This is a genomic window from Micromonospora sagamiensis (assembly GCF_014680085.1).
Taxonomy (GTDB): domain Bacteria; phylum Actinomycetota; class Actinomycetes; order Mycobacteriales; family Micromonosporaceae; genus Micromonospora; species Micromonospora inyonensis.
In genome coordinates this window covers 1095119-1152455 of record NZ_AP023438.1, presented here as the reverse complement: position 1 = coordinate 1152455, position 57337 = coordinate 1095119, and the positions used below count along the sequence as shown (strand labels likewise).

At 73.3% G+C, this 57337-nt stretch carries 50 protein-coding genes and 1 tRNA gene (2 of these 51 cut by a window edge); 27 read left to right on the top strand and 24 right to left on the bottom strand.

What is annotated here, in order from left to right; genetic code table 11:
• Positions 1–586, top strand: the 3' portion of a protein-coding gene (locus tag IGA62_RS04680) for a glycosyltransferase family 2 protein (RefSeq protein WP_280526145.1). It extends 470 nt beyond the left edge of the window; the window shows 586 of its 1056 coding nt (coding positions 471–1056); its start codon lies beyond the left edge, outside the window; it ends in the stop codon at positions 584–586.
• The gene (locus tag IGA62_RS04675) at positions 583–2850 is read left to right on the top strand and encodes a hypothetical protein (RefSeq protein ID WP_145816091.1); all 2268 of its coding nucleotides are present in this window, start codon (positions 583–585) and stop codon (positions 2848–2850) included. The genes IGA62_RS04680 and IGA62_RS04675 overlap by 4 nt, the downstream gene beginning before the upstream one ends.
• Positions 2851–2962: 112 nt before the next feature.
• On the opposite strand, the gene IGA62_RS04670 is transcribed toward IGA62_RS04675, so the two are convergent.
• A complete protein-coding gene (locus IGA62_RS04670) occupies positions 2963–5662 on the bottom strand; it encodes a sugar-binding protein (protein ID WP_145816092.1) in 2700 nt (899 codons plus the stop codon).
• Between the two features lie 418 nt (positions 5663–6080).
• On the opposite strand from IGA62_RS04670, the gene IGA62_RS04665 reads away from it, so the two are divergent.
• From IGA62_RS04665 to IGA62_RS04630, 8 genes are all read left to right on the top strand, one after another.
• The gene (locus IGA62_RS04665) at positions 6081–7244 is read left to right on the top strand and encodes an ROK family protein (protein WP_145816093.1); all 1164 of its coding nucleotides are present in this window, start codon (positions 6081–6083) and stop codon (positions 7242–7244) included.
• Between the two features lie 37 nt (positions 7245–7281).
• Positions 7282–8334 (top strand): extracellular solute-binding protein, encoded by a 1053-nt coding sequence (locus IGA62_RS04660; protein ID WP_145816094.1) that lies wholly within the window; start codon positions 7282–7284, stop codon positions 8332–8334.
• 96 nt (positions 8335–8430) lie between these two features.
• A complete protein-coding gene (locus IGA62_RS04655; protein WP_145816095.1) occupies positions 8431–9504 on the top strand; it encodes an ABC transporter ATP-binding protein in 1074 nt (357 codons plus the stop codon).
• Entirely contained in the window at positions 9501–11294 is a 1794-nt protein-coding gene (locus IGA62_RS04650; RefSeq protein WP_145816096.1) for an ABC transporter permease, read from the top strand. Before IGA62_RS04655 ends, IGA62_RS04650 begins: the two co-directional genes overlap by 4 nt.
• Positions 11282–12328 (top strand): creatininase family protein, encoded by a 1047-nt coding sequence (locus tag IGA62_RS04645; protein ID WP_145816097.1) that lies wholly within the window; start codon positions 11282–11284, stop codon positions 12326–12328. The genes IGA62_RS04650 and IGA62_RS04645 overlap by 13 nt, the downstream gene beginning before the upstream one ends.
• Positions 12325–13278: an amidohydrolase family protein gene (locus IGA62_RS04640; RefSeq protein WP_198501201.1), complete on the top strand. Its 954-nt coding sequence runs from the start codon at positions 12325–12327 to the stop codon at positions 13276–13278. The genes IGA62_RS04645 and IGA62_RS04640 overlap by 4 nt, the downstream gene beginning before the upstream one ends.
• A 74-nt stretch (positions 13279–13352) precedes the next feature.
• The gene (locus tag IGA62_RS04635; protein WP_145816098.1) at positions 13353–14810 is read left to right on the top strand and encodes an argininosuccinate lyase; all 1458 of its coding nucleotides are present in this window, start codon (positions 13353–13355) and stop codon (positions 14808–14810) included.
• 37 nt (positions 14811–14847) lie between these two features.
• A complete protein-coding gene (locus tag IGA62_RS04630) occupies positions 14848–15777 on the top strand; it encodes an ROK family protein (protein ID WP_232624873.1) in 930 nt (309 codons plus the stop codon).
• 58 nt (positions 15778–15835) lie between these two features.
• Here IGA62_RS04630 and IGA62_RS04625 read toward each other — a convergent pair whose 3' ends face one another.
• A complete protein-coding gene (locus IGA62_RS04625; protein ID WP_145816099.1) occupies positions 15836–16741 on the bottom strand; it encodes a helix-turn-helix domain-containing protein in 906 nt (301 codons plus the stop codon).
• Between the two features lie 41 nt (positions 16742–16782).
• Positions 16783–17499, bottom strand: coding sequence for a class I SAM-dependent methyltransferase (locus tag IGA62_RS04620; protein WP_145816100.1), 717 nt, complete (start codon positions 17497–17499; stop codon positions 16783–16785).
• Positions 17500–18155: 656 nt separating this feature from the next.
• Between IGA62_RS04620 and IGA62_RS04615 the strand changes: the two genes are divergently transcribed.
• Complete coding sequence (locus tag IGA62_RS04615; RefSeq protein WP_222433300.1) at positions 18156–18917, top strand: acetoin reductase; 762 nt, start codon at positions 18156–18158, stop codon at positions 18915–18917.
• Between the two features lie 113 nt (positions 18918–19030).
• On the opposite strand, the gene fabF is transcribed toward IGA62_RS04615, so the two are convergent.
• From fabF to IGA62_RS04590, 5 genes are all read right to left on the bottom strand, one after another.
• Positions 19031–20257 (bottom strand): beta-ketoacyl-ACP synthase II, encoded by a 1227-nt coding sequence (gene fabF, locus IGA62_RS04610; RefSeq protein ID WP_145816102.1) that lies wholly within the window; start codon positions 20255–20257, stop codon positions 19031–19033.
• 1 nt (position 20258) lies between these two features.
• On the bottom strand, positions 20259–20498 hold the full coding sequence (locus tag IGA62_RS04605; RefSeq protein WP_091459597.1) for an acyl carrier protein: 240 nt from the start codon (positions 20496–20498) through the stop codon (positions 20259–20261).
• Positions 20499–20647: 149 nt separating this feature from the next.
• The gene (locus IGA62_RS04600; protein ID WP_091459598.1) at positions 20648–21592 is read right to left on the bottom strand and encodes a beta-ketoacyl-ACP synthase III; all 945 of its coding nucleotides are present in this window, start codon (positions 21590–21592) and stop codon (positions 20648–20650) included.
• Positions 21589–22764: an acyltransferase domain-containing protein gene (locus tag IGA62_RS04595; RefSeq protein ID WP_145816103.1), complete on the bottom strand. Its 1176-nt coding sequence runs from the start codon at positions 22762–22764 to the stop codon at positions 21589–21591. The genes IGA62_RS04600 and IGA62_RS04595 overlap by 4 nt, the downstream gene beginning before the upstream one ends.
• Before the next feature lie 116 nt (positions 22765–22880).
• Positions 22881–24164: a PucR family transcriptional regulator gene (locus IGA62_RS04590; protein WP_145816104.1), complete on the bottom strand. Its 1284-nt coding sequence runs from the start codon at positions 24162–24164 to the stop codon at positions 22881–22883.
• A gap of 8 nt (positions 24165–24172) precedes the next feature.
• Between IGA62_RS04590 and IGA62_RS04585 the strand changes: the two genes are divergently transcribed.
• Complete coding sequence (locus IGA62_RS04585) at positions 24173–24805, top strand: phosphatase PAP2 family protein (RefSeq protein WP_145816105.1); 633 nt, start codon at positions 24173–24175, stop codon at positions 24803–24805.
• Between the two features lie 277 nt (positions 24806–25082).
• A complete protein-coding gene (locus IGA62_RS04580; protein WP_145816106.1) occupies positions 25083–25409 on the top strand; it encodes a hypothetical protein in 327 nt (108 codons plus the stop codon).
• Between the two features lie 110 nt (positions 25410–25519).
• Here the strand turns inward: IGA62_RS04580 and IGA62_RS04575 are convergent, their stop codons facing one another.
• Positions 25520–26104, bottom strand: a complete 585-nt coding sequence (locus tag IGA62_RS04575; RefSeq protein ID WP_377464412.1) for a hypothetical protein — start codon at positions 26102–26104, stop codon at positions 25520–25522.
• Between the two features lie 282 nt (positions 26105–26386).
• Here IGA62_RS04575 and IGA62_RS04570 point away from each other — a divergent pair, with 282 nt between their 5' ends.
• Entirely contained in the window at positions 26387–27007 is a 621-nt protein-coding gene (locus IGA62_RS04570) for a copper resistance CopC family protein (RefSeq protein ID WP_145816108.1), read from the top strand.
• Positions 27008–27113: 106 nt separating this feature from the next.
• Here IGA62_RS04570 and gltX read toward each other — a convergent pair whose 3' ends face one another.
• The 4 genes from gltX to IGA62_RS04550 form a co-directional block, all read right to left on the bottom strand.
• Positions 27114–28523 (bottom strand): glutamate--tRNA ligase, encoded by a 1410-nt coding sequence (gene gltX, locus IGA62_RS04565; protein ID WP_145816109.1) that lies wholly within the window; start codon positions 28521–28523, stop codon positions 27114–27116.
• 162 nt (positions 28524–28685) lie between these two features.
• Positions 28686–29279 (bottom strand): hypothetical protein, encoded by a 594-nt coding sequence (locus IGA62_RS04560; protein ID WP_145816110.1) that lies wholly within the window; start codon positions 29277–29279, stop codon positions 28686–28688.
• 319 nt (positions 29280–29598) lie between these two features.
• Positions 29599–30870, bottom strand: a complete 1272-nt coding sequence (locus tag IGA62_RS04555) for an MFS transporter (protein ID WP_145821800.1) — start codon at positions 30868–30870, stop codon at positions 29599–29601.
• A gap of 36 nt (positions 30871–30906) precedes the next feature.
• Complete coding sequence (locus IGA62_RS04550; protein ID WP_145816111.1) at positions 30907–32244, bottom strand: GH1 family beta-glucosidase; 1338 nt, start codon at positions 32242–32244, stop codon at positions 30907–30909.
• A gap of 186 nt (positions 32245–32430) precedes the next feature.
• Between IGA62_RS04550 and IGA62_RS04545 the strand changes: the two genes are divergently transcribed.
• Positions 32431–32877, top strand: coding sequence for an SRPBCC family protein (locus tag IGA62_RS04545; protein ID WP_091459609.1), 447 nt, complete (start codon positions 32431–32433; stop codon positions 32875–32877).
• A 162-nt stretch (positions 32878–33039) separates the two neighbouring features.
• On the opposite strand, the gene aceE is transcribed toward IGA62_RS04545, so the two are convergent.
• On the bottom strand, positions 33040–35790 hold the full coding sequence (aceE, locus tag IGA62_RS04540; RefSeq protein WP_190289255.1) for a pyruvate dehydrogenase (acetyl-transferring), homodimeric type: 2751 nt from the start codon (positions 35788–35790) through the stop codon (positions 33040–33042).
• Positions 35791–36078: 288 nt separating this feature from the next.
• Between aceE and IGA62_RS04535 the strand changes: the two genes are divergently transcribed.
• Genes IGA62_RS04535 through IGA62_RS04525 form a run of 3 tightly spaced genes read left to right on the top strand, consistent with a single transcriptional unit; the run spans position 36079 to position 38701 of the window.
• Complete coding sequence (locus tag IGA62_RS04535) at positions 36079–36549, top strand: hypothetical protein (protein WP_145816112.1); 471 nt, start codon at positions 36079–36081, stop codon at positions 36547–36549.
• Positions 36550–36596: 47 nt separating this feature from the next.
• Positions 36597–37001 (top strand): YjbQ family protein, encoded by a 405-nt coding sequence (locus tag IGA62_RS04530; protein WP_145816113.1) that lies wholly within the window; start codon positions 36597–36599, stop codon positions 36999–37001.
• Positions 37002–37057: 56 nt separating this feature from the next.
• Complete coding sequence (locus IGA62_RS04525; protein WP_145816114.1) at positions 37058–38701, top strand: DUF4139 domain-containing protein; 1644 nt, start codon at positions 37058–37060, stop codon at positions 38699–38701.
• Between the two features lie 83 nt (positions 38702–38784).
• On the opposite strand, the gene IGA62_RS04520 is transcribed toward IGA62_RS04525, so the two are convergent.
• Genes IGA62_RS04520 through IGA62_RS04510 form a run of 3 tightly spaced genes read right to left on the bottom strand, consistent with a single transcriptional unit; the run spans position 38785 to position 40892 of the window.
• Entirely contained in the window at positions 38785–39582 is a 798-nt protein-coding gene (locus tag IGA62_RS04520) for an ABC transporter permease subunit (protein WP_145816115.1), read from the bottom strand.
• Positions 39569–40480, bottom strand: coding sequence for an ABC transporter ATP-binding protein (locus IGA62_RS04515; protein WP_145816116.1), 912 nt, complete (start codon positions 40478–40480; stop codon positions 39569–39571). The genes IGA62_RS04520 and IGA62_RS04515 overlap by 14 nt, the downstream gene beginning before the upstream one ends.
• On the bottom strand, positions 40473–40892 hold the full coding sequence (locus IGA62_RS04510; protein ID WP_145821801.1) for a GbsR/MarR family transcriptional regulator: 420 nt from the start codon (positions 40890–40892) through the stop codon (positions 40473–40475). Before IGA62_RS04510 ends, IGA62_RS04515 begins: the two co-directional genes overlap by 8 nt.
• Positions 40893–41046: 154 nt before the next feature.
• Between IGA62_RS04510 and IGA62_RS04505 the strand changes: the two genes are divergently transcribed.
• The 5 genes from IGA62_RS04505 to IGA62_RS04485 all read left to right on the top strand — a co-directional run bounded on the left by IGA62_RS04505 (position 41047) and on the right by IGA62_RS04485 (position 45240).
• On the top strand, positions 41047–41523 hold the full coding sequence (locus IGA62_RS04505) for a MarR family winged helix-turn-helix transcriptional regulator (RefSeq protein ID WP_145816117.1): 477 nt from the start codon (positions 41047–41049) through the stop codon (positions 41521–41523).
• Between the two features lie 113 nt (positions 41524–41636).
• Positions 41637–44006 (top strand): thiamine pyrophosphate-dependent enzyme, encoded by a 2370-nt coding sequence (locus IGA62_RS04500; RefSeq protein ID WP_145821802.1) that lies wholly within the window; start codon positions 41637–41639, stop codon positions 44004–44006.
• 113 nt (positions 44007–44119) lie between these two features.
• A complete protein-coding gene (locus IGA62_RS04495; RefSeq protein WP_145816118.1) occupies positions 44120–44557 on the top strand; it encodes a DUF3052 domain-containing protein in 438 nt (145 codons plus the stop codon).
• 63 nt (positions 44558–44620) lie between these two features.
• Positions 44621–45088, top strand: a complete 468-nt coding sequence (locus tag IGA62_RS04490; RefSeq protein WP_145816119.1) for a peroxiredoxin — start codon at positions 44621–44623, stop codon at positions 45086–45088.
• 80 nt (positions 45089–45168) lie between these two features.
• A tRNA-Val gene (locus IGA62_RS04485) sits at positions 45169–45240 on the top strand.
• A gap of 126 nt (positions 45241–45366) precedes the next feature.
• On the opposite strand, the gene IGA62_RS04480 is transcribed toward IGA62_RS04485, so the two are convergent.
• The 4 genes from IGA62_RS04480 to IGA62_RS04465 form a co-directional block, all read right to left on the bottom strand.
• Entirely contained in the window at positions 45367–46329 is a 963-nt protein-coding gene (locus IGA62_RS04480; RefSeq protein WP_145816120.1) for an exonuclease/endonuclease/phosphatase family protein, read from the bottom strand.
• A gap of 395 nt (positions 46330–46724) precedes the next feature.
• Complete coding sequence (locus IGA62_RS04475) at positions 46725–47021, bottom strand: hypothetical protein (RefSeq protein WP_145816121.1); 297 nt, start codon at positions 47019–47021, stop codon at positions 46725–46727.
• Positions 47022–47141: 120 nt separating this feature from the next.
• The gene (locus tag IGA62_RS04470) at positions 47142–47459 is read right to left on the bottom strand and encodes a hypothetical protein (protein ID WP_145816122.1); all 318 of its coding nucleotides are present in this window, start codon (positions 47457–47459) and stop codon (positions 47142–47144) included.
• 163 nt (positions 47460–47622) lie between these two features.
• Entirely contained in the window at positions 47623–49617 is a 1995-nt protein-coding gene (locus tag IGA62_RS04465; protein ID WP_145816123.1) for an elongation factor G, read from the bottom strand.
• Between the two features lie 205 nt (positions 49618–49822).
• Between IGA62_RS04465 and IGA62_RS04460 the strand changes: the two genes are divergently transcribed.
• Positions 49823–50620, top strand: a complete 798-nt coding sequence (locus IGA62_RS04460) for an alpha/beta fold hydrolase (RefSeq protein ID WP_145816124.1) — start codon at positions 49823–49825, stop codon at positions 50618–50620.
• 228 nt (positions 50621–50848) lie between these two features.
• On the opposite strand, the gene IGA62_RS04455 is transcribed toward IGA62_RS04460, so the two are convergent.
• The gene (locus IGA62_RS04455) at positions 50849–51784 is read right to left on the bottom strand and encodes a phosphotransferase (RefSeq protein ID WP_145816125.1); all 936 of its coding nucleotides are present in this window, start codon (positions 51782–51784) and stop codon (positions 50849–50851) included.
• A 191-nt stretch (positions 51785–51975) separates the two neighbouring features.
• On the opposite strand from IGA62_RS04455, the gene IGA62_RS04450 reads away from it, so the two are divergent.
• Entirely contained in the window at positions 51976–53115 is a 1140-nt protein-coding gene (locus IGA62_RS04450) for a polysaccharide pyruvyl transferase family protein (protein WP_145816126.1), read from the top strand.
• A gap of 13 nt (positions 53116–53128) precedes the next feature.
• Here the strand turns inward: IGA62_RS04450 and IGA62_RS04445 are convergent, their stop codons facing one another.
• Positions 53129–53332: a hypothetical protein gene (locus IGA62_RS04445; RefSeq protein WP_091459625.1), complete on the bottom strand. Its 204-nt coding sequence runs from the start codon at positions 53330–53332 to the stop codon at positions 53129–53131.
• Positions 53333–53548: 216 nt separating this feature from the next.
• Here IGA62_RS04445 and IGA62_RS04440 point away from each other — a divergent pair, with 216 nt between their 5' ends.
• Positions 53549–54034 (top strand): DinB family protein, encoded by a 486-nt coding sequence (locus IGA62_RS04440; protein ID WP_377464416.1) that lies wholly within the window; start codon positions 53549–53551, stop codon positions 54032–54034.
• A 62-nt stretch (positions 54035–54096) separates the two neighbouring features.
• On the opposite strand, the gene IGA62_RS04435 is transcribed toward IGA62_RS04440, so the two are convergent.
• Positions 54097–54969, bottom strand: coding sequence for a carbohydrate kinase family protein (locus IGA62_RS04435; RefSeq protein ID WP_145816128.1), 873 nt, complete (start codon positions 54967–54969; stop codon positions 54097–54099).
• 62 nt (positions 54970–55031) lie between these two features.
• Here IGA62_RS04435 and IGA62_RS04430 point away from each other — a divergent pair, with 62 nt between their 5' ends.
• Positions 55032–57337 carry the 5' portion of a DEAD/DEAH box helicase gene (locus IGA62_RS04430; RefSeq protein WP_145816129.1) on the top strand. The gene runs 937 nt beyond the window's last position, so 2306 of the gene's 3243 nt are visible here — the first part of the coding sequence; the start codon lies at positions 55032–55034; its stop codon lies beyond the right edge, outside the window.

The following is a 57337-nucleotide window of genomic DNA, read 5'->3' as shown; positions in this document are numbered from 1 at the left end:
GCAGGCCGGCGACTTCCGGCTGCTCAGCCGGGCGGTCGTCGAGGCGCTGCGGGAACTGCCCGAGCCCGCGCCGGTGCTCCGGCTGGTGGTCCCCTGGCTGGGCTTCCCCAGCGGGGAGGTGACCTACCAGCGCCACCGGCGGGCCGCCGGGCGGACCAAGTACCCGCTGTCCCGGATGGCCGGGCTGGCCGCGCAGAGCGTCACCAGCTTCTCCGCCGCGCCGCTGCGCTTCGCCACCTGGCTCGGGCTCGTCGGGGTGGCGGTCTGCGGTCTGCTGGTGGTCTTCACCGTCGTCGCCTGGGCGCTCGGGGCCACGGTCGACGGGTGGCCCTCCCTCTACGTGGCGATCCTCTTCCTCGGTGCGGTGCAACTGCTCTGCCTGGGCCTGCTCGGTGAGTACGTCGGGCGGATCTACACCGTGGTGCAGGGACGCCCGGCGTACGTCGTGGCCGCCGACACCGCCGCCGACGAGCAGGGCGACCGTGCCGCCGGTGGCCCGGCCGACGAGCCCGCCGCCACGGCCGGCGACCCGGTCGCCGCCCGCGAGGCCGGTGGCCCGACCGCCCTGGCCGACAGCCTGCGGTGACCGCGCTCGCCACCGGAACCCCACCGGACGTCGCGCCGACCCGCCGGCCGGTCGCCGCCCGCGTCGCCCCGCCGCTGGTCGGGTACGCCGTCGTCGCGGCCGTCCTGCTCGCCACCGGCACGCCCGCCGTCGACCTGGCCCGGTTCACCGGGTACGCGCTGCTCGGCGTGCTGCTGCCCGGCACGCTCGTGCACCGGGCGCTGCGCGCCCGCCCGCACACCCTGGTCGAGGACCTGGCGGTCGGCGCGGCGGTCGGGCTGGTGCTGGAGCTGGCCGCCTGGGCGGTGTGCACCGCGCTCGGCGTGCCGCACCTGCTCCGGTTCTGGCCGCTGGCGGTGGTGGTGCCGTTCCTGGCGGTGCCCCGGCTGCGCCGGCACTGGCGGGTCACCGGTCACACCCCGGTCCCGACCGGCTGGGCGTGGTCGCTGACCGCCGTGGTCGCCGGCTTCACCTGGTACCTCGCCGAGTCGTTCCTCCGCCCCAACCCGGTGCTCCCCGACGGCGAGGGTCAGGCCCAGTACATCGACCTGGCGTTCCAGCTCTCGCTGGCCGGCGCGGCCACCCACCAGGTGCCGCCCGAGGTGCCGCAGGTGGCCGGGGAGCCGCTGCACTACCACTGGTTCGGCTTCGCCCACCTGGCGTCGGCCAGCCTGGTCAGCGGGGTGGACCTGCCCACGGTCTTCTTCCGGCTGGCCGTACCGGCGCTCTGCGCGCTGGCCGCCGTGCTGGTCGCGGTGGTCGGCTGGCGGATCAGCGGCCGGGCGTACGTGGGCGTCGGCGCGGCGGCACTGATGTTCACCGTCGGCGAGTTCGGCTACGAGAACGGCGTCCGCCAGCTCTTCGGCACCCAGGCCACCTTCATCGTCTGGGGCAGCCCGTCGATGACGTACTCCTGGGTGCTGCTGCTGCCGTTGCTCGCCGCGCTGGCCGAGGTCGTCGGCCGGGCCCGGGGCAGCGCGGTGCCGCCGCTGGGCCGGGGGGCGTGGGTGCTCGCCGCGCTGTTCCTGGCCGCCTCCACCGGGGCGAAGGCCAGTTCCGTGCCGGTGGCGCTCGGCGCGCTGGGCTTCACCGCCGTGGTCCTGCTGGTGGTGCGCCGCCGGGTGCCCCGCGCGCTGCTCGGGGCGGTCGGGCTGGCGTTGGCCGCGCAGCTGTTCGCCACCGCCGTGCTGTTCCGTTTCGTCAGCCACGGGGTCACCGTCGACCCGTTCTCCGGCCTGCGCCCGTACGTGCCGTCGTCCGGCTCGGCCACCGCGCTGGTCTGGGTCGCCGTGACCGTCGCGTTCCTGCTCAACCTCCAGCTCCGGCTGGCCGGGGTGCTGGCCCTGGTCGGGGTACGCCGGGGCCGGCTGGAGCCGGTGCAGCTCCTGCTGCTCGGCGGGGCCCTCGCCGGGCCGGCGATCTACCTGCTGGTCGGGCACCCGGGCAGCAGCAACCAGTACTTCGTCCGGGCCGGTTTCGCCTTCGGGGTGATCCTGTCCGCCTGGGGGTACGCCGAGGTGCTGGACCGGGCCGCGCTGGGGGCCCGGGGGCGGGCGGCGCTCGCCGTCGGGGCAGCCGGCCTGGCACTGTTGCTCACCGTGATCCAGCTCCGGCACCCGGCGACCGTCGGGTCCGGCCCGGCGTATGGCCCGGTGCTGCCGCTGCTGCGCTGGGCGGTCGCGCTGGCCGTGGTGGCGACCGTGCTGGGACTGCTCTGGCCGGCGCTGGTGGGTGGCTGGCCGGCCCTGGCCGGACGGGGTGCGGCGGTGCTGCTGACCGGTGTCCTGGTGGCCGGTGCCCCGGGGCTGGTGCTCGACGCCGCCGCCGCCCGGCGCTTCCCCAACGGTGGGGCGTACGCGGTGGTGCCGATGCCGGCGTCCCGGGTGGAGGCGGCCCGGTGGGTGCGGGAGCACAGTGCCCCGGACGACGTGCTCGCCACCAACGTGCACTGCCGGGTGGTGACCGACGGCTGGTGCGACGCCCGCTCGTTCTGGCTCAGCGGGTACGCCGAGCGTGCGGTGCTGGTGGAGGGGTGGTCCTTCGCCCCCCGGATGGTCGGCCGGGCCGGTGGCGCCTACGCGCCGTTCTGGGACCCCGAGCGGCTGAGCGCCAACGACGCGGCGTTCACCACGCCCACCGCCGCCGGGCTGACCGGGCTGCGCGACCGGTACGGCGTCCGCTGGCTGGTCCTCGACCGCGTGGTCACCCCGGAGTCGTCCGCGCTGGCGGACCTGGCCGACCTGCGGTTCCGCAACGACCGGATGAGCGTCTACCGCCTCCGCTGACGCCCCTCCGGACACCCCACCAAAAAGCGTGAGGAGGGGTCCCCTGCTCACCAAAAAGCGTGAGCAGGGGACCCCTCCTACCACCTGGCGTGGTGGGGGCTGGCCGGATCGGTCAGCCCAGGGGGACCTGGTAGGCCCGTGCCGCGTCGCCGGACTCGATGGCGGCCAGCAACGAGCTGGCCGTACCGCCGGTGACCGGGACCACGACGGTCACCTGACCGCCGGCGGTCAGCTCGACCGTGCGGGTGCCGAGGGCACGCTCACCGTCCCAGGTGTACAGGTACGCCGTACCGGCGCGGTCGGCGCGCAGGGTGACCCGCACCCCGTCCGCGGTGACCTGCTGGTCGGTCACCCGCAGTGCCTTCTCGGGCAGCTTCGCCACGGCGGCCGGGGCCACTCCGTCCATCGCGGACTGCGCGATGGTCTGCGGGCTGTGCACACTCCGGGCGGCGGTGGCCGGGAAGATCGGCTTGCTCGGCTCCCGGTCGGCCGGGGTGTAGCCGGGGAGCGTCACCAGACCGTAGCGGTACGGGTCGGCCCGTACACCGGTGAAGGTGGACCAGCCCAGCCGGGACTGCGAGCTGAGGTCCTGGGTGTCCGAGTCGTAGACCAGCACGTTGAAGCCCATCCGGGCCGGGTCGACCGCGTCCGGCAGCACCGAGAACGGGATGCTCGCCTCGATGGTGTAGCCGGTGTAGGGCTCGTTGACCTTGCTGACCACGGTCATCCCCGGTGCGGTCTGCGCGCCCGGACCCTGCCGGTTGTCGGCGTCCCGCTGCCAGCACGGCGGGTTGCCGTTGGCCGGGTCGTCGGTGATCGGGAAGATGCCGGCCTTGAAGACCGTGGAGGTGTCCGAGGAGTTGCCCTTCGGGTCGACGATGATCTCCACGCTGTCGGTACGCCGCTGCCGCTTGCAGTCCTGCGGCACGACCTTCTTGCCCAGCACGTCGTCGGTGACCTGCACGATCACCTTCAGCGCGTCCTCGGTGTACGCGATGCGCCCGACCGCCGAGGCGTCCTGCGGCGTGGTGGACTGCCCCTCCCAGATCCGGGAGAAGTCCAGCTCCTCGCCGGGGTACTCGCCCGGCGTGGCCGCACCGTCGACCTCGTGGTCGTGTCCGGCGTGCGGGACCTCGCTGGTCGGCACGATCTCCAGCGCGCCGGCCTCCACATTGGTGCCGGACTGGCTGGTGGTGGTGATGGTGATGCCGTAGTCGCCGTTGACGCCGCCCTCATTGGCGGTCGGCAGCGACGGGTCGCTGTTGGTCACGGTGAAGGTGACCGAACCCGTCGCCCCGGCGGCCAGGTTGGTGTAGCTCTTCGTCGCCGCGTCGGCGGTGAAGCCGGCCGGCAGGCCGAGGGCGACCGTGCCGCTCTGCGCGGTCGTACCGTGGTTGCGCAGGTCCACGCGGACCTCGCGGCTCTTGCCGGAGCCGAGGGTGAGCACCGGCTTGATCAGGGTGTCCAGCTGCGGGTAGCCCTCCGCGCCGGCCCAGTCGCGGAAGATGCCGACCTCGGGCAGCGGCTCCAGGGTGCCCCGGACGTCGGCGACGACCCGGACGGCCCGGTCGGTGCGACCGGTGCCCTGGCCGGTGGTCAGGGTCGCGCCGAGCAGTGACTGCTGGTTGGTGTCGGCGTCGGCCGGGACGGTGACGGTGAAGGTGACCGTCCGCTCCTTGCCCGGCGCCACCGCGCCGCGCAACGTGCCGGAGCCCTCGGCGGTCCAGCCCTCGGGCAGTCGCAGGGAGACGGTCGGTGTGGTCAGCGCCCGCTTGGCGGCCCGTACGTGGGCGGTGACCTCGACGGTCTGACCGGGGGTGAGGTCGAACCGGTCGGCGGTCAGGTGGAACTCGGTGTCCTCGGGGAGCTGACCGGCGGCGGGCGGCAGCACCGAGCCGCGCAGGATCGCCTCGGGGGAGGTGTCGGCCGGGTCGTACGGCACCCGGCTGTCGACCAGGGTGTAGAAGTCGCAGCGGATCTGCGCCGGTGTGGTCGGCGCGGCGGCGGTGTTCGCCCAGCCCTGGGTGACGTAGTCGCGGCGGGCGTCCACCTCGATCTCGCCCCAGGTCTTGCCGGTCTTGCTCGGGGTGCCCTCCCAGACGCCGAAGACCTGGTCGGTGGGGACCGTGGGCGTGAAGCTGGTCGCGCAGGCCGGGCCGGCGGAGGAGGTGCCGGTGCCCCCGGTACGCAGGAACTTCGCCGCCCGGAACGGGGTGAGCCCCTCCTTGGTGATCTGCTCGGGGAACGCCTTCGGGTCGGCGGCGGCGTGGAACGCCTCGGCGGCGAACCGGGCCGCCTGCTGGTGGTTGCCGTGGTTGCCCGGGGTCGGCGACGGGTTCATCGTCATGACGATCTCGGGCCGGGTCGTCCGGATCACCCGGACGATCTGGGCCAGGGTGTCGTCGTGGCCCCAGATCTGCTCGGACAGGGGCGCGGAGGCGGTGTACCAGAAGTCGACCCGGTCCAGGTTGTAGAGGTTCTCCACCCCGGCGCGGCCGATGGCGGTGCGCTCCTCGCGTTCCCGGATGATGCCCAGCGGCGGGCCCTCCTCCAGGCCGACGGCGTTGCCGCCGCCCTCGCCGCGGGTGATGGTGACGACGCCGGAGCGGACGCCGTGCTTCTCCTTCCACTGGCCGAGGGTGGCCAGGCTGCTGGCCTCGTCGTCGGGGTGGGCGCTGACGAAGAGGACGTCCAGGTCGACCGCGTCGGTCGGCGTGGCGCCGGTGGTGTCGGCGGGGGCGGCGAAGGCTCCGGGTGCCCCGGACAGAGCCAGGGCGAGCGCGGTGGGTAACAGGAACGCCTTGAATCGCATGCAGATCCTTCCGCTTCACGCGGTGTCCGGGCAGCGACCCGCGGCGTCGGACGCACGGCGGCGTCGACGCTCCGGTCGCGTTCGGACGGCTGATGGGGGACGGCCGGCGCGAGGCACGACAGGGCACCGGGCACCGGGGTACGCAGCGGTACGGGTAGCCGTACACACTGGAAGGCCTTCGCCGGTGACGCTAGGGACCGGTGTGCCGGCCCGTCAATCCTTTGCAAGGTCTTTCTTTGTTTGCGGAAGAAATAAAGTCCCCCCGCGAAGGCCATGATCACCCGGTGCATTCCGCGCGGTTGCGCTCGGTCAGCGCCCCTGGCGATGGCGTGTTTTTCCAGCTAGTGGCGGTTCCTCTCGGCACCCCGAGACGGATTCGTGACTTGACTCGTTAATTCGTTCGCCGTAGGAAGGAAGTGTGACTGACGTGGTGACGCCACCGACGAGCCCGGTGAGCCGGGAGCGGGCGAAGGAGATCAAGCGGCTTTCCGTGATCTCCACCGCCCGCCAGGTGCGGGTGCTCTCCCGCGCCGAGCTGACCGAGCTCACCGGGCTGAGTCCCGCCACGCTCACCCCGCTGGTCCGTGAGCTGATCGCCGAGGGTTACCTCATCGAGCGGGGGCCCGGGGCGTCCCGGGCCGGCCGGCCCCGGGCGATGCTGGAGTTCAACCCCCGGGCCGAGCTGGTCGCCGCGGTCTCCCTGGAGCCCTCCCGGCTGAGCTGCGAGATCGCCGACAGTGACGGCACCGTTGTCGCCCACCGCACCGTCCGGCTCGCCGGTGACATCGTCGACACCGTCTGCCGGTCCGTGCCCGAGCTGGCCGGCGACGGCCTGCCGGCGCTGCGCGGGGTGGCCATCGCCGCGCCGGGGGTCTCCTCCGGCGGGGCGGTCCGGCTCGCCCCGTCGGTCGGCCTGGTCGAAGGGCTCCCGATCGGGGAGTCGGTGCAGCGACGGCTCGGCGTGCCGGTGGTGGTGGACAACGACGTCAACCTGATGGCCGCCGGCGAGCACGCCGTCGGGGCCGGCAGTGACGTGGCCGACCTGCTGCTGCTGCACGTGGCCGACGGCATCGGCGCCGGTCTGGTGCTCGACGGGCAGGTCCGCCGGGGCGCGGGCGGTGCGGCCGGCGAGGTCGGCTTCCTGCCGCTCGACCCGACCGACCGGGGTCACGACGGGATCGGTCCGTTCGAGTCCCGCTGGTCGGAGAACGCCATCGCGGAGCGGATGGTCGCCCTGGCCCCCGGGCGACGACCGGACGCCCCGGTGGCGGCCCTGGTCGAGCTGGCCGGCACCGACGAGCGGGCCGCCGCCTACCTGGACGAGGTGCTCACCGCCTGGTCCCGGCTGATCGTCTCCTGCGTCTGCGTCGTCGACCCGGGCCGGGTGCTGCTCAGCGGGGCCGCCGCCCAGCTCGACGACGCGGCCGTCGACCGGCTCCAGCGGCTGGTCGCCGCCGCCGTCCCCAGCCCGACCGAGGTACGCCGGGCGGTGCTCGGTGACCGCGCGGTGCTGCACGGTGCGGTCAGCTACGCGCTCTCCGCGGCCGCCGCCGGTCTGCCCCACCTGCTTCCCAGTCCCTGATCAGACCACGCAGTTCCCCATCACCCGGAGGTACCCCATGAGACGTCGCCTTCTCCTCGCCGGGGCGCTCGCCACCGTGCTCGCCGCCGGCACCGCGTGCGGTGGCGGCGGTGGCGGTGACGACGCGGCCGGCGGCGCGGCCGCCGAGAAGCTGACCATCTACACCGCCCGCGACAAGAAGGTCTCCACCTACGTGGTGGAGCAGTTCACCGCCAAGTACCCGGAGTACAAGGGCAAGGTCGAGATCCTCAACCTGGGCGCGCAGGAGATCCTGGAGCGGGTCCGGGCGGAGAAGGCCAACCCGCAGGCCGACGTCTGGTGGGGCGGCACCCAGCAGGGACTCTCCGCCGGAGCCGGCGAGGACCTGCTCGCCCCGATGCAGCCGAGCTTCGCCGGCAAGATGGACGCCCGGTACAAGGACGCCGAGGGCCGCTGGTTCGGGGAGATCCTGCTGCCCGAGGTGATCATGTACAACAACAAGGCCCTCACCCCGGAGCAGGCCCCGAAGGACTGGGACGACCTGCTCAAGCCGGAGTGGAAAGACAAGATCATCATCCGGGACGTGGCCGCGTCCGGGACCATGCGGTCGATCTACGCCGCGATGATCGTGCGGCAGTCGGCCGACGGCAGCAACCCGCAGCCCGGCTACGACTGGCTCAAGAAGCTCGACGCCAACACCGGCGCGTACGCCGCCAACCCGGCCGACCTGTACCTGAAGCTCTCCCGCCAGCAGGGCGTGCTGAGCGCCTGGAACCTCCAGGACATCCTGCTCCAGGCCAACCAGTCGAACATGCCGTTCGGCTACGTGATGCCGGCCTCCGGCGCGCCGGTGCTGGTGGACGGCCTCGCCGCGGTCAAGGGCGGTAACACCGAGGGTGCGCAGAAGTTCCTCGAGTTCCTCTTCGACGACAAGCTCCGCGCCGACCTGGCCAAGGACTACTTCCAGATCCCGGCGGTGGAGATCGCCGAGGAGCCGGAGTGGCTGGCCAAGCTCGAACTCAAGCCGCTCGACGTCGACTGGAACGTGATCGGCAAGAACGAGACCGACTGGATCAACCACTGGAACAGCCAGATCAAGAACAAGGGCTGACTGCGCGTACGCCGGACCGGTCGACCCGGTCCGGCGTACCCGCCCGTCAGTGCTGCGTGGCGACCAGGCGGCGTACCGCACGAAGGAGAGGGCCTCATGATCGATGTCACGCTGGAATCGGTGAGCAAGCGCTTCGCGCGCGGTGGCGACACCGCCGCCGTGGACGACGTCGACCTCACCATCGCCGCCGGGGAGTTCTTCACCCTGCTCGGCCCGAGCGGCTGCGGCAAGACCACCACCCTGCGCATGGTGGCCGGGTTCTACTTCCCCACCTCCGGGCGGATCCGCTTCGGCTCCGAGGACGTCACCCGCCGGCCGCCGAACAAGCGCGACACCGGCATGGTCTTCCAGAACTACGCGCTCTTCCCGCACATGAGCGTGGCGCAGAACGTCGCCTACGGGCTGAAGATCCGCAAGGTCAACCGGGCCGAGTCGCGGCGGCGGGTCGAGGAGGCGCTCGGCGAGGTGCACCTCGGCGGGTACGGCGAGCGGCGCATCGACGAGCTCTCCGGGGGCCAGCAGCAGCGGGTCGCCCTGGCCCGCGCGCTGGTGATCCGCCCGCGCACCCTGCTGCTCGACGAGCCGCTGTCGAACCTCGACGCCAAGCTGCGCGAGGAGACCCGTACCGAGATCCGCCGGATCCAGAAGGACGCCGGCACGACCGCCATCTACGTCACCCACGACCAGGCCGAGGCGATGGCCATGTCGGACCGGATCGCGGTCATGCAGTCCGGCCGGGTGCAGCAGATCGGCGCCCCGCAGGAGATCTACCACCGCCCGGCCAACGCCTTCGTGGCGCGTTTCATCGGCCGCAGCAACGTGCTCGACCTGCCGGTGGTCGGCGCGGCCGAGCGGAGCGTCACCGTCCGGCTGCCCGGCGGCGGCGAGGTCGCCGTCGGCGCGCCCGCCGGACACGGCCGCCGGGCCGGGGAGAACGCCCTGGTGTCCGTCCGCCCCGAGCACATCGCCCTGACGTCGACCACCGACCCGGACGCGCTGCCCGGCCAGGTCACCGAGGTGGAGTTCACCGGCATGGCCACCAACCTCGTCATCGACGTGGCCGGCGAGTCGGTGCAGGTGGCCGCGGTGGACGTACCGGCCGGCATCGCCGTCGGTGACCAGGTCGGCCTGCGGCCCAACCGGGAGCGGATGTGGGTGGTGCGGCCATGAGCACCATCCCGGCCACCCCCAGCCCGGCCACCGTGCCGCCGGTCACCGACGACCCGACGCCACCGCGCGCCCCGCGCCGCCGGCTCGCCGACCGCCTCGGCGGCGGTACCGGCTCGCGCTGGTTCCCGTACCTGCTGGTCTTTCCGCTCGCCCTGATCCTCTTCGGGTACGTCGTCCAGCCGATGTTCGCCACCTTCGCCGAGAGCGTCGGCGTGGACGGGGTGGAGAACTACGGTTCCTTCCTGACCGGCGACGGCGTGGCCCGGTCCGCCCTGGTCACCTCGCTGATCATCTCCGCGGCCAGCGTGCTGCTCTGCGGGGTCGTCGGCGTGGCGATGGCCTTCCTGCTCAAGCGCTTCTCGTTCCCCGGGCGCCGGCTGATCGAGGCGATCATCCTGGTGCCGGCGGCCCTGCCGCCGCTGATCGGGGCGATCTCGTTCCAGCTGCTCTACTCCGAGACCGGCATCCTGCCGCGCGGGCTCCAGCAGCTGTTCGGCACCGAGAACCCGGTGCTGCCGTTCAGCGGCATCGCCGGTGTGCTGGTGGTGCACACGTTCACCATGTACCCGTACTTCTACCTGGCCACCTCGGCCGCGCTGACCGGGATGGACCCGTCGGTGGAGGAGGCGGCGTACAACCTGGGGGCGAACCGGGTCCGGGTGTGGCGGACGGTGCTGCTGCCGATGCTCACCCCGGCCCTGGTCTCCGCCTCGCTGCTGGTCTTCATGACCTCGCTGGCGTCGTACACCGCCCCGCTGCTGTTCGGGGTGGACCAGACGATGACCATGCAGATCTACATCAACCGCACCAACGGCGACCTGCCGATGGCCTCCACGTACGCCTCGGTGCTCGGCGTGGTCTCGGTGCTGTTCCTGCTCACCATGCGCTGGTACGAGGGGCGGCGCAGCTACCGCTCCCAGTCCAAGGGCGTGGCCAGCCACCGGCGGGAGATCACCAACCCGTTCGGCCGCTGGGCGGCGCTGGGCGCGTCGCTGCTGGCCACCGCCGTGCTGCTCGCCCCGGTCGCGACCATCGCCCTGGTCGCGTTCTCCGCGGACGGATCCTGGACCACCGAGGTCATCCCGGCGTCCTACACCTGGCAGAACTTCGTCACGATCTTCTCCGACCCGGACGCGTTCCAGCCGATCCTGAACTCGCTCCAGATGAGCGTGATCGCCACCGTCGGCTGCGTCGTGGTCGGCGTGCTCATCGCGTACGCGGTGCGCCGGCTGGACTTCCGCGGCCGGGGCCTGCTGGACGTGGCGGTCATGCTGGCCTGGGCGCTGCCCGGCACGGTGGTGGCGATCAACCTGATCTCGGCGTTCAGCACCGGCAACGCGTTCAGCTTCGGGCAGGTGCTGATCGGCACCTTCTGGATCATGCCGCTGGCGTACTTCGTCCGGTTCCTGCCGCTGGTGTTCCGGTCCAGCTCGGCCACCCTGGCGCAGATCGACCCGTCGCTGGAGGAGGCCGCCCGCAACCTGGGCGCGTCCTGGTGGCGGGCGTTCGGCTCGGTGACCCTGCGCCTGATGCTCCCCGGCGTGCTGGCCGGCGCGCTGCTGGCCTTCGTGCACGGGGTCGGCGAGTTCGTCGCCTCGGTGCTGATCTACACCTCGGAGACCGCGCCGATCTCAGTGGAGATCAACAACCGGATGTACTCGTTCGAGGTCGGCACCGCCGCCGCGTACGGCATGCTCCAGGTCGTGCTGATCTTCGCGGTGATGGTGCTCTCCGGTCGCCTGGAGGGCGGCCGGCGGTCGAGTCGGGAGGCGGCGAAGTGGACGGCCTGACGGCCTGGCCGACCGGGGGCGGATTGATCCCCGCCACCCGGATCCCCGGCGGCGAACTGCCCGCCGTCGCCGCGGCGGCCGACTTCGCGGTGCTGCCGGTCGGCGCGGTCGAGTGGCACGGCCCGCACCTGCCGATCGGCACCGACCTGATCCTCGCCGAGGGCTTCGCGCACGAGAGCGCGGTGGCGGCACCGGCGCGCGGGGGCGCGGCGGGCGTGCCGGCCACCGGGAGCGCGGCGGGCGTGCCGGCCGGCGGGGACGCCGTCGGTGGTCCCGGTCCGCGCGGGGTGGTCTTCCCCGCCGTGCCGTACGCCGCCTGCCCCGGCCAGACCCGGCCCTGGCCGGGGACCGTGGCGATCCGTCCGGAGATCGCCGTCGGCTACCTCGCCGACGTGATCGAGGGAATCGTGGCCGCCGGCTTCCCCCGGCTGCTGATCGTCAACGGGCACGACGCGAACATGTCCACCGTCCGGGCCGCGATGGAGTGGGTCTCCGGGCGACGCACCGTCAGCCTGCTGCTGGTCAACTGGTTCCAACTGGTCACCCCGGAGGAGACCGCCGCGCTGTACGGGCCGCTGCCGGCGCGCGGGCACGGCGGGGCGTACGAGACGTCCGGCGTGCTCGGTTTCGACCCGGACGCGGTCCGCCTCGGCGTGGTCGACGACCTGCCGCCGAAGCCGAAGCTGCCGGTGACCCACCCGTACGTGCTCGTCGAGTCCCGTCCCGACCCGTGGCAGGGCTGGTCCGGGCACATCTCGCTGGCCGACGAGACGATCGGGCGGCGGGTCCGGGAACTGGCCGGCGGGCGGCTGCGCGAACTCGTCGCCGCCTGGGTGGCCGCCGAACCCCCGGCCGCCCCCGCCGCCGACCCGCTGCCCGCCGATCCGCCGCCTGCCGATCCGTCGCCCACCGCCGATCCGCCGCCTGCCGACCCGCCGCCCACCGCCGATCCGCCGCCCGCCGCCCCGGCTGCCGCCGCCGGGCGACCCCCGGGTCCGGTCGGCACCGACCTGCTGCCCGAGGAGACCGCGTGACCGTCGACCGGGGACTCGACGTCGTCGACTTCCACCTGCACTTCCGCATCGGCGCGGACCGGACCGTCTCCGCCTGCGAGGACGCCGCCGGCATGCACCCGGGCGGCGAGCACGAGCGCGCCGTCCGGGCCGCCGGCTCCGCCCCGTACGCGACGCGGTGGCGGCAGGCGTGGGGCTTCCCCGACCCGGAGCCGCCGGCAGAGCGCTGGCAGGACGAGGCGGACCGGTGGGCGGAGGAGTTGCGGGCGGTGCACGTCCGGCGGGCGGTCTTCGTCACCGGTGGCGGCAACGACACCCTCGCCGACGTGGTCGACCGGCACCCCGACCTGCTGCTCGGCTTCGCCCACCACGACCCGTACGGCCCCGGGGCCGCCGCCGAGCTGGAACACGCGGTGGTCGAACGCGGGCTGCGCGGGCTGAAGCTCTTTGCCCCGCTGCTGCGCGGCCCCCTCGACGACGAGGCCCTCGACCCGCTCTGGGGCACCGCCCAGCGGCTCGGCGTGCCGGTGCTCATCCACATCGGCCACTACGGCAGCGCCGGTGGCCTCTCCCACGGCCGGTACGGAGGCCCGGACGAGCTGGCCCGGATGGCCCGGCGCTTCCCGGAGCTGGCCGTCGTGGTGCCGCACTTCGGCGTCCAGCACGTGCAGGACCTGTTCTTCGCCGCGTGGGGCTGCCCGAACATCCACGTCGACACCTCCGGCTCCAACCAGTGGGTGCGCTGGATGCCCTACAAGCTGACCCTGGAGGACCTCTTCCGTCGCTGTTACGAGACCATCGGCCCGCACCGGATCGTCTTCGGCAGCGACTCGTCGTGGTTCCCGCGCGGATACGTCACCCGCTACCTCGACGACCAGCTCCGGATCTGCCGGGAGCTGGGCCTGCCCGACGACCACCTGCGCGCCATCTTCGCCGGGAACGCCGAGCGGCTGCTCGGCCTGGACGACTGACCGGCCGACCGACCGGCTGACGTCGGGCGCGACGAGCGGTGCCGCGCCCGGCCTGGAAGGAAGTAGAGACCGTCATGAGCACACCCCCGCTGACCACCTACCAGCGGCACCACCTGCGGCCCACGTACGACCACCACGTCGGGTACCTGTTCCCGGCGATGGTGCGGGCCAGCCAGGCGCACGTGGTGATGCTGACCGAGCAGGGACTCGTCCCCGCCGAAAGGGGCGCCCGACTGCTGCGCGGCCTCGCCGAACTGCGCGCCGACCACGCGCCCGCGCCGGAGTTCGACGGCAGCTTCGAGGACACCTACTACCTGCTGGAGAAGCGGCTCGCGCAGGCGTGCGGCATCCCCGCGTCCGAACTGGACGTGCAGATGGCCCGCAGCCGCAACGACCTGGACGCCGGGGTGTTCCGGATGCTCCTGCGCGACCAGCTCGTCGGCGTGCTCAACCGGGTCCTCGCCACCGGGACGACCGTCCTCGACGCCGCGCACCGGTACGCCGACGTGGTGATCACCGGCTACACCCACCGCCGGCCGGCCCAGCCCACCACCATCGGGCACGCCCTGGCCGGCTACGCCGAGGCGCTGGCCGGTGAGGCCGTCGCCTACGCCGATCTGATCGAGGCGTTGAACACCTCGCCGCTGGGCTCCTGCGCGTTCGCCGGCACCGACCTGGACATCGCCCCCGCCCGGGTGGCCGAACTGCTCGGCTTCGGCGGGCTGGTCACCAACTCGTACGAGGCGGTGGCCGGGGCCGACCACCTCGTCCGGGTGGGCACGCTCAACGCGCAGGCCCTCGCCACCGGCGCGCGGCTGGCCCGCACCCTGATGGACTGGCTGACCTGGCGCTGGGTGACCACCCCCGGCGACTTCACCCAGGGCAGCAGCATCATGCCGCAGAAGCGCAACCCGGTGGTCCTGGAGCACCTGGTCTCGATGGCCGGCGCGACCGCCGCCGACGCCGCCAGCGTGCTCAACAACGTCGGCGCGGCCTGGTGGGAGGACTCGAACAACGCCACCACCGACGTGCAGGTGCGCCTCTGGGAGAGCAACGACCGTACCGACCGGTTCTTCGCCCTGCTCGGCGGCTTCCTCGCCGAGATCGAACCGCTCGAACCGCCGTCGGCGGAGGAGATCGTCGCCTCCGGGGCGACCACCACCGCCGCCGCGGACGCGCTGACCCGGCACGGGGTGCCGTTCCGGGCCGCCCACTCGGTGGTCGGCCGGCTGGTCCGGGGCGGCGCTCCCGGCACCTGGACCGCCGAGGGCGTCCGGGCGGCGGCCGAGGGGATCGCCGACGGGCTCGACGACACCGCGATCGACGACCTGATCGCCGCCGCCGTCCGTCCCGAGCAGGTGCTCGACCGGGCCCAGGTCGACGGTCCCGGCGCGCAGGCCGTACGGGCCCAGGTGGCGACCCTGCGGGTCGCCTTCGACGCCGTCGCCGACCGGCTCGGCACCGTCCGGGACCGGCTGGCCCGGGCCGACGCCGCCCTCGACGCCGTCGCCGCCGAGCGAGCAGCCCGGTGAGCGCGCGTCCCGTCCCGTCGACCGGAGGTCAGGACCGGTGAGTGTCGGATTGTCCGGGCGGGCGGCCCAGCCCGCGCCGGTGGCCGGTGACCGGCCGGTGCTGCTCGGCATCGACTTCGGCGGCACCAAGATGGCGGTCGGGGTGGCCGACGGGCAGGGCCGGCTGCTGGTCCGCGAACGCGTGCCCACGCACGCCGAACAGGGTGCCCCGCAGGCGCTGGACCGGGCGTTGGCGCTGGCCGCGAAGCTGGTGGCGCAGGTGGGTGGCCCGGTCGCGGCGGCCGGCGTCGCCTCGCCCGGCGTGGTCCGCCCCGACGGCATCGACCTGGCCCCCAACGTGCCCGGTTGGGACCGGCTGCGGCTGGCCGACGCGGTCCGGGAGCGGTTCGGCGTATCCGCCGTCGCGGTGGACAACGACCTGAACGCCGCCGCCCTGGCCGAGCTGCGCCTCGGCGCGCTGCGCGACGCCGATCCCGGGCTGGTGATCGGGATCGGCACCGGCGTGGCGGCGGCGGTCACCGTGGGCGGCCGGGTGGTCGCCGGACACCGGGGCGCGGCCGGCGAGATCGGGTACGCCGTCGCCGGCGGCCCCTGGCCCGGCACCATGCTGGAACTCGACTTCTCCGGCCGGGCGCTGGACCGGCTCGCCGACGAGCAGGGGGTGCCGGGTGGCGCGGCCGGGCTGTCCGCCGCCGCCGCGCGTCCCGGCCCGGCCCGGGACGCGCTCACCACCCGGGTCGACGAGTTCGCCCGGCACCTGGCCACCTGCTGCCTGCTGCTCGACCCCGAGCGGGTGGTGCTGGTCGGCGGGGTGGCCGGCAGCGACCTGATCCGGGGCCTCCTGACCGAGCGGCTCGGTGAGGTGCTGCCCTACCGGCCGGAGGTGGTGCTCTCCCGGTTCGCCGACGATGCCGCCCTGCACGGTGCGGTGATCCTCGCCCGGGAGGCGGTGCCCGCGTCCCGTTGACCGCCCCCGGATGCCGGCGTGTGCAAGGGGGACGCCGGCACCCGGAGGACGGCGGCGGTCAGCGGGCGGCGCGCAGCGCCTCGATCAGCCACTCGAACACCGGCACCATCGGCGGGAACGGTGGCCGCCGGTGGAGCACCCCGACCAGCTCCCAGTACCGCTCCACCCGTCGGTCGGTGAAGGTGGACATCCGGTCGGCCAGCGCGACCCGCTCCCCGGCGGAGAGTGCCGGGTCGACGATGCGGTCGACGACCTCCCGGGCGGCGGGGGAGTCCGGGGCGATGCCGGCGGCGAGTGCCTCCCGGGCCGGCGTCACGTCGGGCATCGGCTCCGGCGGGGAGTCCCCACCGGCGGCCCCGGCCACCGCCATCTCCCGGGCCCGGCGACGGAACGCCGGGTCGCGCACCAGTTCGGCCAGCTCCACCCAGGCGTCCACCTCCTCGTCGGTGGGATCGTCCGGCAGGTCGGCCGGGATGGCTCCCCGCATCGCCGTGGCGATGCCGCCGGCACGGGAGTCGGCGTCGATGCCGGCGAACACCTCCGTCACGAAGTCGTCGATGATCTGTTGCCGTTCCCGGGCGGAGAGTCGGGCCAGGTCGTGCATGAGTCTCAACTCCTCGGTCGTGCTTCCGCGACGGACGACCGACCGCAGCACCGCCCGGCGCAGCCGCAGCGTCCGGATCTCGGCGTCCAGCGCCCGGACGTGCGCCCGGGCCACCTCCGGCACGCCGGACTGCCGGCCCAGGATCCGCCGGACGTCGTCCAGGCCGATGCCGAGGTCCCGCAGCGTCCGCAGCAGGTCCAGGCGGGCCACGGCGGCGGCGTCGTAGAGCCGGTAGCCCCCGCCGGACCGGGCGGTCGGCGGCAGCAGCCCCTCGTCCGACCAGAACCGGATGGTGCGTACGGTCAGACCGGTGCGGTCGGCGAGCTGTCCGATGGTGAACAGCTCGGTACGGTCGTCCACGACCACAGCGTGCACCCTCCAGCCACTGGAGACTCAAGCCCTCAGTCGTCGGTGGGACGGTGGGCGCGCAGCACCAGCGACACCCCGGGCAGCCCCTTCACCGGCAGGTACCGCTCGGCGGTGATGATCGCCCGGAGCCCGAGGTTGACGACGGCGGGCAGGTCGTCCAGGTCGCTGCCGGTCGAGGTGCGCCGCCGCCACGCGGCGACCGGCCGCAGCAGCACGTTCCAGCTCCACAGCTCGTCGACGACCAGGCCGGCCTTCTCCACCGTCGCCCGCAGCGACTCCCGGTCGTAGCGGCGGACGTGCCCGACCGCCACGTCGTGCGCCGACCAGAGCCGCATGTCGCACGGTACGGCGATCAGCGCGGTCCCGCCCGGCCGCAGCGTCCGGCGGATCTCGGCGGCGGCGAGATGGTCGGCGTCGACGTGTTCGAGGATGTCGAAGGCGACCACCAGGTCCAGGCCGGCGGAGCCGACCGGCAGATGCCGGGCGTCGGCCCGGATCACGTCCAGTCCCCGCTCCCGGGCCACCCCCGCGCCCTCCACGCTGTATTCCAGCGCGACCGGTCGCCAGCCGTGCGCCCGCAGCACGCGGGTGTTGCCGCCGCCGGCCGCGCCGATGTCCAACGCCCGGCCGGGGCGCTGACCCGAGGCGGCCAGCCGGCGCAGCGCCCGAGCCAGCAGCGCCCGACGCTCGCGGTACCACCAGTGGGTGTCCTCGAGCGCGGCGAGTTTGCGGATCTCGGTCGCTTCCACGCGTACTCCTCGCAGATCGGGCGCACTCACCCTAACCGCGCCCGCCCCGACCCCCCTCCCGCCCCGGCACTCGCCCGCCCCGGTGCCGCCTAAGCCCGGGGGGTGCGTTGGTAGCAGGGGCCCCCTACAGGTGATTTTTGTACTGCAAGGTGCCCCTCCTACCCACCTCGGCGGGGCGGGGCGGGGTGGGGCGCGGACGGCGGACGCAGCGCAGGAAGCGGCAGAACAGTTCGGGGTCAGGGCGGACCCGACGCAGCCGGAGCGGGCGTAGCGGCGAACGCGTCGAGACGCCGACAACCTGCCCGGCGTCGTCCTCGTCCGGGACGTCTGTCGATCATCGCCAGAGAATCGCGCCCGCACCACGCACAGCCCCGACGCGCCAACCCGTCGCCCTGCCACGCAGGCTGCCGCTCAGATCTTGGACAGTTGCCGACGAGATGCGACGGCAACTGTCCAAGATCTGCGGGTGCGCGCGTGGCAGGGCGACCGCGGTTGGTGGAGGGGTTGAGCAGTTGCGTGTCAGGCTGGGGTCAAGGAAGCCGGTCGGCCGCGCTGCGGCGGACAGGCACCTCATTCAGGAGAAATCGCCCACCGGTTACCCACCGACGTTTACGCTCCAAGGCACCAAGGGGGCGATTATGGGCATTCAAGGCAAAGTGGCGATCGTCACGGGAGCAGGCCGGGGGATCGGCCGGGCGATCGCCCTGCGGCTGGCGGACGACGGCGCCGACGTGGCCGTGAACGACGTCCGGGCCGAGGGGGCCGAGGCGGTGGCCGAGGAGATCCGGGCACGAGGCCGACGGGCCGTCGCGGTGCCGGCCGACGTCAGCGACCGGGACACCGTCTTCGGCATGGTGGCGAAGGTGGCTGACGACCTCGGTCGCGTCGACGTCATGGTCTCCAACGCCGGCATGGCGCAGATCAAGCCGCTGACCGAGGTGACCTCCCAGGACCTGGAGCCGCTCTTCCGCCTGAACGTCTTCGGCGTCCTCTACTGCATGCAGGCCGCCGTGGCGGAGATGCAGAAGCAGGGCAGTGGCGGAAAGATCATCAATGCCGCCTCGATCGCGGGGCACTCCGCGTTCGACTACCTCGGCGCGTACTCGGCGACGAAGTTCGCGGTGATCGGGATCACCCAGGCCGCAGCGAAGGAGTTGGCGCAGTTCGGGATCACGGTCAACTCCTACTGCCCGGGGATCGTCGGCACGGACATGTGGGAGGCCATCGACCAGAAACTCAGCGGCTACCTCGGCCTGGAGCAGGGCGAGGCGCTCAAGAAGTACGCGGGCGGGATCCCGCTCGGCCGGGTCGAGACCCCGGAGGACGTCGCCGCCTTCGTCTCCTACCTGGCCGGCCCCGACTCGGACTACATGACCGGCCAGTCCGTGATGATCGACGGCGGGCTCGTCATGCGCTGACCAGCCGGGCAATACCGTGCGGGAAGGCCCCGCTGTCGCGGACGACAGCGGGGCCTTCGAACCCGTCGGGCGGTGACCCGTCACCGCGGGGTGTCGCCGTGGACGCCGTGACCTCAGACCCGCGTGAAGACGAGCGCCACGTTGTGTCCGCCGAAGCCGAACGAGTTGTTCAGCGCGGCGGGGACGTCCATGTGGCGTGCCTTGTTGGCGACCACCTCCAGGTCGAGGCCGTCGTCCGGTTCGTCCAGGTTGATGGTCGGCGGGATGACGCCGTCGCGGATCGTGAGGATCGTGGCGATCGACTCCAGCGCGCCGGCCGCGCCGAGCAGGTGCCCGGTCATCGACTTGGTCGCGGTCAGCACCGGGTGGTCACCGAGCGCCTTGTGCAGCGCCACCACCTCGGCCATGTCGCCGACCGGGGTGGAGGTGGCGTGCGCGTTGACGTGCACGATGTCCTGCCGGTCCACGTCGGCGTCGACGATCGCCTTGCCGATGGCCCGGATGGCGCCCGCGCCCTCCGGGTGGGGCTGCACGATGTCGTACCCGTCGGAGGTGATACCGGCCCCGGCGAGCCGGGCGTAGACCCGCGCGCCGCGCGCGGCGGCGTGGTCGGCGCGCTCCAGCACGACCACCCCGGCGCCCTCGCCGAGGACGAAGCCGTCACGGCCCTTGTCCCACGGCCGGGAGGCGCGCTCCGGATCGTCGTTGCGGGTCGACATGGCCCGCATCGAGGCGAAGCCGGCCATCGGCAGCGGGTGGATGACCGCCTCGGTGCCGCCGGCCACCACCACGTCGGCCCGGCCGGAGCGGATCATGTCCAGGCCGAGTGCGATCGCCTCCGCGCCGGTGGCGCAGGCGCTGGCGACCGCGTGTACGCCGGCCTGCGCACCCAGCTCCAGCCCCACCCACGCGGCGGGGCCGTTCGGCATCAGCATCGGCACGGTGTGCGGGGACACCCGGCGGGGGCCGGACTTCTCGAGGATGTCGTCCTGGTTGAGCAGCGTCACCGCGCCACCGATCCCGGAGCCGACGCTCACCCCCAGCCGCTCCGGGTCGAGCCCGGAGTCGGCCAGGCCGGCGTCCGCCCAGGCCTGGTGCGCGGCGATCAGGGCGATCGCCTCGGACCGGTCGAGCCGGCGAAGCTTCACCCGGTCCAGCAGCCCGGCCGGGTCGACCGCGAGCTGCGCGGCGATCCGGACCGGCATCTGTCCGGCCCACTCCTGGGTGAGCGCACTCACCCCGGAGCGGCCGGCGAGCATGGCGTCCCAGGTCGACGTGACGTCCCCGCCCAACGGGGTCGTCGCGCCGAGCCCGGTGACGACGACGTCGGTGCGACTCATGTCAGGACTGCGCCTCGATGTAGCTGACGGCGTCGCCGACGGTCTTGAGGTTCTGCACCTCGTTGTCGGGGATCTTGACGCCGAACTTCTCCTCCGCCGCCACCACGACCTCGACCATGGAGAGCGAGTCGACGTCGAGGTCGTCGGTGAACGACTTCCCCTCGGCCACCTCGTCCGGGTTCACCCCGGCCACCTCTTCGAGGATCTCGGCGAGGCCGGTGGTGATCTCGTCACGGGTCATTGGTTGTGTTTCCTCTCCATATGGGTTGTACGCACCCGGCGGTGGTACGGCCGGGCGGGAACGACGCGGTGGGACCGCGCCGGACATCAGGGCGGCGCGGTGGGACCGCGCCGGACATCAGAGCGACGCGGGTGGAACCGCGCCGGACATCAGGGGCAGCGGACGACCTGACCGGCGTAGGTCAGCCCACCGCCGAAGCCGAACAGCAACACCGGGGCGCCCGAGGGCACCTCCCGCCGTTCGACCAGCTTGGACAGGGCCAGCGGCACGCTCGCCGCCGAGGTGTTGCCGGACTCGACGATGTCCTTGGCGATGACGGCGTCCGTGATGCCCAGCCGTCGGGCGATGCCGTCGATGATCCGGGCGTTGGCCTGGTGCGGCACGAACGCGGCCAGCTCCTCCGGGCGTACGCCGGCCCGCTCGCAGGCCTGGAGGGCCAGCGGGGCCAGTTCGGTGGTGGCCCAGCGGAAGACCGCCTGCCCCTCCTGCTGGACGTACGGCCGCCAGCCCTCGATCCGGACCGCGTCGCCCTTCTCCGGGACCGAACCCCACACCACCGGGCCGACCCCGGCCGGCTCGCCCTCGGCGGTGGCGGTGACCACCGCCGCACCCGCCCCGTCGGCGAAGATGATGCAGGTCGAGCGGTCCGTCCAGTCGACGAAGTCGGAGAGCTTCTCCGCGCCGATGACCAGCGCGTTGCGCGACGCGCCGGCCCGGATGGCGTGGTCGACGGTGCCCAGCGCGTACGCGAAGCCCGAACAGGCGGTGTTCAGGTCGAACGCGCCCGGCGCGTGGATGCCCAGCCGGGCGGCGACGCGGCAGGCGACGTTCGGGCTGCGGTCGACCGACGTGCAGGTGGCCACCACCACGAGGTCGATGTCGGCGGCGGTCAGCCCGGAGTTGGCCAGCGCCTTGTCCGCGGCGGCGGAGGCCATGTCGGCCACCGTCTCACCGTCGGCGATCCGCCGGCTGGCGATGCCCACCCGGTCCCGGATCCATTCGTCGTTGGTCTCCACGAGCTGGGCGATCTCGTCGTTGGTCACCACCCGCGAGGGCTGGTAGTGGCCGAGGGAAAGGATCCGGCTTCCGCTCACGGTTGGTGTCCTCCGATACGGACGAGCGGCTGGCCCGGGGCGACCGGGTCGTCGTGGTGGGCGAGCCACTCGGTGAGCAGCCCGCCGTCGTGCGCGGTCACGTCGACCGGCCCCTGCCGGGTCGAGACGTGCCCGATGACCTGGCCGGGCTCGACGGTCCCGCCCTCGGCGAGGCCCCCGGCCGGCGCGAAGGTGCCGGCCACCGGCGCGACCACCACGCGGAACCGGCTGGTCGGCTCGTGGCGGGGTGCCCTGCCGTGTCGTGCGATCAGGTCGCGGGCGGCCGGCAGGTCGTCCGGGGTGTTCAGGGTGACGAGTTCCGGCAGCGCGTCGGAGCCCTTGAACTCCCGCTTGATGACGTTGTTCAGGGTGCCGGCCGGAGGAAGCTCGATCACCCCGGTCACCCCGAGGTCGACCAGGGTCGCCATGCAGAGATCCCAGCGGACGGGGGCGGTGACCTGACGGACGAGGCGCTGCACCATCTCCCGGCCGTGTGCCACGGCGGTGCCGTCGAGGTTGGACAGCAGGATCCGGGCCGGGGCCCGGGTGGTGATCCCGGCGGCGACGGCGGCGAGCGCGGCCTCGGCCGGGGCCATGTACGGCGTGTGGAACGCCCCGGCCACCTTCAGCCGCATGATCCGCGCGCCGGACGGTGGTTCGGCGGCGAGCTTGTCGATCCCCTCGGTGGCACCGGCGGCCACCACCTGACCGGTGGCGTTGCGGTTGGCCGGGTGCAGCCCGTGCTTCTCGATGACGGCGAGCACCTCGTCGACGTCCCCGCCGAGCACGGCCGCCATGCCGGTCGACTCCAGCGCGCACGCCGCCGCCATCTCCCGGCCACGGACGCCCGCCAGGGCGATCGCCGCCTCGGCGGGGAGCACCCCGGCCAGCGCGGCCGCGGCCAGTTCGCCGACGCTGTGGCCGGCGGTGAGGCCGACGTCGTGCATCGGCAGGTGCTCGGCGGCGAGCAGCGACGCCGCGACGAGCAGCGGCTGGGTGCGGGCGGTGTCCTTGATCTCGTCCGCGTCGGCGGCGGTGCCGAGGTGGACCAGGTCGACACCGGACAGCGCCGACCACCACCGCAGCCGGGCCTCGGTGCCGCTGAGGTCGAGCCACGGGGTCAGGAAGCCGGGCTTCTGCGAACCCTGGCCAGGAGAGAGTACGGCGAGCACGTCTATGACTCTGTCTGAATCTTGGCGGCCGTGTGGTGTCGGCAGGCACCAAACCGCACTAGAACCTTTGGAGGGATCCTACAAAAACCCCTGGTTCGGTGTCGTCCGGTCCGGGATCAGCGGTCCTTGCCGCGCTCGCTTCCCGGCGGTCCGGGGAGTACCGGCGTGACCGGGTCCAACCGTCCGACGGTCAGCGCCACCTGGAGGGCGAAGGCGTCCCGGGGCACCAACGGGGACAGACCGGTCACCTCGGCGATCCGGCGCAACCGGTACCGCACCGTGTTCGGGTGCACGAAGAGAGCGCGTGCCGTGCTCTCCAGTACCCCGCCCGAGGCGAAGAACGCGTCCAGGGTCTCCAGCAGTTCGCCCGCGGCGCGTACCAGGGTGGCGTAGTAGTCCTGACGCAACCGGCGGCGGGCCTCGGCGTCCCCGGCCAGCGCCCGCTCCGGCAGCAGGGCGGCGGCCTCCACCGGTCGCGGCGCGGCCGGCCAGGCCGGAGCCGCCCGGTACCCGGCCAGCGCCGAGCGCGCCGACTCGGTCGCCTCGTCCAGGCTCGGTACGGCGGGACCGACCACCACCGGCCCGTCGCCGAACGCCGGCAGCAGCTTCTCGGTGGCGGCCAGCGGGTCGGCCGCGCCGCCGAGCACCACCACCAGCCGGTCGCCGTGCACCCCGCCGATCACCCCGACCCGGATCCGCCGGGCCAGCCGGTAGACGGTGTGCAGCACGGCGGCCACCTCCCCGCCGGGGGAACGGCCCACCGCCACCGCCACCGGGGGCGCGTCCGCCCAGCCCAGCGCGGCGGCCCGACTGGCCAGCACGTCCGAGGAGTCCCCGCGCAGGAGCGCGTCCACCAGCAGGGCCTGGAGCCGGGCGTCCCAGGAGCCCCGCACCTCGGCGGCGCGTGCGTACGCCCGCGCGGCGGCGAAGGCGATCTCCCGGGAGAACCGCAGTACGACCTCGCGCAACTGCTGCTCCTCGCCGTCGGCGGCCAGGTGCGGGACCTGCTCCTCCACCACGTCGATGGTCACCTTGATCAACGCGACGGTCTGCTGGAGGCTGATCGACCGGGCGAGGGCCTGCGGGGCGATGGCGAAGACCTCGTCGGAGACCTCCTGGGTGCTGTCCGCCCGACCGCCACCGTCGCGCAGCCACTGCACCAGTGAGCGGACGCCGGCCTGGGCGACCAGCGTCACCCAGGACCGCTGGTCGGCCGGAAGCGCCCGGAACCAGGGCACGGTCTCGTCCATCCGGGTCACGCTCGCCGTGGCCAGGGCTCCCGCCGCGCGCTCGATCCGGCGCAGCGTGGCGGGCAGTTGCGTACCCCCCGGCTCGGTCCCCACCGCCCTAGCCTGACACGCGCCCGCCGGCCCCGCGTCCGAGCCCCCGCGACGTGCCATCATTGACGATGATCGCGCGCCCGCCGCTGTTCCTGCCGCTGCTCGCCCTCACCGCCCTGCTCGTGCTGGCGGTTCCGGTCCTCACCGACTGGGCGCCGCTTCACCGCGCCGACCGCGCGCTCAGCGAGACCTTCCGGGGGCACGGCGACCACCGTCCCGGGCTGGTCTCGGCTCTGCGGATCCTCACCGACGTGGCCGCCACCATTCCGTTCCTGGTCGCCGGCGTGGTCGCCGCCCTCACCCTGCTCGCCCGGGGGTGCCGTGCGGCGGCCGTGTTCTGCGCCACGGTCACCGGGACCGTGCCCGTGCTCTGGGGACTGGCCCACTGGCTGCTGCACCGTCCACGTCCGCTGGACGGCTTCGTCACCGTCACCAGCAACGGGTTCCCGAGCGGGCACACCAGCAACGCCGCTGCCGCCGCCCTGGTCGTCGTGCTGCTCGCCTGGCCCCGGCTGGCCCGTACCGGGCGGCTCGTGGTGGTGACGGCGGCCACGGCCTTCGCGGTGTTCGTCGGCCTGACCCGGGTGGCGCTGCTGGCACACTGGCCCACGGACGTCCTCGGCGGCTGGCTGCTGGCGCTGGCCGTCGTGCCGCTCGTCGCGTACGCCGTCCGGGAGCGGGCTCCCGCCCGGGCGGGCTGACCGTCCCGCCCGGTCGGTCCTGCCGGGCCCCGCGCACGGGGGCGGTTCGTCGCGCTGGTCGGGCTGCGGTCCGCCCGCGCCGGGAGACGGCCCCCACCCGATCACGCGTCGATGGACATTACGCATGCGACGTACCGCCGGACGCGTCCGGCCAGTACGGTGACAGGGCACGGCACCGCGCGTGGAAATTCCACGGACGTGATCGTGCGATCCGTCGCCGGGCGTGAGCCGGCGACGGGGTGGAACAGGGCCCAGGGCGAGCGTGAGGAGACCGGAGATGCCGCACGGGGAGGCCGAGCACGGCTGCGCCCAGGGCGATCCCTGCCGGTCGGGTCACCACGACCAGCAGTCGCCCGGCAAGCACCACGTCCACCGCCGGTCGCCGGTGGGTACGCCGCAGCTGGCCGAGCCGGTCGTCCGGCCCGCCGAGGAGGATCCCCCGGTGCCCCGCCAGCGGCTCGCCGACTGCGTCGACCCGGAACCGGTGCCCCAGGCGTCCTGCCGCAGCGACCTGCCGGGCTGGGCCGGTGCCCACCGGCACGGGCCGGTCCGGCCGAGCCAGCGCGCCACCCGACGGGAGCGCCCGCCGCGACGCTGGTGCTGACCAGCCGCCACGACGGCCCGCGACCGCCGATCGGGGCGACCCGGCCGGTCACGACAGGACGCCGGGCGCTCCCGATGGGAACACCCGGCGTCGGGATGGGACGTCGGCGGTCAGCGGGTGCGGCGCCGGATCAGCAGCGCGATGCCGGCCAGCCCGATCGTGATGACGATCACCACGCCCGCGTTCAGCAGCAGCAGGCGCTGCAACTCGCCGAGCGCCTGGTCGATGTCCCGGCCCGGGTCGAGGGACTCCTCCGGGAGCATCCGCTCGCCACCGCCGACCCCGCCGCTGACCGTCTCGATCTGTCGGGGCAGGGGCACGCCGGCCGTCCGCAGGGTCTCCGACATGTTGAGCCGGCCGAGGAACCAGCCCGCGTGGGTCTTGGCCGCGTTGGGCTGCTTGGCCGGACGGTAGGCCCGCGGACCGCCCTTGGCGAGCGGGTAGAGGTCGAAGGTCTGCTGTGGCTGGTCGCCGGCCAGCACCACGACCGTGTACTTCGGGCCGAGGTCGGCGGCCTTGGGACCCGAGGGCGCGCCGTCGGCGGCGAACCAGTTGACCTGGTCGATCACCGCCGTCACGTGGGCCGGGTCGATGTCGGCCCGTAACCGCAACGGTTCGGCGAGCCCTGCGCCGGTGATGTCCACCCCGGGCGGCGCGGGCTTGGGCGCGGCGTGCGCCGCGCCGACCGACATCATCGCCACCAGGACCGCCCCGACTGCCGCGACGAGTAGCCGCCTCACCCTCCGGACCACTGCCGCCTCCTCGCCCCGCTTCGATGGATGGCCTTGCTGCAGGTCACGCGCTGACTGGGGATGGCACGAGCACGCCGGGCAGGGCCGGGCGTACATCTCTCAGACTCCGCCGGCCGTCGATCGGTTGCAGCTTCCAGAACAGTATTTTGAACTATGTGCGATCTCAGCCCGACTAATGACAGGACGTGTGATCGGTGGGCGGATCGTACCTTTACGGAGGGATGCATGGGGGGCAGGGTCCTACGGCTGGCGGGTTGGCTGGTCACGATCGGCGTGGCGCTGGTGGTGTCGTTGTGGTCGGCGGCACCGGCCGCCGCGCACAACTCACTGACCGGCAGCAGTCCTGCTGACGGGGCACGGTTGGCGCAGGCTCCGACCCGGATCGAGCTGCGTTTCCTCGCCCGGCTCGATCCGAACACGACGAAGATCACAGTAACCGGACCGGACAACGTGCCGGCGTCCCGGGGTGCCCCGACGGTGAACGGTTCCCGGGTGCGCGTGACGTTCGTGCCGGGCGCGGCCGGGCTCTACATCGTCGACTACCGGGTCAGCTCGGCGGACGGCCACCCGGTCAGTGGCGAGATCCGGTTCACGCTGACCACCGGCACCCCGGCCGACCCGTCACCGTCCCCCACGGCGGTCACCGGGCCACCCCCGCCACCCACGCCGGTCCCGGTGGACCCCACCCCGTCGACCGCCGGTGCCTCGGCCGCACCGGCCGCCGACACCGACGCCGGTGACGACGGCGGCACGCCCGCCTGGCCCTGGGGAGTCGGCGCGGTCGCCGTGCTCGCCGGGCTCGTCGCCGTGCTGCTGGTACGCCGCCGCCCCCGGTCGACCGGCTGAGCAATCGTGTGCCGCGACGGCCCACCGGACTCCGAACCCGGGGGACCGACACGGCGACAGCCGCCGTGCGGGCGGGCCCGCACGGCGGCTGTCGTGACGCGTACGGTCAGGGAAGCCGGACCCGGGCGGCGCGCAACCGGGCCAGGGTGCGCTCGCGGCCGAGCACCTCCATCGACTCGAACAACGGCAGTCCGACGCTGCGGCCGGTCACCGCGACCCGGACCGGGGCCTGGGCCTTGCCGAGCTTGAGCCCACGCTCCGCGCCGACCGCCTCCAGGGTCGACTTGAGCGACTCCGCGTCCCAGGTCTCCAGCGCCTCGAAGGCGGCGGTCGCGGCGTCCAGCAGCGCGCCCGCGCCCTCCTTCATCGCCTTCGCCCAGGCCGCCTCGTCGACCAGCGGCGAGGCGAGGAAGAGGAAGTCCACATTCGGCACGATCTCGCTGAGCACCGCGATCCGCGTCTGCGCCAGCGGGGCGACCGCCGCGAAGGCGTCCGCGTCGAACTCCGCCGGCTGCCACGGCGGCGGCGGGATCGTCGCGGTGCCGGTGAGCCACGGCTGGCAGGCGGCGGCGAACTCCTCGACCGGCAGCGCCCGGATGTACTCGCCGTTGAACGCGCGCAGCTTCTTCTCGTCGAAGAAGGCGGGGGAGGGGTTGACCTCCTCCAGCCGGAACTCCTCCTCGATCACCGACCACGGGACGATCTCCCGGTCGCCGGAGGGCGCCCAGCCGAGCAGCATCAGGTAGTTGCGCATCGCGTCGGCGAGGTAGCCCTCGTCCCGGTACGCCTCCAGGGCGACCTTGTCGCGGCGCTTGGAGAGCTTCTGCCGCTTCTCGTTCACCACCACCGGCACGTGCGCCCACACCGGCGGCCGCACGCCGAGCGCGTCCCAGAGCAACTGCTGCTTGGGGGTGTTCGGCAGGTGCTCCTCGGCCCGGATCACGTGGGTGATCCCCATGGTCATGTCGTCGACCACGTTGGCCAGCAGGAAGACCGGCGAGCCGTCGCCCCGGGCGATGACGAAGTCCTCGATGAGCTTGTTCTCGAAGGTGGGCTCGCCCCGGATCAGGTCGACCACCTTCGTCACACCCTCGTCCGGGGTACGGAAGCGCAGCGCCCGTCCCTCGCCCGGCTCCAGGCCCCGGTCCCGGCAGAAGCCGTCGTAGCCGGCGTACTGCGAGCCGCTGCGGGCCTGCACCGCCTCCCGGGTGCAGTCGCAGTAGTACGCCCGGCCGGACTCGTGCAGGCGCCCGGCGGCGGCCCGGTGCTCACCAGCGTTCTGCGACTGGAAGTACGGCCCCTCGTAGGAGCCGCGCGCGATGCCGATCCAGTCCAGCGCCGACAGGATGCCCTCGGTCCACTCCGGCCTGTTGCGGGCGGCGTCGGTGTCCTCGACGCGGAGCACGAACACCCCGCCCTGCTGCTTGGCGTAGATCCAGTTCTGGAGGGCGGAGCGGGCACCGCCGACGTGGAACATACCGGTCGGAGAGGGGGCGAATCGCACACGTACCGTCACGCCGTCCAGCGTACGGCTGCTGCGTCCTGGTGGTAGGAGGGGCCCCTTGTTACCGCTTTTTGTCGTGCAGGGGACCCCTGCTACCACCCCAGCGCGCGCAACCGCGCAACCTGCCGCTTCCGCCCGCGCAGCGGTGTCGGCGGGTGAACGTCGGCAGCGGTGTCAGCGGGTGAACGCCGGCAGCGCGGCGAAGTCGGGATGCAGCTCGACCTGCCGGGCGAGCTGGGCCATCACCTGGCGTACCCGGCTCAGGGGGTGCTGCGGGAACTGCGGGTCGTACGCCGGGTCGTCGGCGACGTGCGACGGCAGGCCGCCCTCGCCCTCGGGCCCGTACGGGTGGGGCCGGAAGTAGTTCGTGGGGCCGACCTGGCTCATGACCAGCGCTTCCCGCTGGCCGGTCGGCCCGCTCTCGGCAGCCTGCACCCGCAACACCGCGCTGCATGCCGCCTTCGGCACGATGTAGCTGCCCAGGAAGGCCTGTCCGTGGGGCTGGTTGGGCAGCTTGACCTTGACGATCTGGCGCAGTGCCGGCTGGCCGCCGACCGACACGACATCGGCCTCGATCAGCGCACCGCCCTGGGCTGCCGCCATCCCCGCCAGCCCCTTATGGAGCGCGGGCAGGTCCGTCAGCGAGGCGGGCAGGTCGGGAACCAGGTTGAAGAAAACCGGCTGGATGACGATCCGCTCGTCGTTGGCCCAGGTGTCCGTGGCCACCTGCTGGAACCCGTCGAGGAGGAAGTGCGCGAAGGGGTGCATGGGGTTCGATCGTGCCAGATCAGGTGAGCCCCGGGCCGGCCGGAGGCGGCCCCCGTCCCCCTCACGGCCGTCGACGATGGCGGCGGGCGCCACCGACACCGTCCCGGCGGGCGTCGCCGACACCGTTCCGGCGGGCGTCGCCGACACCGGGCGTCGCCGACACCGGGCGTCGCCGACACCGGGCGTCGCCGACACCGGGCGTCGCCGACACCGGGCGTCGCCGACACCGGGCGTCGCCGACACCGGGCGTCGCCGACACCGGGCGTCGCCGACACCGGGGGGCGTCGGCACCGGCGCGGGGAACGGTGCCGGCGGCTGCTCAGGGGACCGTACGGATCTTCAGCACCAGGACGCTGCCGAGCAGGGTCACCAGAGCGGTCGCCCCGTACAGCGCCGGGTACCCACCGAGGTGCACCACGATCGGGGCGGAGATCGCCGGACCGAGCACCTGGGGTGCGGAGTTGGCGATGTTGATCACGCCGAGGTCCCGGGCGCGGTCGGCGGCGGCCGGCAGGACCTGGGTGATCAGCGCGGCGTCCACCGACAGGTAGACGCCGTAGCCCGCGCCGAGCAGCAGCGCGGCGACCACCACGGTCGACCAGACCGGCGCGGCGGCGAGCAGCAGCGCGGCTCCCGCGATCACCACCCCGGCGACGACCACGAAGACCCTCCGCCGTCCGGTCCGGTCCGACAGCCAGCCGGCGAGCACGGTGGTGGTGGCGAGTCCCGCCGTGTAGAGCAGGATCAGCACCAGCAGCGCACCGTCCGGGTCGGGGTGGCGCACCCCGTCGGTGAGGAAGTACAGCAGGTAGAGGGTGCCCAGCGCGTTGCCGAGCTGGATCAGGAACCGGGTGATCCAGGCCCAGCCGAAGTCGGGGTGCCGGCGCGGGCTGACGGCGGCCAGCAGCGCGCGAGGGCTCAGCGGGGGGCGGTGCGCGCGGGGCAGCGGGTCGTCCGGGGTGAACAGGGCGAAGGGGAGGGCGAGCACCAGCACGGCCACCGCGACCGCGAGGTAGCCGGCGGCGCGGCCGGTGACCAGCGTGGTCACCAGCAGCACCCCGAGCACCAGCCCGAGCGGTTGGGGGATCCCGACCCAACCGGAGACCGCGCCCCGCTGGGCGACCGGCACCCGGTCCGGCACGGCCGTGGTCAGGCTGGCCAGCATCGCGTTGAAGCAGACCTGGGCGGCGACCCAGACCACCGTCACGCCGAGGATGGTCCGCTGCTGGGCCAGCAGCACCAGGGCGAGGGCGCCGAGCAGCGCGCCGCCGGCCGTCCACAGGTGCCGGCGGCCGAGGCGCCGGCCGGCGATCCGGACGACGGTACGGTCCGACAACGCGCCGGCCAGCGGGTTGGCCAGCACGGCGGCGAGCGCCCCGACCCCGGTGACCACCGCGAGCATCGTCTCCTTGGCGTCCGGGGCGATCCGCTCGACCTGCTGCGGCAGGAGCACCTGGAGTGGGGTGAAGAAGGCCATCCAGAGGCCGAGGTTGGCGGCGACGAGCAGGGCGATCCAGCCGCGCCGTACCGGCACGGTCGGTTCGGCGAGCGCGGCCGGCGGCGCACCTGGGGTCGGGTCGACGGCGCTCACCACGGCCCGCCGCCCACCATCACCCGGTCCACCGGGTCACGCCCCGTGTCGTCGGCTGCGGGCGATCACGTCCCGGTACCAGGCGTACGACGACTTCGGGGTGCGCGCGAGGGTGTCGGCGTCGACGTGCACCAGGCCGAACCGCTTGGTGAAGCCCTCCGCCCACTCCCAGTTGTCCAGCAGCGACCAGACGAAGTAGCCGCGCACGTCCACGCCCTCGTCGACGGCGGCCCGGAGCGCGCGCAGGTGACCGTCCAGGTAGGCGATCCGCTCCGGGTCGTGCACCCGCCCGTCGGCGTCGGGTTCGTCGTCGTACGCGCAGCCGCTCTCGGTGATCTCGATCGGGGGCAGCGCCTGGCCGTACCGGTCACGCAGGCCGACCAGCAGGTCGCGCAACCCGTCCGGGACCACCGGCCAGTCGAAGGCGGTGCGCGGGTACCCGTCGAGGTCGGCCAGCTCGAACGGCAGCGGCGAGCCCTCCTCGGGGGCCCGGATGCCGGTCGGGTTGTAGTAGTTGACGCCGAGCACGTCGATCGGCGCGGCGATGGTCGCCAGGTCCCCGTCACGGACGACCTCCGGCCCGGGGGCGAGGTCGGGCGGGTAGCCGAGACCGAGCACCGGATCGGTGAACAGCCGGTTGTGCAGCGCGTCGTACGCCTCCCCGGCGGCCCGGTCGGCGTCGGTGTCGCCGAGGACCCGCACCGGCGAGTAGTTGTTGGTGAGGGCGACCGGGCTGGTCGTCCGGGCGCGCAGGGCGGCGACGGCCAGGCCGTGCCCGAGGAGCTGGTGGTGGGCCACCGGTACGGCGTCGAAGAGGAGCTGCCGGCCGGGGGCGTGGGTGCCCAGGCCGTAGCCGAAGCTCATGTGCACGAACGGTTCGTTGAGCGTGATCCAGAGTCGTACCCGGTCGCCGAGGCGGGCGGCGACCAGATCGGCGTACTCGGCGAAGCGTCCGGCGGTGTCCCGGTGCAGCCAGCCGCCCGCGTCCTCGACCGGCTGCGGCAGGTCCCAGTGGTAGAGGGTGGCGACCGGGTCGATGTCCCGGGCCAGCAGCGCGTCGGTCAGCCGGTCGTAGAAGTCCAGGCCGCGCGGCGAGGCCGGACCGGAACCCGGCGGCTGCACCCGGGGCCAGGCGACCGAGAACCGGTACGCGGAGATCCCGAGCCCGGCCATCAGTGCGACGTCCTCGGCGTACCGGTGGTAGTGGTCGCAGGCGACGTCCCCGCTGCTGCCGTCGGCGATCCGTCCCGGCTGGTGGGCGAAGGTGTCCCAGATCGACGGGCCGCGACCGTCGGTGTCGGCGGCGCCCTCGACCTGGTAGGCCGAGGTGGACACTCCCCAGCGGAAGCCGGCGGGGAACACGGGCGTCGGCATGCACCCTCCACACGGATGTGAAACGTATTCAGGACTCTAGATCGCCGTGCGGGGATGCGCCATGGGGTGCCGGGACGTTTTCGTCAAGGGATTTCGGCGTGTCTTTTCCAAACCCGTCCGCATCTGTCCGTTTTGACGCATAGAGTGCGGAATATCGTGGGATGTCCTCAGTGGGGGAAGACAGAGATGATCCTCGTGGAACGCAGTGCGCACGTGGCGGCGCCGGTGGAAGCGGTCTGGGACGTGGTGCAGCGGGCCGAGCAGTTGCCGGCCTGGCTGGCCGGCGTACGAGCGGCCGAGGTGCTCTCGGGAGAGGGCTACGGTCGCCGGCAACTGGTCCAGGCCGGGCGCGGCGCGGCGCACGAGGCGGAGGTGATCGCCTTCCAGGAACCCAACCTCATCGGTTGGCGGGAACGGGCCAAGGGCGCCGGTGCCCGGGCGGAGGCGCGCACCGAGATCTACGTCCAGCTCACCGCCGACGAGGAGGAGGGCGGCACGGTCGTCCGCCTCATCGTCGTCCGCTGGCCGGCCGGTCCGGTCAAGGCGGCCCTGCTCCGGCTCGGCCTGCGTCGGGTCGGCGCCGACCTGGAGGATTCGCTCGCCCGGCTGACCGACCTGGCCGCCGTCGGCTGAGTCGGGCCCGATCCCGGCGTCACCCGCGACGACGGTGGCCCGGCGTCCCCGCCAGGGACCCCGGGCCACCGTCGTCCGCCGTCACCGGGCGTGCCCGGCCTGGACCGGGAAGGGCCCGGCGCGGTCTCCACCACGCCGGGCCCTTCCCGTCGTACGTGTCGGTCAGGAGTCGCCGCCGGTCTCACCGACCGGTGCGGCGTTGACGTCTCCGATCGCGTACTTGCGAGCCGCCTCGGCCGGGACCTCGGCCGGCACCGCACCGCGCAGCGCCAGCTGCCGCAGCGTCGCCACGGCCACCGACTCGGCGTCGACGTGGAAGTGCCGGCGCAGCGCGTGCCGGGTGTCCGACATGCCGAACCCGTCGGTGCCCAGCGAGGTGTAGTCGCCCGGTACCCAGCGGGAGATCAGGTCCGGTACGGCGCGCATCCAGTCGCTGACCGCGACCTTCGGCCCCTCGGCGTCGGCCAGCTTCTGCTGGATGTACGGCACCCGCTGCTCCCCGCCCGGGTTGAGCAGGTTGTGCTCCTCGCACTCCACCGCGTCGCGGCGCAGCTCCGTCCAGGAGGTCACCGACCATACGTCGGCGGCCACGCCCCAGTCCTGGGCGAGCAGCTGCTGGGCCTTCAGCGCCCACTGCATGCCCGTGCCCGAGGCCAGGATGTTCGCCCGGGGGGCCTCGCCGTGGGAGTTCACCGAGGGCGCGGGGGAGTAACGGTAGATCCCCTTGAGCAGCCCCTCGACGTCCACGTCGGACGGCTCGGCCGGCTGGAGGATCGGCTCGTTGTAGATGGTCAGGTAGTAGAAGATGTTCTCCTGCGCCTCGCCGTACATGCGGTGCAGGCCGTTCTCGACGATGTGCGCGATCTCGAACGCGAACGCCGGGTCGTACGCGACCACCGCCGGGTTGGTGGCGGCGATCAGGTGCGAGTGGCCGTCCTCGTGCTGGAGGCCCTCACCGTTGAGCGTGGTCCGCCCGGCGGTGGCACCGAGCACGAAGCCCCGGGCCATCTGGTCGGCCGCCGCCCAGAACCCGTCGCCGGTGCGCTGGAACCCGAACATCGAGTAGAAGATGTACAGCGGGATCATCGGCTCGCCGTGCGTGGCGTACGCGGAGCCGGCCGCGGTGAACGAGGCCACCGAACCGGCCTCGTTGATCCCCTCGTGCAGGATCTGCCCGGTGGTCGACTCCTTGTACGACAGGAACAGCTCCCGGTCGACCGAGGTGTACTTCTGCCCGTGCGGCGAGTAGATCTTCTGCGTCGGGAAGAGGGAGTCCATCCCGAAGGTGCGGGCCTCGTCCGGGATGATCGGCACCCAGCGCTTGCCGAACTCCTTGTCCTTCATGATGTCCTTGAGCAGCCGGACGAAGGCCATCGTGGTGGCCACCTTCTGCTTGCCGGACCCACGCTTGACGTCGGAGAACCGCTCGCTGCCCGGGATGGCCAGGGACTTCTGCTCCGTCCGGCGGGACGGCAGGTAGCCGCCGAGCTGCTGACGCCGCTCCTTGAGGTACGACATCTCCTCGGAGGAGTCGTCGGGGCGGTAGTACGGCGGGAGGTACGGGTTCTCCTCCAGCGCCTTGTCCGGGATGTCCAGGTAGAGCCGGTCGCGGAAGGTCTTCAAGTCCTCCAGCGTCAGCTTCTTCATCTGGTGGGTGGCGTTCCGGCCCTCGAAGTGCGAGCCCAGCGTCCAGCCCTTGATCGTCTTGGCCAGGATGACCGTCGGCTGCCCGGTGTGCTCCATCGCCGCCTTGTACGCCGCGTAGAGCTTGCGGTAGTCGTGCCCACCCCGCTTGAGGTTCCAGATCTCGTCGTCGGAGAGGTGCTCGACCATCTTGCGGGTCCGCTGGTCGCGGCCGAAGAAGTGCTCCCGCACGTACGCCCCGGACTCCGCCTTGTAGGTCTGGTAGTCGCCGTCCGGGGTGGTGTTCATCAGGTTGACCAGCGCGCCGTCGGTGTCCGCGGCGAGCAGCGGGTCCCACTCCCGGCCCCAGACGACCTTGATCACGTTCCAGCCGGCGCCCCGGAAGAACGCCTCCAGCTCCTGCATGACCTTGCCGTTGCCCCGGACCGGGCCGTCCAGCCGCTGGAGGTTGCAGTTGATGACGAAGGTGAGGTTGTCCAGCTCCTCGCGGGCGGCCACGCCGATCGCGCCGAGCGACTCCACCTCGTCCATCTCGCCGTCACCGAGGAACGCCCAGACGTGCTGCTGGCTGGTGTCCTTGATGCCCCGGTGGTGCAGGTAGCGGTTGAACCGGGCCTGGTAGATCGCGTTCAGCGGGCCGAGACCCATGGAGACCGTCGGGAACTCCCAGAAGTCCGGCATCAGCCGGGGGTGCGGGTACGACGGCAGCCCGCCACCCGGATGGGACAGCTCCTGGCGGAAGCCGTCGAGCTGGTCGTCGCTCAGCCGCCCCTCCAGGTACGCGCGCGCGTACATACCGGGGGAGGCGTGCCCCTGGTAGAAGATGTGGTCGCCGCCACCCGGGTGGTCCTTGCCCCGGAAGAAGTGGTTGAAGCCGACCTCGTAGAGCGAGGCGGAGCTGGCGAAGGTGGAGATGTGCCCGCCCACGCCGATCTCGGGGCGCTGCGCCCGGTGCACCAGCATCGCCGCGTTCCACCGGATGTACGCCCGGATCCGCCGTTCGATGTGCTCGTCACCCGGGAACCACGGCTCGCGCTCCGGCGGAATGGTGTTGATGTAGTCGGTGGTGGTCAGCGACGGCACCCCCACCTGGCGCTCGCGGGCCCGCTCCAGCAGGCGCAGCATGACGTAGCGCGCGCGCTTGTTCCCGCGCTCGTCGATGACACCGTCGAGCGACTCGACCCATTCGCTGGTTTCGTCAGGGTCGATGTCCGGAAGCTGGCTCGGCAGACCGGCGGTGATCACCGGGCGCTTGCGTTCCGTGGCCACAGGCGTTCCCTCGGTTGTGTGTGGGATAGGTCTCTAGCGCCATCCTGCCCTCTGGTGGCGTCCCTCGTCACGTCTGCCTCCCCGAGACGCGACGCTCAACACAGGTACCGACCAGTAACTTTCGAGCGGGTTGCGACCGTTCGCCCGCCCGGCCCGGAGGTACGCTTTCCTGAACCGGCGGCCAGGCCCCGGTCCATGCCCCCGAGCGCCGGCCCGCGGCCCCGTCCGGGCCCCGCCCCGGCGGGTGCCCGCGCTGGGCGGCTTGCCTGCCGTTCCTACCGTGGGCGCATGACGATCCGACGCGCTCTGGCCGGTGCCCTCGTCCTGGTCGGTGGCCTCACCCTGATGGTGACGGTTCTCGGCATGCTCGGTGGCAACGGCGCCCTGGCGCCCTTCGCCTTCCTCGGGCTGGTGCTGGGCGGGGTGGGCATCCGGCTTCTGGCCGATCCCCGTCGGTCGCGGCCCGGCGCCCGCCGGCCGCGCGGCGGGTACGCGGTCGCCGCCGGACAGCCGTACGCCGCCCCCACCGGGGACGTCGGGTGGTACGGCCCCGCCGACACCGACCATTCCCACCGGGGCTCCTCCAGCGGCCACCCGGGCGGCTCGGACGGTGCCCACCAGAGTGGCTTCGACAGCGGCTCCTCCGGTAGCGGCTGGTCGGGTGGCGGCGACAGCGGCTCCTCCGGTGGTGGCTGGTCGGGCGGCGGCGACAGCGGTGGCTGGTCGGGCGGCGGCGACAGCGGCGGCAGCAGCTACTGACTCCACGGACCCGCCCCCGGCCGCGCGCGCTGCGGCAGAATCGGCGTATGCGCAGTGAGGTGATCACGGTCCAGACCGGTTCCCGGCCCACCGTCCGGGACATCACCGCCGAGGCCGAGCGGTTCGTCTCCGGTCAGGGCGACGGACTGCTGCACGTCTTCGTGCCGCACGCGACCGCCGGGCTGGCGATCATCGAGACCGGCTCCGGATCCGACGACGACCTGCTCAGCGCACTCGACGACCTGCTGCCCACCGACGACCGGTGGCGGCACCGGCACGGGTCACCCGGGCACGGCCGGGACCACGTGCTCCCGGCGTTCGTCCCGCCGTACGCGACGGTGCCGGTGCTCGGCGGCCGGCTCGCCCTCGGCACCTGGCAGTCGATCTGTCTGGTCGACACCAACGGCGACAACCCGACCCGGCAGGTCCGCTTCTCCTTCCTCCCCGGCTGACCTGCTTTCCGGCGTGGGGTGCGGCCGGGGTGCGGGACGCGACTACGCTCGCGCCGATGAAGGCAGAGAACGTCGACGCACCCATCGCCGCGGTGACCGTCTACGCCGACCGGGCCCGGGTGACCCGGCGCGGCACCGTCCCCCTGGCCGCCGGTGAGCACCGGCTGCGGATCGGGCCACTCCCGCTCGGCCTGCGCCGCGACTCGCTGCGGGTCGGCGGCCGGGGGCCGGCCACCGTCCTCGGGGTCGACCTGGTCACCCGGCACCAGTCGCGCAGCACCGACGAGCAGGCCGTCGAGCTGGAGCAGCGCCGCCGGGCGCTCACCGACGAACTGGCCGCGCTGGACGGCGCGGACGCCGTCGAGGCCCAGCGCGCGGAGTTCCTCACCCTGCTGTCCCAGCGCGCCGGCGGGACGTACGCCCGGGCACTGGCCAGCGGTGACGCGGCCCCGGCGGACGCCGTCGCCTTCGCCGACCAGGTCGCCGGGCAGCTCACCGCCGGGCACGAACGGAAGCGGGAGCTGGCCCGGCGGCGGACCGACCTGTCGGAGTCGCTCGCCGCCGTCGACCGGCAACTCCAGGAGGTACGCGCCAAGCGGGCGCCGGACCGCCTGTTCGCCGAGGTGACCGTCCAGGTCACCGCCGAGACCACCGCCGAGGCCACCCCCGCCGCTGCCGGGTCCACGGCCGACTCCGCCGCCGATCTGGAGCTGGAGCTGACGTACGTGGTGGACGGCGCCCGCTGGCAACCGTCGTACGACCTGCGGCTGGTCGACGAGGTCGTCACGCTCACCTGGTTCGGGCTGGTCAGCCAGGAGACCGGCGAGGACTGGCCGGAGTGCCGGCTCGAACTCTCCACCGCCCGACCGGCGGTGACGGCGACCGTGCCCGAGTTGTCGCCGTGGTACCTGGACCGGGTCCGGCCGCTGCCCCCACCGCCGATGCCGATGGCGGCGATGCCCGGCGGTGGGCTCCCGAAGCCCACCCCGCCGCCCGGGGCGTTCGGCGCGGCGGAATCCGCCCGGGCCGGCACGGCCCGGTCCGCCCCGGTGCGGCAGAGCGTCGCCGAGGTGGAGCAGGGGCTCGCCGCCGCGACGTACCGGCCGGCCCGACCGGTCGCGGTGCCGGCCGACGGCACCGCGCACCGGGCGACGGTCGCGGTGCTGGACCTGCCGGCGACCCTGGACCACGTCACCGCGCCGGTCCGCGAGCCGACGGCCTACCTGCGGGCCACCGTCCGCAACACCTCCACGCACACCCTCCTGCCCGGCCCGGCGGCGATCTTCCACGGTGCGGACTTCGTCGGCAGCACCCGGTTGCGGGCCTGGGCACCGGGCGAGGAGACGGAGCTGGCGCTCGGCGTGGACGACCGGGTGCGGGTGGAGCGGAAGCTGACCCGGCGCAGCGACACCCGCGCCACGCTGGGCTCGACGCGGCGACGGGACGTGGAGTACGTGGTCACCGTCGCCAACCACACGCCGCGCCTGGCGACGGTGACCGTACGGGACCAGCTGCCGGTCTCCCGGGACGAGGGCGTGGTGGTCCGCGAGGCGCGGCTCGACCCGACCCCGGACGAGCGTACGGAACTCGGTGAGCTGACCTGGCGGCTGCGGCTCGCGCCGGGCGGCACCGGCGAGGTGACCCTGGGCTTCCGGGTGGAGGTGGCCAAGGGCGTCGACCTCGCCGGCTGGCGCGACTGACCCCGCAGGATCGCCGTGGAGCCCCGGGCGAGCGCCCGGGGCTCCTCCGCCCACCTCAGGTGGCCGGGTCAGGGCGGGCCACCTCAGGTGGCCAGGTCGCGGCGGGTGAAGCGCCAGGTGCCCAGGGCCACCAGGACGGCGGTGGTGCCGAGCAGGGCGAGTACGCCTGCGGGCTGCACGCCCTCCACCAGCGGGTCGCCGCCGAGGTACCAGTGGAACGGCGACACCTCCCGGGCCCAGCCCAGCCCGTCGACCTGGGGCAGGACCGAGTTGGCCAGGTAACCGAGCACGGCCACCCCGGCACCGGTGCCGAGCGCGGCGACGCGCCGACCGGTGGCCGCGCCGACCGCGAAGGCCAGCGCCGCGAACGCCACCCCGAACAGGGCCAGGTGCAGGGTCATCGCGGCGAAGCCCGCGGTGGTGACCCCGGCGAACTCCACCGCCCCGCTCAGCGCGACCATCGCCAGCCCGAGCAGGACGGTCACCCCGACCACCCCGACGGCGAGCGCGGCGAAGCGGTGCAGGGCCAGCCGGACCCGGCCGACCGGGTGGGCCAGCACCAGGTCGAGGGTGCCGGCCTCCTCGTCCCCGGCGACGGCGCGGGTGCCGCCGGCGATCGCCAGGACGGCCACCAGCAGGGGGATCAGGAGACCGTAGACGGCGCTGCCCAGGTAGCCGGCCGCGCTGGTCAGGTCGCGGTAGTTGAACGCCTCCAGCAGCCCCTCCGGGTAGGCGGCCATCGCCTCGGCCATCTCGGGGCTCTGCATGGTCGGCCAGAAGGAGGCGTACATCGTGCCCACCGCGACGATCGCCAGCGCCCAGCCGAGCAGCGAGCGGCGGGCGTCGTGGAGCGCCTTGGTGAACGGGTCACGCAGCAACATGCGGGGCCTCCTCGCGGGCGTAGTAGCCGAAGAACAGCTCCTCCAGGTCGGGCTCCTCGGAGAGCAGGCTCACCACGGTGTGCCCGGCGGCGGCCTTGACCAGGGCGTCCGCCCTGCCGTCCAGCCGGCAGCGCAGGGTCGAGCCGGTGACGGTCACCTCGCTGACCCCGGGCAGCGCGGAGAACTCCCCGGCCGCGACCGGGTCGGCGAAGTGGATCTCGACGTGCCGTACCGCCCGTTCCCGCAGCTCCTCGACGCGCTCCACGGTGACCAGCCGGCCCTCGCGGATGATGCCCACCCGGTCGGCGGTCTGCTGCACCTCGCTCATCACGTGCGAGGACATGAAGACGGTCTGGCCGGCCGTACGGGCCTGGCGGACCATCGCCACGAACTCCTGCTGGAGGAACGGGTCCAGGCCGCTGGTCGGCTCGTCGAGGATGAGCAGCTCGGGCGTGTGCATGAACGCCTGGATCACCCCGACCTTCTGCCGGTTGCCCTTGCTCAGCGCCCGGATCCGTCGGTTGAGGTCCAGGTCGAGCCGGTCGGCCAGCTCGGTGATCCGGGGCGCCGGCACACCGCCGCGCAGGTTGCCGAGGTAGGTCAGCAGCTCCCGCGCGGTCTGCCGACCGTCCACGGTGAAGTCACCGGCCAGGTAGCCGACCCGCCGACGCAGCGCCACGCCGTCCCGGCGCGGGTCGACGCCGAGCACGGTCACCCGGCCGCTGGTGGGACGGATCAGGTCGAGCAGCAGTCGGATGGTGGTGGACTTCCCGGCGCCGTTGGGGCCGAGGAAGCCGTAGACCTCCCCGCGTTCGACCCGCAGGTCCAGCCCGGTCAGGCCGCGGCTGCGGCCGTACGTCTTGACCAGGGCCTCGGTGCTGATGGCCGACTCATCCATCGGCCTCTCCCTTCCGCAGTCGTTCCGCCTGGAAACGGGTGACGAGCGCGGGTAGTTCGCGCTCGATGAAGGCGTAGAAGTCGCGCATCACGCGCAGGCGTTCCGCGCCCGGTGCGTCCGGGTCGCCGACCAGGTCGAGCCCGCGCTCCATCAGCTCCCGGAACGCCCGGAACTTGGTCGGCTCGGCGACGATCCGGATGATCGCGTCGGGCTGGATCTCGTAGGCGTGGCCCCGGTGCCCGGGGACCGGCACCCGTCGGGCGAGCCCGCTGCTCTCCAGCATCCGCATGCCGGTGCTCACCGAGCCCTTGGAGAGCCCGAGGCCGGTGCTGAGCTGGGCGCTGGTCTGCCACGGCGGGTCGCAGACCAGCAGCCAGCCGAGCAGTTTCCCGTACGCGGGGGGCAGTCCCATGCCGGCCAGGACGACGGCGGCGTCCTCGGCGTACCGGCGTCGGGGTGGCAGTTCGATCAGGGGTTCCGTCACTGTTCCATCCGTTCAGAAAGTTCTGAACGAAGCATACAACTAAAACGATGCCGATGGATGATCGAGCCGTAGGATGTAAGACATGACTCAGGGCACCGTGACCTCCGCCACTCCCGGCGACCGCGCGGGGCTCGCCGGGGACGCGGTGCGCCGGATCATGCACCTCGCCTCGGCGATCCGTCACTACCAGGACGTCGACATCGCGGAACTGGGCCTCACCCCGGCGGTCGCCCGAGCGTTGCACGAACTCGACCCCGACCACCCCGTGCCCGCCCGGGACCTCGCCGAACAGCTCCGCTGTGACCGTTCCAACGTGACCGCCCTGGTCGACAAGCTGGAGCGGGCCGGGCTGGTCGAGCGCCGCGTCGACCCCGCCGACCGGCGGCTCAAGACCCTGGTGGTGACCGAGGCGGGCCGACAGGTGCGCGTCCGGGTGCACCAGGTGCTGTCGGACTCCCGACTGCTCGCCGACCTCGGCACCGAGGAACTGGCCGCGCTGTGCGGACTCGTGCGGAAGGTCTCCGGCGGCTGGACCCCGCCGCAGGGCGGCCCGGGCTGACCGCTCGGAACGCGCGGACCAGGGCCGGAATCACCGCCCGGCGGGCCTCGACGGCCGGGTGATCGCCGCCGTCCGGTCCGTGTCCGAGTGGGCAGGGTCGGCCGTTGTCGGTAATGCTGTCCGACGTGACCACCCCGCAAGATCTCGACGACCGGTTCCGGGAGAGCCTGGCCGCGTTGGCCGGTGCGGCGCAGCGACGGGACCCGGACCAATCCGTCCGGGACGGCGCCACGCTGACCGGGACGCGAGCGCTGGAACTCTTCGACGCGCAGGTCACCAGCCGGCAGCTCGACCTGGCGGCGCGTTGGCTGCGCAGCTTCGGTGAGGGCTACCACACGATCGGCTCCGCCGGGCACGAGGGCAACGCGGCGGTGGCCGCGGCGCTCCGCCCCACCGACCCGGCGCTGCTGCACTACCGCTCCGGCGCGTTCTACTGCGTCCGGGCCGCCCAGGTCCCGATCGGGCAGACCGACGCGGACGCCGCAGCGGCGGACGACGGTGACGGCGCGGCGCCGGACCCGTACGCCGGTGCGGTGCGGGACGTGCTGCGCGGCGTGGTCGCCTCCGCCGAGGATCCCATCGCCGGCGGCCGGCACAAGGTGTTCGGCCGGGCCGACCTGGCCATCGTCCCGACCACCTCGACCATCGCCTCGCACCTGCCCCGCGCGGTCGGTATGGGGCTGGCGCTGGAACGGCTGCGCCGGCTCGACGGCATCGGCCGGCGGGCCGGGGGACGGGCCGGCGGCGTGGGTGTCAGCCGACCGGCGTGGCCGTCCGACGCGCTGGTGGTCTGCTCCTTCGGCGACGCCTCGATCAACCACGCCAGCGCCACCGCCGCGCTCAACACCGCCGGCTGGTGCGACCACACCGGGCTGCGGGTCCCCGTGCTGTTCGTCTGCGAGGACAACGGGCTCGGCCTCAGCGTCCGCTCCCCGAAGGGCTGGGTGGAGGCGATGCTCCGGTCCCGGCCGGGAATCCGCTACTTCGGGGCGGACGGGTGCGACCTGGTGGCGGCGTACGAGGGGGCGGCCGAGGCGGTGGCCTGGGTCCGCCGGCACCGGCGTCCGGCCGTGCTGCACCTGGACACCGTCCGGCTGATGGGGCACGCCGGACCGGACGACGAGGCCGCGTACCGCAGCACCGACGAGATCGCCGCCGACCTGGACCGGGACCCGGTGCTGGCCACCGCGCGGCTGCTCGTCTCCGCCGGCCTCGCCGATCCCGCCGAACTGATCGCCCGGTACGACGAGATCGGCTGGGAGGTCCGCAATGCGGCCGAAGAGGTCCTCGGCGAGCCGAAACTCGCCTCGGCGGCCGACGTCGTCGCCCCGCTCGCGCCCCGCCGGCCGCTCCGGGTGGCCCGCGCGATCGCGGACGCCGCCGCGCGGGCCAGCGGCCCCGGGGCGGCGGCCCGGGCTGCCGCGTTCGACGGGAAGCTCCCCGAGCTGGCCGGGCCGCTCACCCTCGCGCAGAGCGTCAACGCCGCACTCGCCGACGGCATGCTCGACCACCCCGAGATGGCCGTCTTCGGCCAGGACGTGGCCGCCAAGGGCGGGGTGTACGGGGTGACCAGGGGGTTGCGCGACCGGTTCGGCGTCTCGCGGGTCTTCGACACGCTTCTCGACGAGACCTCGGTGCTGGGGCTCGGCCTCGGCGCGGGGATGGCCGGGATGCTGCCGGTGCCCGAGATCCAGCACCTCGCGAACCTGCACCACGCCGAGGACCAGCTGCGCGGTGAGGCCGCCACCATGCAGTTCTTCTCGAAGGGGGCGTTCCGCAACCCGATGGTGGTCCGGGTGGCGGGGCTGGCGTACCAGGAGGGGCTCGGCGGGCACCTCCACAACGACAACTCGGTGGCCGTACTGCGGGACGTGCCCGGCCTGGTGGTCGCGGTCCCGGCGCGGGCCGACGACGCCGCGCCGATGCTGCGCTCCTGCCTGGCCAGCGCGGCGGTGGACGGCAGTGTCTGCGTCTTCCTGGAGCCGATCGCGCTCCACCACACCCGGGACCTCTACGCCGAGGGCGACGGTGAGTGGCTCGACCCGTACCAGGGGCCGGGCGGCTGGGCCGGCGCGCACGTGCCGATCGGCCGGGCCCGGGTGTACGGCGTCGGATCCGCCGAGGACATCACCATCATCACGTTCGGTAACGGCGTTCGGATGTCCCTGCGCGCGGCGGCCCACCTCGCCGCCGAGGGGGTCGGCAGCCGGGTGGTGGACCTGCGCTGGCTCGCGCCGCTGCCCGTGCCGGACATCATGCGGGAGGCGTCGGCAACCGGTCGGGTGCTGGTGGTGGACGAGACGAGGCGTTCCGGAGGGGTCGGCGAGGGGGTGATCGCGGTCCTGGTCGACGGCGGTTATGTCGGATCTGCCCGGAGAGTGGCCGCAGTCGACTCTTTTGTACCGTTAGGTCCGGCGGCGCGGCAGGTCCTGGTGTCGGAGGAAGCCATTACCCAGGGTGCCCGTACGCTGCTGGCGCGGTAAATTCCGTTCCACCCGGTGCGCCACTTGCGCCGGAGGGCTCGAGTGTGTGGACTTTGCCTAACGGTGTCGGAGGAGATGCCGGGAGCAGCGATGAGATGAGGAGGCACGCGACAGTGAGCGCGACCGCTGGTCAGGCCGCCGACGGGGTACGCAGCCTGGCGGACCGGTTCGGGATCGAGCCGGGGATGGTCGTCATGGAGATGGGGTACGACGAGGACGTCGACCACGATCTCCGGGACGCCCTTACCGACCGCTGTGGAGAGCTGGTCGACGAGGACACCGACGAGGTGGTCGACGCGGTGCTGGTCTGGTACCGGGACGGCGACGGTGACCTCTTCGAGATCCTCGTCGACGCCCTCGGCCCGCTGGCCGACAACGGCGTCGTGTGGCTGCTGACGCCCAAGGCCGGGCGGCAGGGGCACGTCGAGCCGAGTGAGGTCGCCGAGTCCGCGCAGACCGCCGGTCTCCAGCAGACGTCGACCGTCAACGCCGGCCGGGACTGGAGCGGTGCCCGTCTCGTCCCGCGGCGTGGGACCAAGGGCAAGAAGTAACAGCCACCCCTCGCCACCGGGTGTGGCAGGCTGGTCCCACCCGTGACTAACCAAGGAGCTTGCATGCCGATCGAGGTTGGCGCCGAGGCGCCGGACTTCGTGCTCAAGGACCAGAACAACCAGGAGGTCCGTCTCTCGGACTTCCGGGGCAAGCGCACCGTGCTGCTGGTCTTCTACCCGCTCGCCTTCACCGGCATCTGCCAGGGGGAACTCTGCGAGGTGCGGGACAACCTCAACGAGTACGTCAACGACGACGTCCAGGTCCTCACGGTGAGCGTCGACTCGGTCTACGCGCACAAGATCTGGGCCGAGAAGGAGGGGTACCAGTTCCCGCTGCTGGCCGACTTCTGGCCGCACGGGGCGGTCGCCCAGGCGTACGGGGTCTTCAACGAGGTCGCCGGCATCGCCAACCGGGGCACCTTCGTGATCGACAGGGCCGGTGTGGTCCGCTTCGCCGAGATGAACATGCCCGGTGAGGCCCGCGACCAGCAGGGTTGGCGCAAGGCGCTGGCGGAGACCGCCGCCGCCTGAGATCCCACCCGGCATACGGTTCGACCGGGCCGGTGGCCGGCAGGTAAGCTGCCAGCCACCGGCCTGCCGTACGGGCGTCCGGGCGCGTAGCTCAGTGGGAGAGCACTCGCCTTACAAGCGAGGGGTCGCAGGTTCGAAACCTGCCGCGCCCACATCCACCACCAGCGCGGAAGCGCTTCCGAAGATCCGCTTTTCCGGGGCCCCTTGGCGGCGGTACCGCCCACCGTGGTCAGCTGGGAAAGACAGCCAGCCGGCGCGCGGTGCCGCCGTGTCGATTGTCAGTAGTTGACGTAGGCGGCGACGGCGAGGTGATCGGAGTACGCGCCGCCGGTCAACGACGTGCTGATGGTGCCGGCGTTATTGAAGCCGTTGCCGCTCTTGACCAGGAGGTAGTCGATCCGTCGGCTGCCGAGCGTGTTGTGCTCCGGAGGGCAGTGGGGGGTGCCGCACCTCTCGGCGATCGGGTCGCGGTACCCGAAGCCAATGGCGTCGTTCCACCAACCTGCGGTGCCGGGCCCGGTGTTGGCGTCCCCGGCGACGATCTTGAGGGTGCCGCCGAGGCGGGTCATCGCCTCGTCGGCCTCCCTGATGTTCTCGGCCGCGCACTGCTCGCCGTACCAGGTGTTGGTGGGCCAGTGGATCGAGGCCACCGAGACGTCCTGGTTGGCGATGTTGTCGTGCAGGCGGATGGCGATGTTGTGCACTCGGTCCTGGCTGCTGCTGGTGGGTTCGAGGTTCTGGCACGGGCCGGTGCCGGTGTTGTAGTTCTCCGGGGCGTCGGAGCGCCAGCGGGTGGCGTCCTCGTAGGTGAACCGGTCGGAGCGGTAGATGACCGCGTTGGTCTGCTGGTTCTTCAGCTTGCCGCAGGTGCTGGTGTAGCCCATCGAGCCCGGGTTGGCGATCGCGATCTGGCCGGCGTACGTGCCGGGCAGTTGGTCGGAGAGGTACCGGGTCAGCGTGTCGAGCTGCGTCTGGTTCGACACCTGTTGAACGGTGAAGATATCCGGGCTCAGTGGTCGGCCCTTGATGTAGTTGACCAGACGGCTCCAGATCTTGTCGTCGGCGCAGGAGGCCGGCAGCCAGTTCTCGATGTTGTTGTTGTAGACCACCAGGAAACTGGGGGACGTGTTGACGGCGGCCGAGGCGGGGGTAGCGCTGACGACACCGATCGTCGCCGTGGTGAAAGCCGTGGCCAGTACGGCGACGACGCCGCGCAGAAAGCGGCTGCTACGGATGGACACCTTTCCTCCTCTGATTTGTCAGCATCGGGGCATGGTGATGTGGTGATCCGAACTCGCCGCGGTCGGCGGGCCTCCCGCGCCCCTCGGGCAGTGCGCATGTCGAGATCCTTCGATGACTGCGTAGATCTTGGCAGGGGTTTTCATCGATGGCAATGATGCTCTTTGGGCTGCCTGGCTGGATGACGATCGGCGTGTACAGAACTGGGCACCTGTGGACGGCGGTGGACGCGAGCGCCGGCATACGGCCTGACATGGCTGGTAGAGGAGTCCTGACCGTTGCCTGAGGGCCAAGGAGTTGTGTCGCCCATCGTGGACGCAACGCAGCGGAGGCACCCTCGGGTGAGGGTGCCTCCTGCGAGCAGCCGAGACGATGGTGCGAGGGTTGAGGTCCCTGTCTACCAGTCGCAGTTGGCGGCCGGGATCCAGCCGTCCTGCCCCGGCGCCTCTGCCCCATGGCCGTAGTACCACGTCTGGATGTCGCTGCCGCCGTAGATCGAGTGCACGCGGAAGCCTCGCCCGGGGCTCAGGGTGCGGAGGACGTTGCCCCAGGGCTGGTCGCGCAGCCAGGTGGACTGGTTGGTCACGCAGATGTCACCAGGGGTGTCGCTGGCGACGGCCGGCGTGGCCGCCACCGCCGACCCGGCGGCGAGGACGGCCATGACCGTCAGCACGCGTACAACATTGCGCTTCATGCGCTTCCTCTCGATTGATTGCCGTGCGGGCATTCATAACGGTGAAGATTTCGGCGGTGAGTAGGTGTGGCCGGTGATGCCCCACCACAACGGTTCGCCGGTTGGTCCGCAGGTCCGGCGTCAGCCGCAGTGCACATGGCTTTCGAGGATCCACCCGTCCGTGGTGTCGGCCTCGGCGCCGTGACCGAAGATCCAGATGCGCCCGTGGACGTCTCTGATGCTCGACAGGTGGTAGCGGAACCCGCGACCGGCGTGCAGCGTACGCAGGTAGCCGACCCCGCCGTAGCTGTCGTACGAGGCGAACAGCCATCCGTTCGAGCTGAGATTGCAGAGCAGACCGAACGTGCCATGGGCGTGTGCGGGGCTCGCCGTGGCCAGCGTCCCACCACCAACGGTGATCACCAGAGCGGCGAACATGCTGAGAAGTTTCCGCCTCATGCAATTCCTTCCGGTCTTACGGTTCTTCGAACCCGCCGAGTGTCACATGTGGATCTGGGGCCCGGTATGGGAAGGGTTTCCCAGGGCAGGGTCCGGCGCCTGGTCGGCGCATAGGCTCGGCGGGTGCCCGGCCCGATCCCCACCGCGCGCGGCGGTTGACCACTCACGGCGGGGTGACCCGGCGGACCACGCGGAGCAGGTACTCCTCCCGGCGCAGTGGGTTCTGGTCCCAGCGGGGCCGGACGGGAGGCTCGCCCCGCACCGGCCGGTAGTGGTCGAAGGCGCACTCCCAGACGCCCTCGCCGCTGGTCAGCGCGGGAAGTCGTTGTTCCACCCCGTGCACCCGGGCCGCCGGCACCTCGCCCTCCAGCACCTGCGCCGACCCGCGCTGCCCGGTGCCGGTCGTCACCGCCCCGAGTCGGGCCAGGGCCGGCAGGACCGTTCCGAGCTGTGCCGCCGGGATCTCCAGGCGGAAGCGGTGCACCGGCTCGTACACGCGGGTCCCGGCCTGCTCCAGGGCGGACATCAGCACCAGCGGGGTGAGGAGACGGAAGTCCCCGGCGGTGCTGGACATGCTCTTGTCGAACGTGCCGTGCGCGTGACTCTGCCGGGCCCAGTAGCCGGAGTGGGTCATGGTGACCACGCAGTCGGTGACCTGCCAGCCACACAGTCCCTGCTGGAGCGTCCGGTGCACGGTCTCCTCGACGGCCCGGAAGAACGCCGGTGGCATCGAGCCGAGTTCGACGCCGAGCCGGAACGTCACCCCACTGCCGGCGGCGGCCGGCTCGACCCGTAGCCCCACGGTGGCCAGGAACGGGTTCGGCTCCTGACCGATGAACTCGACGGCCGCACCGGTGCCGACCGGCCGTTCCCGGCAGACCGTGGTGGATTCCCGGAAGGTCACCTGGACGCCGTACTCACCGGCCAGCGTCGCCTCGATGACCTCCTTCTGCACCTCGCCGTAGAGCGAGACGGTGATCTCCTGCCGGATCTCGTCGCGTCGCAGGTCGATCAGGGGATCCTGCTCGGCGAGCTGGCTGAGGGCCGGATGCAGGGCGGCCCGGTCGGCGGGACGCCGGGGCAGCACGACCGTCTCCAGGGTCGGGGGCGCGAAGTGGTGCTCCGGTCGGCTCTCCGGTGGAACGCCGATCGGGTCACCGACGCGGACGTCGGCGAGCCCGCGCAGCTTTCCGATCCGTCCGGCGGCCACCGACGTACGCGGGACCGCCTCGCCCCGGTCGAAGACCTCGATCGCGGTGACCCTGCCCTCGGTGTCACCCCGTAGCCGAACCCGGTCGCGCACCCGCAGCGTTCCCGAGAAGATCCGGGCGTACGCGATCTTCTCCCCGGCCGGGCCGCGCTCGACCTTGAAGACCGTGCCGGAGACCGGCCCGTCCGCGTCGCCCCCGGTGGCCGGCAGCAGCTCGGTGATGCCGGTGACCAACGGGTCCACCCCGACGCCCGTGATCGCCGAGCCGAAGAAGACCGGGTGGACGAGCGCCTGCCCGGTCCGGACGGCGAGCTGCCGCCGCAGCCGGCGGTACGGCACGGACGTCTCGTCGCGCACGTACGCGGCGAGCAGCGCGTCGTCGTGCTCGGCGAGCAGTTCGGCCAGCCGGGTCCGGAAGCCGACGTCGTGCGCGCCGTACGGGATGACGCTGGCGTCGCGGGTGCCGATGCGCGCGACGGCGCCCATCGGGACCACCGACGGCCAGAGCCGTTCCGCGATGCTCCGCAGCAGCGCTTCGTCCTGCGCGCCGGCACGGTCGACCTTGTTCACGAAGACCAGCGTGGGGATCCGGAGCCGGTGCAGCGTCCGCATGAGCACCCGGGTCTGCGCCTGGACGCCCTCCACCGCGGAGACGACCAGCACGGCACCGTCGAGCACGCTCAACACCCGTTCCACCTCGGCGATGAAGTCCGGGTGGCCGGGTGTGTCGATCAGGTTGACCGTCACGTCGCCGACGACGAACGACACCACCGCCGACCTGATGGTGATGCCGCGCTGCCGTTCCAGCGCCAGCGTGTCGGTCTGCGTGTTGCCGTCGTCGACGCTGCCGATCTCGTCGATGACCCCGGCGGCGTACAGCAGCCGCTCGGTCAGACTCGTCTTACCGGCGTCGACATGCGCCAGGATGCCCAGGTTGAGAGTACGCACGAAGAGTCGTGTCCTTCAGGTAGGTGGTCGCTGCCTGTGGGGTGGACACGACTGCTCGCATTGCGTTCTCCCTGGTCGGTGGTCTCCTGCCCGGAGTGCATCAATCTGGTGGGATCCGGGCAACCGATTTACCGCAACCAACCGGACTGTCCGGCCGGTCGAGGGGAACCCTGAGGGCCCACCGATCCGTGAGCCGGAGGGGACCATGAGCTACGCCGACGTCAACGGGGTACGCCTGTGGCACGGGTGCCACGGCGCGGGGCCGCCGTTGGTGCTGCTGCACGGCGGAATCGGCTCCGGGGAGATGTTCGCCCCGCTCCTGCCGGCGTTCACCCCCCACCGTCGGGTGATCACCGTCGACCTCCAGGGGCACGGACGCACGCCCGACGTGGACCGTCCACTGCGCCACGAGACGCTGGCCGACGACGTGGCCGCGCTGCTCCGCCACCTCGGGCTGCCCGGCGCGGACGTCCTGGGGTACTCCCTCGGCGGCGCGGTCGCGCTCCGGATCGCCATCCAGCATCCGGGGCTGGTCCGACGGCTGGTCTGCGTCTCCGTCCCGTACCGCCGCGACGGGTGGTACCCCCGGGTGCTCACCGGCATGGCGGCCATGGGGGAGGCGACCGCCGTCGAGGCGCGGGCGTCACCGACGTACGCGCACCACACGCGGGTCGCGCCGCGACCGCAGGACTGGCCGGTGCTCTGGACGAAGCTCGGTGCCCTGCTGCGCCGCGACTACGACTGGTCCGCCGAGGTGGCCGCGCTGACCGTACCGACGCTGCTGGTCTTCGCCGACGCCGACGCGGTGCGGACCGCCCACATGGTGGAGTTCTTCGGCCTGCTCGGCGGCGGTCACCGGGACGCCGGCCCGGACGGCACCGACCGGCCCGCGTCCCGGCTGGCCGTCCTGCCCGGCCACACCCACCACGACATCGTCGGCTCACCCGCACTGTCGGCGGTCGTGCTGCCCTTTCTCACCCACCCGGTCCGCCCACCCGGCTGATCCTCTCCGCCGGTGCCGCGTCACCGGCCCGGCTGCCCTTGTGGTTGCCGGAGGTGGTTGCCGGAGGGTGGTTGCCGGAGGTGGTTGCCGGAGGGTGGTTGCCGGAGGTGGTTGCAGGGGACCCCTGCTCGACAAAAAGCGGTAGGAAGGGGCCCCTGCAACCACCTCCGGCGGCGAGGGGTGTCCGCGCGCCGGGTCGGCCGGTGGGGGCCGGTCGGTGGGGGCCGGTCAGCGCAGGCGGTGGGCCAGCCAGGGCAGCAGCGCGTCGGCCTGGGCCCGCTGGAACGTCCGTACCGTGGGGATGCCGGCCGGCGCGGGCTGCCGGGCGGCGTCCAGGAAGAAGCCCGCGAACCCGGCGAGCACGCCGGTCACCGCGTCCGGGTCGACGTCGGCGGTCAGCGGCCCGGCGCGCAGCAGCGCCTCGGGGTCGTGCCCGCCGTACAGCGCGACGTTGATCAGCAGGAGCACGCTGTCCAGCCAGGCCGGCCCCCGGCAGGCCCACGGCCAGTCGACCACCGTCACCCGTCCGGCCGCGTCGACCAGCAGGTTGTCCGCCCGTACGTCGAGGTGGCAGAGCGTGTCGCCGGCCAGCGCGGCGAGGCCCCGGTCGGCGGCGGCGCACAGCGCGGCCAGGTGCCCCCGCGCCCAGGGGGCGAGGTCCTCCGGCGGGTCGGCGGCGATCCGGTGCCAGCCGGCGAAGTCGTACCCCAGGTTCTCGGCTGCGGTGGGCGCGTGCGCGGCCGGCGCGGGCGTGAGCACGCCGGCCAGCACCACCAGGGTGTCCTGGACGGCGGCCAACTCGTCGGCGTGCCACGGGGTGACCGGGTGGCGGCCGTCGACGTCGGCGTAGACCAGCGCCACCCAGGTGCTGTCGTCGTGGCAGCCGAGCAGCCGGGGCACCGGGGCGTGTGCGGGCAGGGCGGCGACGTTGCGGGCCTCCTGACGGTGCACGTGGGGACTGCGGTCGTTCTGGGCGGAGCTGACCGCCTTGACGAAGGCCCGTCGGCCGTCGGCGGTGCGCACCCGGTCGGCGGTGCCGGGGGAGAAGCCGCCCGGCTGGGACACCGCCGCCACGACCTCACCCCCGATGATCCGCTCCACCGCCACCCGCACCCCGGCGGGCAGGTCGGTCCAGCCGATCCGGCTGTTCGTGGTGGCGTTCATCGGTCCACGGTGACCGGGCCGGCCCCGGCCGGGCAAGCGGATTGGCGCCGGTTGCGACCGGCGGGCCGTCGCGTCCGGTTCCCGCGGGTGGTACGACCCGTCGCCCCGGCGGTCGGCACCGGCACCCCGCGACCAGGCATGGCCGGGGCAGCGACGGGTAGGCGGTGGGGAACCGGCGGGGGAGGGGCGGCATGGGGGAGCTGACCATCGGCGTGCTGGGCTCGTACGGGGGGCGCAACCTCGGGGACGAGGCGATCCTGACCGCCCTCCTGACCGACCTGCGCAGCCAGCAGCCGCACGCCCGGATCGTGGTCTTCTCCCGCAATCCCACGCACACCCGGACCCACCATCCGGGTGTCGAGGCGGTGCCCTGGGAGGGGGTCAGCCGGGTCGACTCGGCGGCGGTCCTCGACCGGCTCGACCTGCTCATCCTCGGCGGCGGTGGCATCCTCTACGACCGGGAGGCCCGTCGCTACCTGCGGGTGGTCCGGGTCGCCCAGGAACGCGGCCTGCCGCTGCTGACATATGCGGTCGGAGTCGGGCCGCTGACCGAGGCCGTGGACTGCGGCATGGTCCGCGAGACGCTGACCAGCGCCACCGAGGTGACCGTACGGGACGAGGAGTCCCGGGTGGTCCTGGAGGAGGCCGGCCTGCTCACCCCGATCACGGTCACCGCCGACCCGGCGTTCCTGCTGCAACCGGAGGACTTCCCCGCCCGACTCCTGCGCGAGGAGGGCGTACCGGACGGCAAGCGGCTGGTCGGGATGAGTGTGCGGGAACCGGGCCGGGCCGCCGAGCGGCTGGACGTGGACGCGTACCACCGGCTGCTCGCCCAGGTCGGCGACTTCCTGGTGCACCGGATCGACGCCGACGTGGTCTTCGTGCCGATGGAACGCGACGACATCCGCCACTCGCACGGCGTGATGTCCCACATGACCGCCGCCGACCGGGGCCGGATCCTGCACGGTGACTACTCACCGCCGCAGGTGCTGGGGCTGATGCGTCACTTCGACCTGGCCGTCGGGATGCGCCTGCACTTCCTGATCTTCGCGGCGATGGCGAACATCCCGTTCCTGCCCCTGCCGTACGCCGGGAAGGTCTTCGACCTGGCCCAGCGGCTCGGCGTGCCGGCGCTCAAGGGGGTGGCCCGGGAGGTCGAGGGCCCGCTGCTGGCCGAGGTCGACCGGCTCTGGGACGAACGCGACAGGCGTGCCGAGTCCGTCTCCCTGCGGGTGGCGGAGATGTGCGAGCAGGCCCGGAGCACCTCCCACGTGACCCGGGCGGTGCTGGACGGTCTGCGCTCCCGCGCCCTCGCCCGGGTCACCGCCTGAGCGTCACTCCGGCTCAGGTGGCGGGGCCGCGCCAGCAGTAGCGCCACGCGGATTCGCCCTCGGCAGACTCAAGTTCGTAGATCTCCGCGCCGGCCAGCCCGGCGGCGCCGAGGTGGTGGTGGGTCAACGGCGGGCGGCCGTTCGGGTCCAGTTCGACGGTGATGGTCTCCCCGTCGAAGGCGCCGCCCACCAGGGGAATCTCTGCCGTGGATGCCATGGTCCCCATCCTGCACCCACCATGGTCGACCCGCACGGCTATGCCGTGACGGGGGACCACCGGCACCCGACGGGGCACGTCGTACGGTGGGTGCCGGGCGGGGAAGTGGCGCTTCCGGAGCGTGAAAAGGGGCCGCCGGGTGTCCGCCGTCCCCACTACGGTCGGCGCATGGCCGAGACCTCGATCCACCCGTCCATCGATCCGACCCTCGCTCCGGTGATCGCCCGTACCGGCGACGAGCGGTCCGTGCTGGCGGCCTTCCTCGACCTGCACCGCGGGGTCGTGCTGAAGAAGCTGCGGGGCCTCACCACGGCCGACGCGACCCGCCGGTTGGTGCCCTCCGACACGACCGTCGCCGGGGTGGTCAAGCACCTGACGATGGTGGAGGCGAACTGGTTTCCCTGGCTGCTCGCCCCCGAACCCGGCGAGGAGCACGTGTTCTCCGCCGAGGCGGGCCGGCAGAGCTTCACCGTCGGCCCGGAGGACACCGTCGAGGCGCTGGCCGCCGCGTACGAGGCGGCCTGCGCCCGGTCCCGGGAGGTCGCCGCCCGGTTCCCCCTCGACCACGTGGTGCCGCAGCCGCAGCTCGGCGAGGTGAACCTGCGCTGGATCTACGTGCACATGATCGAGGAGACCGCCCGGCACGCCGGGCACGCCGACATCCTGCGGGAACTGACCGACGGGGCGACCGGAGCGGTGTGACCGCGACCGGGCCGGCAGGCGACGTGGTCCGGAGCCGGGAACCGGCCGCGCCGAGACGGTGCTCAGGGCGGCGGGAGCAGTCCCGACGGGTACTCCATGCCGTCGTGGGTGCAGGCCGCCGCCGCCACCTCGGCCGCGTATCGGGCCGCCGCCTCCGGGGTGTCGCCGCGTAGCCGGCCGGCGACGAACCCGGCCGCGAAGGCGTCCCCCGCGCCGTTGCTGTCCACCACCCGCGCGGGTGGTGTCGCCACCGGCAGGTGTACGGGTGGGTGGTCCGGGCGGTACAGCGTCGCGCCGTCCGCGCCGTGGGTGACCACCACGGTCCGGGGAGCCAGCCCGGCGGCGGTCCCGGCCGCCGCCGCGCCCAGCCGTACCCCGCTGACGAAGACCAGGTCGGCAGCCTCGGCGAAGGGCCGGTGGTAGGGGTTCCGGCCGTCCCAGTCGTGCAGGTCCGTCGAGACCCGCACGTTCTCGGGGAGGGCGGCGCGCAGGGTCGGCAGCAGGTCGCGCGCCCAGTCCATGATCGACAGATGGACGTGGGCCGCTGGGGCGGCCAGTCCGGCCAACTCGTCGGGGGCGAACGGGGGCGGCCCCTGCCAGGGGCGCGAGTCGTACAGCGACATGCGGCGTCCGGCCGGGTCGACCAGGTTGACCGACCGCCGGGTGCCCTGCGGAGCCGTCCGCAGCACCGTCGCCACGCCCGTGCGGGACAGCGCCGCCCGGACCACGTCGCCGGGTGGGTCGTCGCCGACCACGTCGACCACGGTCACCCGCAGCCCGAGCGCGTGTGCGGCGAGCGCCACCCCCGTGCCGGTGTTGCCGATCCGCAGGTCGACCGGGTCCACCGGGAGGGAGTCGACCACGGGCAGCGGCAGCGCGGGCACCCGTACCCGCACGTCCACCCCGAGACCGCCGATCACCAGAAGGTCGGACACGGCGCCGACGCTATCCCGTACCGCCTCACTATCCTGTGCCGGGGCGAGACGAGGGGGGACGTGTGCTGGTCGTACACGGGGTGTGGCTGGTCGGCGTCGGGCTCGCCCTCTGGGCCGAGGAGAGCACCGCTCCGGCGCGTCCGCCCCGTCGCGCCGGCCGTCCGCCCCGGGAACGTCCGCACCCCTTCGCCGCCGACCACGCCGCGCTGACCGCCGCGCTCGGTCCGGCCGCCACGTCCGCCAGTCGCGACTCGGTGGCGCTCACCCTGCCCACCCGCGGCGGCGCGCCGCTCGACTCGCCGGAACTGGTCCGCACCGCCGCCGTGGACCCGGCCCGTGGCGCGGTCACCCTGGCCCGCTGGCGGGTGCCCATCCTGGCGTACGCCCCGCCTGACGCCCTCGCCGTGCTCCGCCGTGTCGACGGGTACGCCGCAGTGCCCGGGGCCGGACTGCGGCACCTCGCCGAGCTGGCCGCCTTCGCCACCGACCTGGTGGCCCGGGGTCGCGTCCTGCCCGTGGTGGCCGACGACGACCGGCCGGGCCGGGGCCTCACCAGCAGGGGGGTTGCCTGCTGGCATCCCCTGCTCACCGGCGTGGACGCCGGCTGGGCGCGCGCCCTCACGCTGGCCCTGCCGCCGTCGGCGCGCGCCGCCGGGCCGGTCGTCACCGCCCGTCGGACGAGCCCGGCGGGACGGGCCACCGACGGCACCCGGTCCGGCGGTGGCCCGTCGATCCGGCCGGGACAGGGGGCCGACGGTGGGCCGGCTCCGGCCGACGTGGTCGCCGACGGTGGGCCGGGTCCGGCCGACGTGGTCGCCGACGCGCTGGACGCGCTCACCGACGCCGCCGCCCGGACCGCCCTGGACGGTCTGCGGCTGCCCGGCACCGGGCGGCGTGACCCGGTCGCCGCCTGGTTGACCGCGCTCACCGGCCCCCGGGGCGGGTTCACCGTCGACCCGGCCGACCGCGCGGCGCTCCGTGCCGGGTTGGACGCCTGGCAGCGCGACGCGGTCGGCAACCCGGTCCGGGCCAGCTTCCGGTTGACCGAACCGCCCGCCCCGGACCTGACCCTCGCCCTCGACGCCGAGTTCCTTCCTGACGACGCGCACGCTCCGGACATCCGCACCGAGCCGGACGGGACCGTCGATCCGGGCACCTGGCGGCTCGAGTTCGGGTTGCAGGCCGCCGACGAGCCGGGCCTGCTGGTCGGGGCCGGCCCGATCTGGCACGACCCGGAGAGCGCCACGGTGTTCGCCGACCGGGTCGACGCCCCGCAGGAGACGCTCCTGGCCGAGCTGGGCCGGGCCAGCCGGCTCTGGCCGGAGCTGGACGGCGCGTTGCGCACCGCGACGCCGGAGGCCCTGGAACTCGACGCCGAGGGGGCGCACCGCTTCCTCCGCGAGGGTGCCCCGGTGCTGCACGCGGCCGGCTTCGGGGTGCTGCTGCCCGGCTGGTGGCATCGCCCGGCCGCCCGGCTCGGCGCGCGGTTGCAGGCCCGCAGCCGGACCGCCCCGGGCACCGTGGCGACCGCCGGCGGGGTCGGTCTGGACGCCCTGGTCGACTACCGGTGGGAGCTGGCCCTGGGCGACCAGCCGCTGACCGCCGAGGAGCTGGTCGCGCTGGCGGAACGGAAGAGCCCGCTGGTCCGGCTACGGGGGCAGTGGGTCGAGCTGGACCCGAAGCGGCTCGCCACCGGCCTGCGCCTGCTCCGGACCTCCGGTGAGCTGACCGTGGCCGACCTGCTCCGGCTCGGCCTCGCCGACGGCGACGACGCGGCCCTGCCGGTGCTGGAGATCAATGCCGACGGCGCGCTCGGCGACCTGCTCTCCGGGCAGGCCGAGCGGCGGCTCACCCCGCTGGACCCGCCACCGGGCTTCACCGGCGAGCTGCGGCCGTACCAGCGACGGGGGCTGGCCTGGCTGGCCTTCCTCCAGTCCCTCGGGCTGGGCGCGGTCCTCGCCGACGACATGGGGCTCGGCAAGACGGTGCAGCTGCTCGCGCTCCTCGCCGCCGACCCGCCGGAGGCCGGGCCGACCCTGCTGGTCTGCCCGATGTCGCTGGTCGGCAACTGGCAGCGGGAGGCCGCCCGGTTCACCCCGAAGCTGCGGGTGCACGTGCACCACGGCGCGGACCGGGCCCGGGGGGAGCGGTTCGCCGAGGCGGTGCACGACACGGACCTGATGGTCACGACGTACGCGGTGGCCGCCCGGGACGCGGTCGCCCTGGCCGGCGTCGACTGGCACCGGGTGGTGGTGGACGAGGCACAGGCGATCAAGAACGCGGCGACCCGGCAGGCCGAGGCGGTGCGGGCGCTGCCCGCCCGGCACCGGATCGCGGTCACCGGCACCCCGGTGGAGAACCGCCTCGC

What these genes read in the sequence shown, in the direction of transcription:
- IGA62_RS04490 (WP_145816119.1), top strand. Translation starts at nt 44,621, where the DNA reads ATGCCGATCGAGGTTGGCGCCGAGGCGCCGGACTTCGTGCTCAAGGAC.
- IGA62_RS04570 (WP_145816108.1), top strand. Translation starts at nt 26,387, where the DNA reads ATGGGGGGCAGGGTCCTACGGCTGGCGGGTTGGCTGGTCACGATCGGC.
- IGA62_RS04560 (WP_145816110.1), bottom strand. Translation starts at nt 29,279, where the DNA reads ATGCACCCCTTCGCGCACTTCCTCCTCGACGGGTTCCAGCAGGTGGCC.
- IGA62_RS04500 (WP_145821802.1), top strand. Translation starts at nt 41,637, where the DNA reads ATGCTGTCCGACGTGACCACCCCGCAAGATCTCGACGACCGGTTCCGG.
- IGA62_RS04505 (WP_145816117.1), top strand. Translation starts at nt 41,047, where the DNA reads ATGACTCAGGGCACCGTGACCTCCGCCACTCCCGGCGACCGCGCGGGG.
- IGA62_RS04580 (WP_145816106.1), top strand. Translation starts at nt 25,083, where the DNA reads ATGCCGCACGGGGAGGCCGAGCACGGCTGCGCCCAGGGCGATCCCTGC.
- IGA62_RS04670 (WP_145816092.1), bottom strand. Translation starts at nt 5,662, where the DNA reads ATGCGATTCAAGGCGTTCCTGTTACCCACCGCGCTCGCCCTGGCTCTG.
- IGA62_RS04455 (WP_145816125.1), bottom strand. Translation starts at nt 51,784, where the DNA reads ATGAACGCCACCACGAACAGCCGGATCGGCTGGACCGACCTGCCCGCC.
- IGA62_RS04650 (WP_145816096.1), top strand. Translation starts at nt 9,501, where the DNA reads ATGAGCACCATCCCGGCCACCCCCAGCCCGGCCACCGTGCCGCCGGTC.
- IGA62_RS04545 (WP_091459609.1), top strand. Translation starts at nt 32,431, where the DNA reads ATGATCCTCGTGGAACGCAGTGCGCACGTGGCGGCGCCGGTGGAAGCG.
- IGA62_RS04450 (WP_145816126.1), top strand. Translation starts at nt 51,976, where the DNA reads ATGGGGGAGCTGACCATCGGCGTGCTGGGCTCGTACGGGGGGCGCAAC.
- IGA62_RS04585 (WP_145816105.1), top strand. Translation starts at nt 24,173, where the DNA reads ATGATCGCGCGCCCGCCGCTGTTCCTGCCGCTGCTCGCCCTCACCGCC.
- IGA62_RS04445 (WP_091459625.1), bottom strand. Translation starts at nt 53,332, where the DNA reads ATGGCATCCACGGCAGAGATTCCCCTGGTGGGCGGCGCCTTCGACGGG.
- IGA62_RS04575 (WP_377464412.1), bottom strand. Translation starts at nt 26,104, where the DNA reads ATGATGTCGGTCGGCGCGGCGCACGCCGCGCCCAAGCCCGCGCCGCCC.
- IGA62_RS04605 (WP_091459597.1), bottom strand. Translation starts at nt 20,498, where the DNA reads ATGACCCGTGACGAGATCACCACCGGCCTCGCCGAGATCCTCGAAGAG.
- IGA62_RS04530 (WP_145816113.1), top strand. Translation starts at nt 36,597, where the DNA reads ATGCGCAGTGAGGTGATCACGGTCCAGACCGGTTCCCGGCCCACCGTC.
- IGA62_RS04520 (WP_145816115.1), bottom strand. Translation starts at nt 39,582, where the DNA reads ATGTTGCTGCGTGACCCGTTCACCAAGGCGCTCCACGACGCCCGCCGC.
- IGA62_RS04515 (WP_145816116.1), bottom strand. Translation starts at nt 40,480, where the DNA reads ATGGATGAGTCGGCCATCAGCACCGAGGCCCTGGTCAAGACGTACGGC.
- IGA62_RS04550 (WP_145816111.1), bottom strand. Translation starts at nt 32,244, where the DNA reads ATGCCGACGCCCGTGTTCCCCGCCGGCTTCCGCTGGGGAGTGTCCACC.
- IGA62_RS04460 (WP_145816124.1), top strand. Translation starts at nt 49,823, where the DNA reads ATGAGCTACGCCGACGTCAACGGGGTACGCCTGTGGCACGGGTGCCAC.
- IGA62_RS04660 (WP_145816094.1), top strand. Translation starts at nt 7,282, where the DNA reads ATGAGACGTCGCCTTCTCCTCGCCGGGGCGCTCGCCACCGTGCTCGCC.
- IGA62_RS04510 (WP_145821801.1), bottom strand. Translation starts at nt 40,892, where the DNA reads ATGGGACTGCCCCCCGCGTACGGGAAACTGCTCGGCTGGCTGCTGGTC.
- IGA62_RS04535 (WP_145816112.1), top strand. Translation starts at nt 36,079, where the DNA reads ATGACGATCCGACGCGCTCTGGCCGGTGCCCTCGTCCTGGTCGGTGGC.
- IGA62_RS04470 (WP_145816122.1), bottom strand. Translation starts at nt 47,459, where the DNA reads ATGAGGCGGAAACTTCTCAGCATGTTCGCCGCTCTGGTGATCACCGTT.
- IGA62_RS04590 (WP_145816104.1), bottom strand. Translation starts at nt 24,164, where the DNA reads ATGGCACGTCGCGGGGGCTCGGACGCGGGGCCGGCGGGCGCGTGTCAG.
- fabF (WP_145816102.1), bottom strand. Translation starts at nt 20,257, where the DNA reads ATGAGTCGCACCGACGTCGTCGTCACCGGGCTCGGCGCGACGACCCCG.
- IGA62_RS04635 (WP_145816098.1), top strand. Translation starts at nt 13,353, where the DNA reads ATGAGCACACCCCCGCTGACCACCTACCAGCGGCACCACCTGCGGCCC.
- IGA62_RS04475 (WP_145816121.1), bottom strand. Translation starts at nt 47,021, where the DNA reads ATGAAGCGCAATGTTGTACGCGTGCTGACGGTCATGGCCGTCCTCGCC.
- IGA62_RS04655 (WP_145816095.1), top strand. Translation starts at nt 8,431, where the DNA reads ATGATCGATGTCACGCTGGAATCGGTGAGCAAGCGCTTCGCGCGCGGT.
- IGA62_RS04525 (WP_145816114.1), top strand. Translation starts at nt 37,058, where the DNA reads ATGAAGGCAGAGAACGTCGACGCACCCATCGCCGCGGTGACCGTCTAC.